Consider the following 57,671-nt stretch of genomic DNA (forward strand, 5'->3'; position numbering starts at 1 on the left):
AACCGCTGGTGACCGTGCCCAGCAGAGAAGGACCAGCCAAGCAGATTGCGGCCAGCATGAGCACGAAGCCGAAAGTGCTGCCCATGGCGATGGGCAGGATGGGTGCCGCAGTGTGCAAACGGACCAGTTGCTCATCAGGGATGGTCCGCGCTTGCATAATCGGCATCAGCATGACTGTCGATGCTGCCAACAAACACAAAATAGCGGCGATACGACGAACCAGACCCGCTGCTTTTGGAGGGCTGATTGCGGCCCGCAGTGATTCCACGGGACTGATCTTACTGATGGTTCGGATGGTCAGCAGCGTGCCGATCAAGGCCACCAATACTCCGGACGTGGCTCCTGCTGCCCAGGAAGCCAGCTGGTAGCCAGCGATGAAAGGTTGCTTGCCGATCAGGAACTGCGAAGTCTCCCAGGCATAGAGGGGGCGGACCAGCGGAAAAGAAACCACCAGCGAGACCAAGCTGGCCGCGAGCGCCAAGATGAACACGCGCAAACAGGTCAGCGAGGTCAGCTGCCAGGGTGTGGCGCCTTGCAAGGCCAGGAGGGCGAGGTTGCGCCGTCGCTGGTTGATCACTGATGAAACAACTTGCAGAACGATCAATACTGCGGCAATGAGGAGAGCTACGAAGGGGATCATCAAATTTTGGTAGGCGGTGCGGCTTTGCTCGGTCATGCCGGGGAGATCGCCCAGGTCCCTGGCTGAAGAGAGCATCATGGCAAGCAGACCGACCATGGTCTGTGTAGCAATCAGCACGAGCATGATGCCAGACCAAGCCAAGGGGGCATCTTTGAAATCTCGTAGTAGAAGTCGCATCAGATGCTCGCTTTCAGCATGGGAACCTTGTCGTCTGTTGATATGCGACCGTCACGGAGATGCACCAGTGTGTTGCAGCGGGAAGCGACTTCCGGACTGTGGGTGACCATGATTACTGCGTGGCCCGGCCGATTGGCGAAGGCAACGAGCTCATTGACGACCGCATCTCCGGTCCCCTGATCAAGGGCGCCCGTAGGCTCATCAGCGAAGATGATTTCGGGATCCGAAATCAGCGCACGGGCCAGGGCCACACGCTGCTGTTCGCCCCCTGACAGGAGGGTCACGTTGGCTTTGAACAGCCCTCTGATGCCGAGTCTGGTGAGCAGCTTGGCCGCCTGATCCTCCGGCCAGCGGGTCTTACGCAGGATGAAGGGCAGTTTGAGGTTGTCCTCCACACTCATCGAAGGCACCAAATTATAAGACTGGAAAACAAAGCCCAGGTGCGCACGCCGGAACCGTGCCGACGCTGCAGGCCCCATGGCAGAAATGCATTGACCCAGGACCTCAACCTTGCCGGAATTGACTGGTTCGAGACCCGCCAGACAGTAGAGCAAGGTTGATTTGCCGCTACCCGATGGCCCTACGATTCCGGTCATGACTCTCCAAGAGGCGGTGAACTCCACATTGTCCAGAAGAGTTATGCTCTCCCCTTTCCTGGGCGAAACCTGTTTGCACAGACCGGATGCGTGGACAGGGAAGGGCTCGTCTTGGCCGGAAGAATTGTCAATATGCTTCATCAGAGTATCCAGTATTTGCAAACGATGAATGCCAACGTGGGCCTGTAGCGCTCTGAACATACTGCGGTGCGCATTGAATCGGTAGTTTCAACGGAGCTCCCTCCCTCAGCACACTTACGAGGGCAATCGGACCGCCTCGCAGTGATGATTCTTCCAAGCCGCGTAGGGGGAATCAACGTCGGCCGCCACTTCGCCATCTACAGACGACAAGACAGAGACCGGCCACTGCGTAAAACGGGGAGGACTTCATCAGTCGAATCAGCCGGGCCGGGGCCATCAGCCCCTACCCTCCCAACACGGTCCTGGCCCGGTACGCCCGCCCTGCTTACCCATCCACGTCGCTTCATGCCAATAAAATCAATGACATACAAGAAACCCTCCCCGATGCCGAAAGGGCCATCCATCCGCACTGGCTCGGACCAGGGATGCGGAAACCATCGATCAATGAGGCAAGAATGTCCCTTTCCAAACAGTCAGAATCCCCCTTCCTGCAAGGGACCAACCTTACCGCCGTCGGCGATTACAACCGCAGTGTGGTTCTCGACACCATCCGAAAAGCCGGACAGATCAGTCGGGTAGAGGTGTCCCACCTGACCGGCCTGACCAGCCAGACGGTGACCAACATGGTCCGCAAGTTGATTGACAGTGGACTGGTCCAAGAGGAGGGAACGGTGACGGTGGGCAGGGGGAAGCCCCGCACGGCAATCAGATTGAATCCCGATGGCCGCTATGCCGTGGGAATCCATCTGGAACCGGCCAAGACCACCGTCATTCTGATCAATCTGGCCGGCCATATCATCGACAGAGACCTGCCCGACCTGCCTGACGACTCTGCCCAGGCCATAGCAGCACTGGCCTCGACGGTCTCTCTTCTGCTTGGACGCAACGGGATTCCCGGAAAGAGGATGGGGGGAATTGGCATAGCCATCCCCGGCCCAGTCGATGCAAGGCGGGGGACCGTGCTCGACCCACCCAACCTCTCCGGCTGGCGCAACGTCCGACTGGCCCACGACCTGGAATTGAGCACGGGTCTACCCGTCTTCATGGAGAAAGACGTGACTGCCGCCTGCCATGGCCAGACCTGGGCGGGCAGGGGAGAGGAAACCGGCCAGGACTTCCTATTCATGTACATGGGCCTGGGCATCGCTTTCGGGACGGTCAGGCATGGCCATGTCTACCAAGGTAGGACAGGCAACGTGGGAGAGATGGGACACATCGTCGTCGACACCTCGGGCCCTGCCTGCTGGTGTGGGCAAAGGGGGTGCGTAGCCGTCACCTGCGATCCACGCTCCCTGGTCAAACAGGCTGAGAAGGAGGGCCTCTTCCCCGCTCCTACCCACGTGCAGGACCCGCGGGCCTTCAACGATTCCGCTGACCTCCCCTTCTTGGATGAGGCCTTCAAGTCGCTCTGCCAACGGGCCCACGGTGGCGATGAGGTCTGCCGAGACCTCCTCCTGGAATCGGCAGGGCGAATCGGCAGGGCTGTGACCATCCTGACCGACCTGTGGGATATGGACACAGTGGTCTTCGGGGGTCCCTACTGGCACCTTCTGGAAGACATCTACCTGGATAGAGTGGCCCAAGTTCTCAGGCGGCGGTCCGTCCTCAGGCAGGTTCATGACTTCAAGGTCCTGTCGACCACCTTGGGGGGCGACATCGCCGCCATTGGAGCTGCCAGCGCCATATTGGACCACGATCTAACACCCGGCCCGGCCCCGGGGATGTCCGGGAGAGACCGGTCAGCGATCTGACAAGCGAATAAAAGGTGCCGTCCGGCAACCTGTCGGGCGGCACCTTTCACTCGATTCAGGACCTGTGGAACCGCAGGGTCACAATCTGGAAGGGATGGAGCTCAAGGTCGATCCCGTCCTCACCCTTGGACCGTATGGCCGGCTGGACAGCATCGCAGGGAACCTCCATGAGGCCCACTTCGTCGACGCTGGACCAATCAAAGCAGGTGGTCAGCCGAGCTCTGGAACGGGCACCGGCGGATTCATAAAGACGGACGACCAAGTCGCCCGACCTGTCCTCGGCCAGCTTGACGCTCTCGATCAGCACATCCTGCCCGTCCACTTCGACCAGGGGGTCTACCGGGTGGGCGCCTGTCAACCGCCGGACCGGGACGTTGAGCCTGTAGCCCATCCGGATGGCCCGCCTGATGTCGGTACCCACACCCAGGGCCACTGTGAAGTCGTGCTCTCCAAGGTCGGCACGGGGGTCCGGGAAGTGGGGGGCGCGCAGGAGGGAGATCTGGATGCGTGTGCCCGGCCTGCCATCCGGCAGGACAAACTGGTGGATGTCATGGCCATAGTTGGTGCAGTTGGCCAGGCTGACGCCGAAATCGCCCTCCTGGATGTGAACCCACCGCTGGGCCGCAGCCTCGAACCTGGCCTGCTCCCAGGAGGTGTTCTCGGTGACCGGCCTGGTCAGATGACCGAACTGGATCTCGTTGACAGACTCCTTGGTGTAGAGGTTGGTCGGGAAGGAAAGCTTGAGCAACCTATCGCTTTCCTTCCAATCCACGTGTGTGCGAATCACCAGGGCATCAGTGTCATCATCCAAGCTGAGCTCCTGGCTGAAGGTTGACTGGCCGATGGTCCCAGAGACGGTCACGGTCCCCTGGTCGGTCAGAGCAGTCCCCTCGACCTGGGCACCAGGCAGTTCCATGTCCTGGTAGGTCTTGTCGATATCCCAGGCATCCCAGTGGGCGGGAGCGTCGACGAAGAGGCGGAGGACGTTGGCCGGGGCAGCCGGGTCAATCACCTCACGGCCGGAGGCCCTGTCGACGGCCGAGACCACATGACCCCTGACATCGATACGGAAGGAGACACGGTCGTTTTCGAGGACCGTATCGTCGCCCTCCCTGCGTGCCTGACCACTGGCGGTACTGACGGGTGCGGCCACGGCACCGGCGCGGACACCCTCCTGGCTCAGGGGCCCTGCGTTGGCCTCCAGCTGGACCGGGCCGCTGCCGGCAAGCGCCTTGAGGGACCTGTCGATGATCTCCTCCAGCTGGGCCCAAATCTTCCTGTCGGAGCGCTGCACCTCGGCATAGACCCAGGCGATGGCCGATCCGGGAAGGATGTCGTGGAACTGGTAGAGGAGGACCTTACGCCAGATCTCCTGCAGCTCCTCGTAGGGGTAAGGAGTTCCGCAGAGGATGGCAGCCTGACTGGCCCACCATTCGGCCTGCCGCAGAAGGGACTCGCTACGCTTGTTCCCGCTCTTGGTCGCCGCCTGTGAGGTAGCCGTACCACGGTGGAGCTCCAGGTAGAGTTCACCCACCCAACGAGGCGGGTCTTTCATCTCTTCCTTGGCCTGGCGGAAGAAGGTCTCCGGTGATGTCATCAGAACCCGAGGGCCACCCTCCAGATTCTTCTGGAGCTCGGTCGCCGCCACCATCTCGCGGGTGGGCCCGCCACCGCCGTCACCCCAGCCGTAGAGGAGCAGGCTGGAAGCCCCCTTCCCCTTCTCGGTGAAGTTCTTCTCGGAGCGAGCTACATCGGCCGGGGAGGCATCGGAGTTGTACTTGTCTGCCGGCGGGAAATGGGTGAATATCTCCGTCCCGTCGATTCCCTGCCACATGAAGGAGTGGAAGGGGAAAGTGTCTGTGTCGTTCCAGGAAATCTTCTGGGTCAGGAAGTAGTCCATGCCTGCCAGGCGGGCAATCTGCGGGAAGGCGCCCGAATAGCCGAAACTGTCCGGTAGCCATGCGACGTGCGAGGTGACGCCGAACTCCTCCTGGAAGAAGCGGCCACCCTGGAGGAATTGGCGAACCAGGGACTCGCCACCTGGCAGGTTGGCATCGCTCTCAACCCACATCCCCCCGACGGGGACGAACTGGCCGGAGCGAATCTTGCGCTTGACACCCTCGTAGACATCGGGCTCGCTGTCCTTGAGCCACTGGTACTGCTGGGCCGAGGAGGCAGCAAAGATGAAGTCCGGGTACTCGTCGGCCAGCTCGACCGCATTGCTGAAGGTCCTGGCCACCTTGCGCGGGGTCTCTCTGAGGGGCCAGAGCCAGGCGGAGTCGATGTGCGCGTGGCCTACGGCATAGACGGTGTGACCCTTGGTGGCGGGTGCGCTGAGCACATCCACCAGGCACTGGCGGGCACGGCGCGCGGTGCCTGCCACATCATTGGGGTCGATGCTGTTGAGTGCGGCCTCGATGGCATCCAGGATGTTAGCGTAACGAGTGCGAGTGGGGTCCACCTCGTGCAGGAGACCCTCGAGGACCTTAAGTTCTTGGATCAGGTTCCAGACCTGGAGGTCAAGCAGGCCCAGCTCCAGCCGCTGCAGACGGTAGATGCCCTGCTCTTTGCCCACCCCCTCGTTGCCCAGCTCGGTCGGGTGGAAGGACCCACCGTTGGAGATCTGGGGGTTAGATGCAGCCTCAATGTAGAACTCGCAGGGCTGGCCTGGTTCGGGCACCGGCACCCACCCGTTGAAGGGCTCCACGGCCTTGATCACGGTCCCGTCCGGGCGACGGACCAGGCCTTCGGCCTGGAAGCCGGGACCTAGTCCGACCCTGCCCAGATCGACGACCAGCTCGGGGCGGGTATCCGCCTCGTTGGCCCACTCAGCCGGCACCTGGCCGGTCACGTGAAGCCACCAGGTGTCCCAGGCCGTTCCCCACGGGTCCCCGACCGACATGGGCCGGTATTCGGCCTGCTTGGCCGTCTGGAAGTCGACGGGTTCGCCGGCGACATCCCAGGACTCGATTGAAACAGGACAGGTGTGACGGTACAGGGCGTTCTGCAGGTGCTGGCCCAGAAGCCTGTCCAGCCTCCACAAGACCTTTTCCTCACGCGTGAATCCCAATGTTCAACCTCCTCGTTGGCGGGTCCCAGAAGACCCCGCACGTACATTGTCTTTTGCAACCTGTGCAAAAGTTAGTTTAGTTTACTTCTTTGTCGGTTGCCACCGCCTGCGCCGCATTCCGCACACCTTTTTCTGCCATCATCACAAATCTTTCCCTGGTGGTTGTGAATTTGTCTACTTCCTTGCGGTTAGACGGCTGGGAGGATGACTTCCCATCATGCCCCCCTACGAGGTTACCCGGCCGACCGATGACGACACCCTGCCCTCACAGATTCCGCTGTGAGGGGCACGCTCCCGGCGCCGGTCCTCGCCGCGCAACCGTCTTTTCATCCCTTCACACCGCCGGCCAGGGAGTATGTCCCCAGGAAGCGGTTGGCGATGACATACATGATCACCACTGGGAGGGAATAGATCAGGGAAAAGGCGGCCAACTGGCCGTAGATGATCATCCCATGCTGGCCGAAGAAGGAGTATATGGTCACTGAGGCCGGCTGCTTGCTGGGCGACAAGAGGAGCATGTAGGGGACGAAGAAGTTCCCCCAGGTCCCCATCAGTATGAAGATGCTGACAGCTGCCAGCCCCGGCTTCATCAGCGGAACCACCACCAGTCGCAGGGACTTAAGCATGCTGGCCCCATCCACCCAGGCGGCCTCCTCCAACTCGACCGGGACCGAGTCCATGAAGTTTTTGGTCATCCAGATGGCCATGGGGAGCGAGGATGCCGCCAGGAAGAGTATGGTCCCCGTCATTGAATCCAGGAGGTGAAGCATGACGAAGAGGGAGTAGACCGGGACCATCAGGCAGGTGATCGGCAGGCAGGTGCCGAAGAGGATGGTGTAGAGGAAAGGCTTGTTGAACTTGGACCGGTACCGGGAGAGGGGGTAAGCGCACAGAACGGCACAGGCCAGCACGATCACCGTGACCACGGCCGAGATCAGAAAGCTGTTCCACAGGGGAAGGAAGGTCTGGTCCTTGGTCATGATGGCTGCAAAGTTCTTCAGAGTCCAATGCCGGGGAATCTTGGTCTGGAAGGTGGCTTCCCCGTCGAAGGCAGCGAAGAAGAGCCAGAGGAGGGGAAGGATGAAGGCCACGAAGACGACCCCCATGGCTATGTAGGACAGCCAGGCGGACAGGCCATGCCTGGTGGGCGAGGTGGGGGTGTTCAGCCTCCCCCTATGCCCGACTGTGCGGGCCGGGCGCCGGCTTGCAACAGGTTGTCTGATTGCTTCACTCATTGGTTACCCCTTTCTCGTCCTTAAGAGCGTTGACATAGACGATGCCGAAAATCGCACCGATGAAGAGCATGACCACGGCGATGGCGCACCCGTAGCCGATGTCGCCGAATTTGAAGGCCACCTTGTAGGCGAAGACTGGCAGTGTGGTGCTCTTGTCTCCGGGCCCGCCGGAGGTCATGACGAAGATCAGAGTGAAGGCAGACATGGTCTGCAGGGTGATCAGCATGAGGTTGGTCACTATGGTCTGCTTGATAACGGGAACAGTGATATGGATGAAGACCTGCCAGGCGTTGGCACCGTCGACCACGGCGGCCTCGGTCAGGGACCGGTCCACCTCACCGATGGCGGCCTGGTAGTTCATCATGGAAAAGGCCGTACCCCTCCAGATGTTGGCCAATATGACCGCGAACATGGGAAAGAGGTAGAGCCATTCCGACCCATGAACCCCAAAAAGGGAGAGGATCTGATTGAGGGTACCCTCTTTGGAGAAGAAGGCGTAGCAGGCGAACCCGGCAACCATCTCCGGCATGACCCAGGCGGCCACGACGGCTGTGGAGACGAACTTGCCGGCGATTTTGTTGGCCCTCTGTAGGAGAACCGCCAAGGCTAGACCCAGAAAGTTTTGAGCGATTATGGCGCTGACCACGACGAAGATCACAGTCAGCCATACGGATCTGGGGAAACTTGGATCGGTGAAGAGGTGTGAATAATTCTTCATGCCGACGAAGGCGGGCGCTGTGGCGGTGGGCCCACTCAGGGAGACATTGGTCAGTGACCCGTAGAAGGCCCAGATGATGGGACCGAGCATGAAGACGGCCATGAGGACTATGGCGGGCAGGACCGTCCAGTACCGTTTTGCAGTATGCATTATGGCATTTCCTTTCCAGGACGGGAGGTCGGGCGCAGGGCCAGGAAGCAGGCCGCGCCCGACCGATCACCAGGTCCTATTCCCTGGTGGCAACCTTGTCCTGGCCGACGATGCCTGTTACCGCTTGGTCGTAGGCCTTGGCGGCCTCGTCTACCGACATTCCACCGGTCACCACCTGCTCCGTGGCCTTCTGGATTTCAGCCGAGACCTTGGGGTACTCGCTCACGCTGGGGCGGACATGGGTGTAATCCAGGGCCTTGGTAGTGATCTCCGTGAAGGCGTTGGTGGCCAGATACTTGGGATCCTTGGCCACGTCGGACCTGACCGCGATCTTGGACTCCTTGATGTCCTTCTCCAATGAAAACTCCCTGTTGCCTAGGAGCTTGATGAACTCGAAAGCGAGCTCCGGGTTCTTGGACTTGCCGCCAACAGCCAGGGTCCACCCGCCGGAAGAGGTGACGTATTCTGGTTTCGCACCGGTCTTGCTAGGGAAGAGGGCAGCCCCCAAAGTCTTTTCGTAATCCGGCCACTCCTTGGACCCGCCTTTAATCCATGTGGAGGGCAGCCAGCTGCCGTCCAAGGTAAAGCCGATCTTGTCATTGGGAAGCCAATCCATACTGATCGTCCCGCCGATATTCACATCCTGCGCCTGGGCCGGAGTGGGGGCATAGCCCTTGTCATATATGGTCTTGAGGAAGTTCAGCGAATCCTTGAACCCTTGGGAACCGATGGTCCACTTCCCCGTCTTGACGTCCATCAGGGCCTTGTTTCCCTGCTTGGTTCCGTAGAGCAATTGATAGAAGCTCTGCATGGATGTCCCCTCGCCGATGGCCGTCCCGGCGAACATGTTCATGGGGACCACACCCGGCACCTTGGCCTTGATCGTAGCCGCTGTGTCCAGCAGGTCCTGCCAGGTGTGCGGCTGCCAGGGGATAGGAATACCCGCCTTTTCGAAGACGTGCTTGTTGTACCAGATGACCCTGGTGTCAGTGTCGGCGGGGACCCCGTAGACACCGTCACGGCCTGTGCCGATCTTCTTGGCGCTCTCGATGTAGTACTTGTTCCAGTCCTCCCACTTGTCCACGAAGGGCTTGATGTTGTAGAGGTAGCCGGCATCGGCATCGGCCTGCAGACTGTCAGAATCCTGGTAGAGGACATCCGGTGCGGTCGCAGGCGACCGCTGTGACAGGGAGAGCTTGGTCTTGTAATCGGATTCCTGCGCCGAAATAGGCTGCAGGTCGACCTTCTTGCCCGGGTGCTCCTTTTCGAATATCTTCTTTGCCTTTTTTACCTGTGTATCAAACTGAGTGAACTGATCAGTCTTCTGATAGATGACTTTTATGGAGTCACCCCCCCCCCCGCGGAAGAGGACGACCCACCACAGGCGGACAAACAGAGCGACACAACTACCGCCAAAGCTGTCAGACCCAGCGACTTCTTCATTTTCTTGCCCATCTTGCTCCTTTGCACTTGTACGGCCCTACCTTGGAATATGGCATCTTCGACTTCTTATCCTTCGGTAGGACCGATTTAATCAATTTAAATGATTTATTTGGAGATTGCAAGTCTCCCTCACCCCGTCAGGGGTGAGTCTCAACCTGGCCCTCTCCCACCAGTACCCTTACCGCCCAATCGCATGGATTAGCAGCTTTCCTGGCGGTTGAGACCCCTGTGATCACCTTCTCCGTGGCCTTCTGGCTTTCGACGAAGGAGGCCTTTAGATAGACAGTCACGCTGGGGCCGAAACGGGCGAACCCGAGCGAGTCAGTTATCTGTCGGATGAAGGAGTAGCCGCCAGACAGGCGGGATCCTTAGCTATGCTCGACCTATTTTATCAATTCGATTGATTTATTGGTCAAGCACAAGACGTTTCACATACGCCCGTACGTTGGGACCCGGTTGCCATGACGGTCCTCAGCGGGGCAGGCAGCCGGAAGCCTATAATCCCGGCCCCTGCTCCACTTGCCTAGCGGATGATCCAGTAGCGTTCGGTTAGCTTGCCCTGGCTGTTCCCCCGAATATCCTCGGCGGTCCCGCCCCCGACAGTCGGCGATCCAGTAACGCTCCGCCTGGTCCAGGGAGGCGTAAATCCTCCAACCACCGACACCGGCCAGCTCATCGCCTGCTTCCCTCGCGGATCAGGCAGGTGTCCAGGGCCACGGGACCACGTGACCTGGTCACACTGACCTCCAGGTGGCTGGTGGTCAGCGGGCCGACCTGTGCGAAGTGCTGATACCCAACGGCCCCTACTTCTGCCACCTGGCGGAGTTCACCGTCAAGTTTGGCACTGATGACGACCTGCTCCACCCGCTGGCCGACCTCGATGTGCTCGCGAAGGACGAGTCCATCCACCTGTCGGGGGCGGTCGAAATCAATGGTAACGGTGGGATGCTCATCATCCGCATCTGCCAACCACCAGCCGGAGTCCACACCGGTGGACAGAAGGGCCTGTGGGTCACTCCCGCAGGCATTGGAGGAGACGGACACATTGGCACCCTCGGTGACGGCCCCCTGCCAGAATTCCCGGATCCTGCGGCCCAGACCGGTCAGGGAATCCACGTCGGGCTGGCTGATCTTCCCCTGGGCGTTCGGCGGCACATTGAGCAGGAGATTGGCGTTCCCGCCGACAGTGTTGGACCAGATGTCGAAAAGTTCGTCAGTTGTGCGCACCTTGTCGTCCTCACTGGCATGGTGGAACCAGCCAGGCCGGATGGAGGTGTCAACCTCGGCCGGGTACCAGACCAGAGGGCCGCCGTACTGCTCAAGGACCTTGCGGCTGCCCAGGTCCTCATCTTCAGAGCGCTTGGACCAACCGGGGTTGGCGCGTTGGTCCACTTCCCCCTTGCCCATCTTCCACTCTGCATGGCGGAGTGGGGCTGGAACCACGCTCCACTCGTTTTCGCGTGCCTTGCCGGCCTCGTTGCCACACCAGCGGACATCAGGCCCGCAGATACTGATGACCGCTTCCGGCTGAAGGGCCCTGATCACGTTGAAGTAGCGTTGCCAGTCATAGGCCTGGGTCTTGCCGTTGGGCCCCTCACCATTGGCCCCATCCATCCAGACACTGAAGATGGGTCCGTAGTGGGTAAGGAGTTCTATCAGCTGGTTGACATAGTAGTCGTCATAGGCCTTGCCCTGCCCGTAAGCGGCCTCGGTCCTGTCCCAGGGGGACAGGTAGACACCGAATTTGAGTCCGTGACGGCGGGCAGCCTGGGAGACCTCGCGGACCACATCGCCCTTCCCCTCCTTCCAGGGAGAGCTGGCCACACTGTGCTTGGTGTAGGCACTGGGCCAGAGGCAGAAGCCGTCGTGGTGCTTGCAGGTGAGGATCACCCCCGTCATGCCAGCGGCTTTAAAGGTCTCCATCCACTGGTCGCAGTCCAGGTCCGCGGGGTTGAAGAGGGCGGGATCCTCGTGGCCCAGGCCCCATTCGCGGTCGGTCATCGTGTTCATGCCAAAGTGCATGAAAGCATACATCTCCATGCGCTGCCAATCGAGCTGACGGCGGGATGGCTTGATATTGGCGAGATAATCCAGATTCATCGGAATCCTTCCTTGGAATTCGTCTTGTCGGTGGGTTGCCTGGGTCTGCGGTCTCCTGGCTGGTCTTTGCACTTCTTTGTCCGAGTCTGCTCATACTCCATCGGGCAGCCGAGACCCAATTAATTAACTTACCTCACAATTACTACGAAAGGAATTGACACGCATGAAGCATGAATCGGAGGGGACGCCATCGGCTTCCCCTCGGAAGGATGCTCACAACTGCTGACGATGCAAATCGTTGGCTGTCCGCAGGACCTTGGGAGACAAGAAGGTCTCAGGATTGTCCACAGGAGCCGAGGTGATGTGCCAGACGACCGACTCCCCGGGAAGGAGGGTAGCCATGCCGCCGTCGATTGAGGCAGCAGAGTCCACCTTGTCCACCATGCAGAAGACGTCACGGGCATATGTCCGAGCGGTCAGGGTCAGTCGGTAGCCGCGATCTTCTGCCTCAATAGAGGCTTCGAGGGGGTCGGGCCGGAGGGCCTGGTCGACAACCTCAGCCGGATTGTAAATGGCCCTAGCAAAACCTGGTTGGTCGGAATTGGCCACGAGGATCTCCTGGGCAGGGTCGCCAAAGGTAGCCACGGCGGCCTCCAGAACCACCTGGGCCTGTCCCCCTGCCGGTATAGAGACCCGGGCGATTTGATCGGCCAGAACGGTTCCGTCCAAGCGGCGGCGCTCCACCCGCCACTGGCCCTCCCAGGCCTGACGGGTGTCATTGACCATGACCAGGGCCAGCTGGTCGGGGGCGACAGGCATGCCAGCCCAACTGTGCTCAGCCCGGTATTCCTCTGAGACCTCGGGCTGTATGGAGGCCAGGCGAGGAGCGAAGAAATCGCGCGAGGCGAACCAGAGGGGCTTGCGATGCCCGTCATAGTCCACCGCCGCCCAGGAGATCACCGGCCAGTCGTCATTGAGCTGCCAGACCAGGGTGCCGGCATTCACCGGCTCCAGCGAGCGCATGTACTCCACCCCGAATCGGATGGCCTGTGCCTGCTGCAACTGACAGGCCCAGTGCCAGTCCTCAATGTCCTCCCAGCGGTCACTGGGAATCAGCCAGGAATGTGGCCCATCCGAACGATGACCGTTGACCACGCCGCCGTAGCTGATGTCATAGAAGTCACCCGGAGTCAGGTGGGAACGCATGCCCCTGGAGAGCTTGATGTTGCCATCGATGGCCTTCTGATGGACCAGCATCTGGGTGCCGAAGGGGTCCAAGGGGCTGTCATGCACCACCCGGGTCAGGGTGCTCCAGGCAGGAGGCGCCTGGTATCCGAACTCGTCGGCGAAGCGGGGCTTGTAATCCCTGTAGGCCCTGTAGTCCTTGTTGTTCCACACATCCCAGATGTGCACGGTCCCGTCGTTGTCCTTGTTGGGCGAGGTGTACTTGGTGAAACTCATCGGGGAACTCGGCAGGTAGATTCTGGTCGGATCCAGCTGTGCGAACAGACGGGGGAAAAGATCGGAATAGTATCCATCACCCCAAGGGCGTTCCCCGTAGCCGTACGCGTTGGGGGCGGCCGAGGGGTCGGCCAGAGCGTTCTTGAACCCGCCCCAGTCGGCATAGGCCGTGTAGTTCTCATTGGATCCGTTCCATACGACCAGGCTGGGGTGCGGGGATAGCCGACCGATCTGCTCCCGGGCCTCTGCCTCAACCTCTGACCAGTTATCCGGGTCCTCCGGGTAGGCGGCGCAGGCGAACATGAAGTCCTGCCAGACCATCACCCCGTTCTCGTCCGCCATGTCATAGAAATCATCGGACTCGTAGTATCCACCTCCCCAGATCCTGACCATGTTGGAATTGGACTCGACCAGGTCCTCCATCCGGCGTTGGTAGCGATCCCTGTTCATCCGGGTGATGAAGGCATCGTCGGGAATCCAGTTGTAACCGTGGGCATGCACCGGTACTCCGTTGACGGATATGCGGAAGGGACGGCCGTTCTCGTCGGCCGCTGTGTCCACACTGACCGTGCGGAAACCCACCCGGCCTGTCCACATGGCCTGGGGACGGGATTCATGGGACCCGGCGGCCGCCTCCTCCTGACCTGCCGTGACATCAACCGTGTAGAGGGGGTGGTCACCATAGCCCAGGGGCCACCAGAGCTGCACATCCGGCACCCTGAGGACCAGGCGGACTGTGTCCGCGCCGGCACGGAGGTAGGAGCACGCCTGGACGTCGGCTCCGTTGCCACCGAGATGGACCCGCACGGGTATCCCACCAGACTGGGTGCCAGGCCGGGCCGTCTCATCGATGCCGGATCTGCCTCGACCACCGGCGCGTTCCAAATCCACATCCACGGTGAGCAGGCCCTCGCCCCGGTCGTCGACATCTACCAGCGGGCGAACCTGGGCAATTCTGACACCGGACCAGGAATCAATGCCTATGGGTTGCCAGATTCCAGCATTGGCCACGTCGATTCCCCAGTCCCATCCGAAGGACGAGGCCGCTTTCCGGAGCTGGTTGAAGGGGTGGTTGTCATGAGGGTAATAACCCAGAATCGCCTGCCGCCTCTCCCCCTCGCGGACAGGAGAGGTGAAGGAGACGACCAGCGTGTTTCCCCCCTCCTTGAGTAGATCGCGCACATCCCACCGGTAGGAGCGGTAGGCGTTCTGGGTGCTGCCAACCGGTCGGCCGTTGAGTTCCAGTGCGGCTACCGTATCCAGCCCGTAGGCCACCAGGTCGTGACGCTGCGAACCGTCGTCATGCCAGTCGAACCGGCAGGTGAACCGCCAATCCACATCGCCGATCCACTGTTGGGCCTGTTCGTTGTCCCCGTCATAGGGGTCACCGATCAGGCCTGCACGGAGGAGGTCCATGGTTGCCTCCCCAGGTACTCGGGCCTCGACCCCATTGGCCAGGCGATCGCGGAGATCCTCTGGCGCCGCTTGGGGGTTGAGGGCTGTCATGGTCCAAGTCCCGTCAAGAGGGGTGAATGTGGATGGGTGATGTGTGAGCATGGTGCTTGTCTTCCTTGTCTTGCGCTCCGTCGGCAGAGGCTTCAACCTTTCCCCGAAGTCCCGTGATGGTCATTCAACGCGGTGTACTCCTGCACCACACTAGCAAAGGGACGGGCCGAACTTCAGGCAGCGACGAGTCTGGCAATCGGGAGGGTCAGCCGTCAGATACCAGGCCCGATGGGGTCATCCGGTGGACAGGCCGTCACGATGTGCCGTCGGCCAAGTATGAGGTATACTGTGCCATGTTGCCCCTCTGGCTCAATGGTTAGAGCAGCGTCCTTTTAAGTCGTGGGTTGTGGGTTCGAATCCCACGGGGGGCACTTCGGATTGCCGATTATTTAATACCAGTTACTAGGTTCCGTAAAAGATCGATCCCACAAGAACACGAGCTCTGATTCAATGCCCAGGTATCACAACCCTGACACAGCAACCATTAGGGCCATCCGCCTGCGCAATAGTAGGCAAGGCTTCGTATGCATAGCCTTGATCCATTTGCTGAAGCTCAGTATCTGCCGCGCCTGCCCAGCACCTGATCGTGGGATCCCAGTCGCAGTATATAGGCGGCATCGCCCTCCCTATGCCACACCAGCAGCAAATCTCCAGCATTGCCTATATGGCATTCATATACTGCTGCATAACCCTGCAGTATATGCATTCGATGACGCGCCTCCAAAGTACGAAGCGATGCTTCGGAATTCTCTGCTATCAGATCTAGCACCTCCTCGACCGGCTCTAATGGGACGTGCTTGCGAGCCATGCGCTTCAAATCCCTCGCGAAAGCACCGGTGGGAACCAGCGCAAGCCTCATCGGTCCACGCCAGCAGTTGCCAGCACGCCATCCACCAGGTCCTTTCCTGTGACATACCCCTTAGTCTTCCCCCTCATCGCTAGAAGGCGCGATTCCTCCAAGGCTTCTTCGGTTTCGACAGGTAGGCCCAAGCTGAAGTCCAAGGGCACCCGCTGCTCCCGAATAATCTGCTTGTAAAAGGCTCTGGTGACCGTAGTCATATCCAGACCAAGCTCCTTCACGATATGATCCACCTGTTGCTTGTCTGCATCGGATATACGCACCGTAACCTGAGACATCTTCTCCATCTGAGCCCACCTTCCTTGTTATCTACAATTTTGTATTAAAGTGCAAAATTACAGCAGATTTCCTACTTTAATGCAAAATTACAGTGCATGGTAAGGCATCAATGTGCATTGGCTCATACTTGGCGATGTTCTTGCCAAGCTCGGCCCATACAATTAGTGATTACAGCTTTGAATCAGATTCAAACATGCACAAAACCCTTTTTCCTATGCAGATATGACTAGGCCCGATTCAACTGCTGCAAACACAAGTGAAGAAAGCCGGGCGCCATTCATATCCCATATGACCATATTCTTCAGGGTTATCGGCACAGACTGACATACAGAAAAGTGAATCGGATTGGGAAAATGTAGCAGGCTATCATCACCAGAGATTACGTGCTCTGCTATGCCTATACTCATTGGTCTTTAGTCAAAGTCCTCTTTTAGCTACTTACGCTAACGAGCGTATAGCTTTTTCAGATCTTTGGAAATCAGTTTGAGCAGACGCTAGGCCAAGTGCATGAAATCCCTTACTTCCGCCATTCATTATCAATAGCACCTTACTAGGTCTCAGGTATATTAAAATCTGTGACAGTTCGCTTTTGGAAGCGTTCTCCAGAAAGCCGTTGTGCACATGTAGATAATCTTGATTAATCAAGTCACATGTTGTGCCGATTGTTTCCAAGATTATTATGCTCATGTGGATGTCTTGGCAGATATGTCGCCAAAGGAGTGAAGTCATGTCGGTTCCCGATCAATTGGTGATCCTTGGAAAAGGTTTCGATCTTCAGTGCGGGTTAGCTTCATCCTTTGGGGACTTTGAGAAACCTCGAAAAGGTCTGATCGAAGATCTCATAGAGAAACATTCCACAAATCAGAATGGGGCAGACACATCAGAGAAGCTTGTCACATACCCCGATGACCGTCAAGAACGGCAAGAAGCATCCTTAGCTGCAGATATCTGGGCTGCTGGAATAACCGTCTGGGATCTGATTCTCATTGCGGATGAACAAATACGAACCTGGTATGACGTAGAAGCCTGTATCAGAGACTGGCTTCTGAAGCATCCGGGAAAAAAGCAACCTCGCAACCAGAACAATTTGTATGCTGTCAAATATCAATATTCCCGGTACCAGAAAGCACTAACACCTGGACCGCAAGATAACCCTTACGAAATTGAACTCATACAGAACTATAGAGGCGATGGCTACTTCAGCAAAATGTCCACGAACGAGCAGGTCTCTAAATTACTGCTCAAGTGGTATGCATGCAGTTCCGATGCCAATTCGATCATGAGAGTCATGATGCAGGAACTCCATCGCTTGGAATCAGCCTTCTCAAGCTATATGAAAAATGAGGCAGACGGCAATGAAAATTACCTTAGCCGTGCATGCCTTTTGCTAGAGAAACTCATGAACGATCAGCTAAGTGATTATAATACTTTGCTGACTAATAACACATACAAAATAGGCGAGGACATCTCATTCGGAAGCTCTTTCAATAATGTGAGAATACTGGATTTCAATTACACCGATCCTATCTATGGTATCGAAATCGCACCTACCCTCATCAATATCCACGGAAATATACATGGCGGGGATATCATTTTCGGCATCGACAGCAACAGCGTCGACACCGATGACTCAAATTACCCAGGTCTTGTCAAGTTCACCAAGACCTATAGGCTCATGGCACTTGGCAAAGGCAACAAGACCAAACTAGTCCATCCCCATGTAAGCGGGCAACCAGGCAGTGAAACCAGCATCATCAAGTTCTTCGGCCATTCCCTTGGTGATCCCGATTACTCATACTTCCAAGCTATTTTCGACGAGGTGGATCTCTACGGAAGTGATACCCGGCTGGTCTTCTATTACAACCAGAAGCGCCTGAACGAAAATAAGGATGACAAGAAAAGTAAGAACGCGACAAGTGAAAACGCTCAGGAAGAGATGTTTGAGAAGGTCAACCGCCTCATCACCACATATGGTCAGACGCTAGACAACAAGGACCACGGCCGTAACCTCATGCACAAGCTTCTCCTGGAAAACAGGCTACAGGTCGTCCAGGCCCCAGTCTGACAATGGTTCCTTTTTCTGAAGCAGCCCACATGACTGTCAGGATATGGTCCCAGCCTGACTCTGCACTCTTCATTACCTAGTGCCAAGCATATATGATGACCCAGTCGGCACTGAACTCAGCTGCACTCACCTCTTAGCAACAGCAGTCTTGCGACCACACAGCTGATTGAGCATAGCCACACTGCTTCAAGGAATTTGACCGATTGCCATCCCATCAGCACTTTCCTGGATGCCTTCAAACAACAGTAAATATGCGACTACAACGTAAGGTAGAGTGCCCGATAATTAAACTCCGGCCTATTTTTAATCTGCAGCAGAAGTATTGGTCTTACAGACCAGGGATGACGTGCTGTAATCAAAGGAATTCTGGCCGCATCTTTCCTGCTCAGATTAGGCTCTTATACTCGCCTCCACCGGCAGGTCTTTTGCAATCCTGAACGTATAGATTCCATTCTTCCAATCAGCGAGATTGCCTACCACGTAGACACGGCACTTGGCTCGCGACACAGCGACGTTAAGCAGATTAGACGGACCCGTTAACCCATGAACGAGAGCCTTCTCCACGCTTGCTGGCTTTGTTTACAAGGACCATGAAGACCACGTCGGCTTTCCGCCCCTGGGGTGTGTACGGTTCCGGCCTGGCTTGATGCCAGCCGGTTTGCTTCGCCGCTGTTGCAAACAGTACATTGGTGCAAGGCATCCGTAATGGCTGTACGAAAGATGAAGTAGGACGCAACTGTGCCCTCGCTTAATGCGGCGAGAGCAAGTGCAGTCGCCGCATCAGGAAGAAGCGATGTTATGCCCGTACCCGTCTGACTGCCCAGTTGAATAGTTTGCGCAGCTCCGAGGCCACAAGGACCAGGGAGGCCAGGCCGATGCATTCCAGCCAGGCCTGGGGTTGGAGGGGAACGGTGCCGAAGGCCTCGCCCAGGAAGGGCACGTAGATCACCAGTAGCTGCAGCAGGATGGAGATGCCGATGGCGCCCCAGAGCCAGGGGTTGCTGAAGAGCCCCTGGAAGGCCGACTTGCGGGAGGAGCGGGAGGCCAGTGCGTTGAAGAGCTGGGCGAAGACCAGGATGGTGAAGCCCACGGTCCGCGCCTCCCTGATCTGCGCCTCGTGACCGATCGCCTGGACGGACCTGTCGGTGAAGAGGCCGCCGCTCAGATGCATGTCCATGCCGATCAGGGTGACCACGGCCATGATCAGGCCTATGTAGATGATGTCAACCCACATGTCCCGGTCGATCACCCGGTCGTTGATGGATCGGGGCGGGCGATCCATCAGATCATCGGTCTGCGGGTCCACACCCATGGCCAGCGCGGGGGCCGCATCGGTCAGAAGGTTGATCCAGAGCAGCTGGGTGGCCAGCAGCGGCACGGTGACACCCGCCATACCGGGCTGCGATATGCCCAGAAGACCAGCGAAGACCACACCGCCGAAGACCGTGAAGACCTCGCCCATGTTCGAGCTGAGCAGGTAGCGCAAGAACTTGCGTATGTTGTCGAATATGCCCCGGCCCTCCCGCACGGCTCGGACGATGGTGGCGAAATTGTCGTCCGCCAGGATCATCTTGGCCGATTCCTTGGTGACCTCGGTCCCGGTGATGCCCATGGCCACGCCGATGTCCGCGGTCTTGACAGCGGGGGCGTCATTGACACCGTCGCCGGTCATGGCCACAACATTGCCCTGGTCCTGAAGCGATTTAACGATCTTCAGCTTGTGCTCTGGAGCCACACGTGCGTAGACGGAGACCTTGGAGGTGGTCTCCCGAAGCTGATCCGAGTCCATGGCATCCAGCTGCTCGCCGGTGCAGGCGGGCTGGCCGGGCTTGATGATTCCCAGGTCACCCGCGATTCTGGCCGCAGTGAGCGGATGGTCGCCGGTGATCATGATCGTTCTGATGCCGGCCTTGTGAGCCTGAGCCACCGCATGGCGAACCTCGGTGCGCGGCGGATCGATGATGCCGACCATGCCCGTCCAGATCAGATTGTTCTCCAGTCGGGTACTTTCCTGGATCACCTTGTCAGCAGATAGGCGGACCGCTGGAGCATGCTGAGACATCCGAGACAACTGAGACAACTGGTCCTTCTTCTGATCTGTCTCAACCGTCCTTGACAGCTCCTCCTCCTCATCGACTTCGGTCAGGGATGACAGCTCCTGGTTGGACACAGGCCGGAAGGCCTGCCCCAGAGTTCTATAGGCATCCGCCGAAAGACTGCTGACCTGGGCAAGTATCCTCTCCCGATCGGCACTAGTCATAGGCCTGACCTGGCCGCCATCGAGAATCCGGTCACATCGGCCAAGCAGCACGTCGGGAGCGCCCTTGCAGAAGAGGCGTGATTGCCCTCCTTCGCCCCCATCATTCGGGGCGGCCAGGACCGACATGAGCTTGCGCTCCGATGTGAAGGGAATCTCGGCCAGACGGCGGTAACCATTAGCCTTGGCATCGGAACCGACTTTGCGCGCGGCGACAATCAGCGAGACCTCCGTGGGATCACCGACGATCTGCCAGTGACCCTGTCCGGATCCGGACTGGGCTTGGGAATCAGGTTCGACCTCGTCCACCTGCCAGTGAAGGTCTCCGTCGTTGGCGATGGTCCCGACCATCAGGGTCTCTTCAACCGCCTCAGCCAGAGATGAATCGATGGCGTCCGTCAGCTGTTGGTCATCTGACCCACTGGCCTCGACCGGCTGCATGGCTCCCTCCGGAGCGTACCCGGTGCCAGTGAGTCGCACCTGCCCCGAGGGGACAACCACCCGCTCAACGGTCATCTCATTGCGTGTAAGAGTTCCTGTCTTGTCGGAGCAGATGACCGATGCAGAGCCCAGCGTCTCAACCGAGCTGAGCTTCTTGACGATGGCATGATGCTTGGCCATGCGCTGCACACCCAGGGCAAGGACCACGGTCAGGATGGCAGTCAGCCCCTCAGGCACGGCGGCCACGGCCAGGGAGACGGCCATGAGCAGGGAGTCAATCAGGTCCTGGGTTGTCTGGAAGCCTTCCATCAGGGCCAGAGCAGCCAGAACCAGAACGGCTATCAGACAGACGGCCAGACCGAGAAGCTTGGAGACCCTGGCCATCTCCTTTTGCAGGGGCGTGGGCTCCTCCTGGGTATCAGCCAGCATGCCGGCGATTTTCCCGACCTGGGTGTCCATGCCGGTGGAGGTGACGATCATACGCCCGGTGCCCTGGGTCACCGCAGTGCCATTGAAGACCATGTTGGTCCTGTCGCCCAGAGCCTTGGGCTGGTCAAGCCGACCGGGCCGCTTGCCCACCGGCAGTGACTCACCGGTCAGCGATGCCTCGGCAACACGCAGGCCCGCTGCCTGGAACAGTCTTCCGTCGGCGCCGACCGAATCGCCCTCAGCCAGAACCACTACGTCACCGGGGACGATTCTGCTGGTCTCCAGGCTAACCACCCGGCCGCCTCGCAGCACCGAGGCGTGCGGGGCCGTCATGCTCGCCAGAGCATCCACAGCCCGCTCGGCCTTAGCCTCCTGAGCATACCCCAGGGCGGCATTAAGGATGAGGATGATCATGATGACGATGGCGTCGAAGGGCAGAGGTTCGCCACCTCCCGATGCCGGGTGCGAGCGCTCCACCACCCATGCCACCAACGAAATGGCTGTGGCTACCAAGAGCAGATAGACCAGGGGATCCTTGAATTGTTGAAGGAACTTCCTCCACGCGGGAACGGGAGGCGCCCCAGCAAGCTCGTTGGGGCCGAATAGTTCCAGTCGACGAGCTGCTTCGGCCTCGGCCAGACCCTGGTTGGGATCCACGTTCAGAGCAAGGGCAATCTGATCGATATCTGCTGTAGAAGGGTCCTTGAGGACGGGGTCATTTGCGGCGAGCCTCTGCTCAGAGTCCTGCCCTGTAGCCGGAATCATGCCTGTATCTGTTGATTGTTCATGCTTGGAGTCGCTGGTCAACCCAGTCATGCCACTCTCCTGCTTATGCCACGGAGTAGTCAACGCTTCGGGGGCCTGTTGAAAGAAATCAGAGGCGGCCAGGCCAAAACGCTGCGTGGATGTTTACCAAGTTGAATTCACAATATACATAAATACAACCGAAGTCGTCAAGGTCTTTGCTCAAAGACAAAGCAACAGCAATTCCTCTACCGATACACATGAACCGAACTGAACTCGGCTTTAAATACCTCAATCCCTTATTCGCGTCATCTGTTCTCGTTCACTGTCAAATCTATTGAGTTACAGTGCAGCAGATTGAAAAACCAAGGCAGCTTCGTGAAAACTAGCTAACTACGCAAAATAACTGACCTGCAATAGAACAGTGAAGTCAGTTTTTCATACAACAAATCCAGTAGGTTCTTCATCCTAAACAACAACAGCGCAGTCCGTCACTATTAGCTCAATTCTCGGCTCCGCCCTACCGGTGGTAAACGGATAGGCGATCCGGCCTCGATCGTTGCCACTCCTCTTTCAGTTTGCGTGCATTCAGTCCCTCGGCCTAATCTTTGACCAAGCCTAGAGCAAGCAGATGCTGATGGACAAGGGCGACTCTTGTTTGCTGGCAATATTGACGATGCCGTTCCCTGGTATCTATATGGCCGAATGACAAAGCCTAATCTCATCCGAATAAGAACATGTAGTCGGCAAAAGAACCCAATGCACAATAAGGCCTGATCTTTCTGTAGCCAACTCGCGTAACCATAGTTCGTTTCTTTCTAACTATCAATTAACGAGAGTAATCGTGACCCTACAGATAGAGCAACAGGAAAAGCGCTGATTATACCAATAATGAGCGGCTAACTCGATCTTCGCGTCCATGCTCTCAACTCCCGCACTAAATTCCCGGTCCAGCGCCACCATGATGTTATACCTTCTGACGCTGCTGATGAGTATAAGCCAAGACTGGCCTACAGTCTTGGCTTATATTCTTCCTATGCCCTTTCAACCTTATCGGTTGCTCTAGTTAGACCGTCCATATCTCGCTGACGCTTAGAAACACCCGACCCAGAAGACCAAGAGTCCAATAAACGCTCACACCTACAGCTCTTTTATTTATTCTTACTCCACAAACCACACGCAGGCATTTTCTCGCAATTCCTCTTTTTGAAGCTTCTCATCGGTATCGTCACTACATAGAACGATCGTCCCGTCTATATTGAGACCAACTTTGCCTGGGCCGAAGTTCAGAAGACAATGCAACCCTGTCGAAAGTCTAATATGCAGGATTCTTGGATCACCGTCTTTCAGGATTTCCATAGTGGTAGCACCTTCTGCAACCACCCATTGACGTCGGAGAGCTAAAGCCTTTCGATACAATTCCAACGCCGAATCCTGCCTACCATCCTCTCTCTGAACCGCATAGGTCGAGAACCAACTTGGCTGGGGAAGCCAGGGTCGGGCATGCTTGGCTGAGCTGAATCCATAAGCGTTTGTCTCCGAAACTGTCCAGGGGAGTGGAACCCTGCACCCATCGCGGCCCCTGACCTTATGATTTGAACGTTCCCAGCTCGGATCCTGAATGTCCTCTTCCTTGATGTCCAAATCCTCTGGCAGGCCTAATTCGTCACCTTGATAGATGTAAGCAGTTCCCGGCAATGCAAGAATGAGCATTCCAGCTGCACGGGCTCGAGCCTGACCCACTGATTGATTGATGACCGGTCGAGTACCGGCAGAAGTTACCCATTCGACCACATCAGCGCCCTTGGGCAAAGCGAGACGCGATGCCACGCGAGGCACATCGTGATTGCCCATTACCCAGCTTGGAGAGCCGCCAACCCTACGGAAACCATTCCATGTTCGTTCAATAGCATCCTGGTACTCCTGTCTATCCCAGTCACACTTAGAAAGAGAGAAATCGAACACTGATCCGAGCTCGTCAGATCTTGCATAGTCATATACCCGATCCGTGATCGGAGTCCAAGATTCCCCCACAGCCATACGGGGTGGGTTATATTCGTTGAAGACCTTACGCCATTCTCGGTAGATATCATGCACCTCGTCACGATCAAACAAAGGATCATCTCCCTTGTCCGACAAGGGCTCCTGATTAGCAGGATCAGGCCTATCACGCAAGGGTTCGGCTAAATCCTTGGCCAAGCCATGCGACACATCAATACGGAATCCGTCAACCCCATGATCGCTCCAGAAAGCCAGCGTCTTCAGAAAGTCCTTCCTGACTTCTTCGTTGTCCCAGTTGAAATCAGGCTGTTCTTTGGTGAAAAGATGCAGATAGTACCATCCATCGCCGCACGGCTCCCAGGCACTGCCGCCGACTCCTGAAAGCCAGTTAGAGGGGGGCTGACTTCCATTGGGGCCTTTCCCCCTCCTAAAGACGAACCTCTGACGCATAGGTGAATCAGGGCCATCCTTCAAAGCTTGCTGAAACCAGGGATGCTGATTGGAACAATGGTTGGGAACGATATCCACAATCACCTTTATTCCCGAATCATGGGCATCGTGCACCAAAGCATCAAAATCCTCCATGGTCCCTAGACGCGGATCAACGTTACGATAATCTGCCACATCATAGCCTCCGTCTACTAGAGGTGAAGGATAGAAAGGAGTCAGCCATATAGCATCGACACCTAACTTGGTTAGATAGGGCAGTCCGGACCTCACTCCTTGCAAATCCCCTATTCCATCTCCGCTAGCATCGCGGAAAGACCGAGGGTAAATCTGGTAGACAGTGGCATTCTTCCACCAGTCTGGGTCCAGCATATCGTTGATCATTCATCACTCCTTTACTGAGCCTTCGAGCATCGCCCGTATAAAATATTTTTGTAGAAATATGAAGAGGATCATGGTTGGCGCCATGATGAGCAGAGAGCCTGCGTTGAGCAGAACAACATCTGTCGAATACTGTCCAACGAAACTTTGTAGAGCCCCAGCCATTGTCCGCTTGGTCGGATCATCGATAAGTACTACAGCCAGCAGGAACTGATTCCATGTTGATAGAAAAGTCAGTATTCCCAGCGAAGATATAGCAGGAATCACCAACGGCAGTTGGATGCTACGGAATATACGTAACTGTCCGGCCCCGTCAAGGCTGGCAGCTTCGATTAGATCACGGGGCATCTGGGCGAAGTAGGTTCGCATCCAGATGACTCCAAACGGCATATTCAATCCAATCATCGGCAGGATCATAGCCAGTCGCGTATTGAGCAATCCCATTGACTGGATTTCATAATACAGAGGAGTTACCAGCACCTCGAACGGCAGCGTCAGCCCTACAAAGAGAAGGGCGTATGCAATCCAACCACCTGCAACGTGCAAAGAACCTAGTGCATACCCGCCCATGGCACTGCAGATGAGAGTTACCGGAACCACAGCCACGACCAGGATCACACTGGAAATCAGCAGAGGAGTGATGTTGGCAACCTTCCAAGCAGCAGCAAAATTCTCCCAATGCGGATGGGCGGTGAACTGAATTCCATACGGCATGGAACCTTGAGGCTGCAGGGCAGCTGAAAGCATGCTGATAAAAGGCAAGACACAAAAAATAACAGTGAGCGCCAGCGTCAGATTTCCTAGAACACGGACAGATAAGGACTGTTTCATGCTGCCTCCTCCGACTTGCCCTGAACCAGCCGCTGCAAGGGTCCAACTACAAGCAGGACCAAAATCATGAGCACCACAGCCAGAGCGGAAGCCAAACCGACTTTGTTCTGCGTAAAGGCCAGCCGGTAGACCATAACGCCGGGAACCATCGTCGAATAGCCCGGACCGCCTTGAGTAGCCATAAAGACAACATCGAAACTTGCCAGCGCCGCGACCATGGTCATGGTCAAGCAGACAGCTATCTGACCACGCAGGCCAGGCAGAGTAATATGCCATAACTGACTCCACCAGCCGGCACCGTCAATGCTTGCGGCCTCATAAAGAGATTTGCTAATACTGCCGATACCCGCTGACAGCAGGACGATACAGAATCCCAGCTGCAGCCAAAACCCAATAACTCCAACGGAGTTCAGTGCTGTACGCTGATTTCCTAGCCATGCCGTGGCGTGAGAACCAAGACCCATCGCTTTAAGCATCTGATTAACGATGCCATCCTGAGCCAGCATCCAAGTCCAAGCCACACCTGCCGCGGCTCCAGGGATTACCCTGGGAAGGAACATGCAGACCTGTGCCACGGAGCTGAAGGTTCTGCTGCGAACATCTCGAATGAGCGATGCCAAAATGATACCTAAGGCAACCGGAATCAGCGCAAAGGGGATGATCAAGTAAAACGAATGAGCAATGCTGCCTCTCAGGACCGGATCGGTAAAAACACGGATGAAATTATCGAATCCAACCCATGTGCTGGCATCAACCCCATTCCAACTGTAAAAGGAGTACCAAGCAGTCTGAATGATGGGCCAAAAGACGAAAACTACATAGAAAGCGAGCCCAGGCAACAGGAAAAGCCAGCCGATGAGTGTAAGACCAGCTTTATGGCGCCTATGCTCATCTCGCTTGGCGGTGCGAACGGCATTCGAGCTATGTCGTTCCGCACCCACCTTAGCTTTGGCAGAGGTACTCACTGCATAACCTCTTGCTTATACTCATTTTGAACGTTTTGCGTAAACTGGCTGGGTGAAATACTGCCGTCCACCAGAAGCTGGAAATTAGGCACCAGCGCACTGGCCTGAAGGCCGGCAGTGGCATTATTAATGAAATCAGTAGAGTTCCCAGATTCAAACACATTCAAGTAAGAATCGAACATGCTCTTCTGCAGATTATTTTTGGCCTTGGGCACGCTCTGTCCCTTGACCGTCTTGGGGAAGTAACCGCTGACGTCAGCAATTATCTGACGGGCCTCATCGCTCTGTGTGTAATTAAGGAAGCAAGCCGCTGCATCTTTCTGGGCCGAGTTTGTCGGGATACCGAAGAAACTTCCTCCATTGGCTGCAATATTAGGCTTTTGATCCGCCGAATTGGAAGGGAATGGAACGAATTGGACATCAGCTCCCAAGGAGTCATTCATCTGATCCAGGTTCCAATTCCCGCTGGGGAAGAACACACCCTGGCCATTGGCAAATCTATTCAGCGCTGAAGAACCGTCAACAGCATTGACGTCAGTAGGCAGATACCCGCTCTTGCTCCAGCTCTGAATCCGCTCGGCAGCCTTTTTTGCTCCCTTGGTATCGAAAGTGGATCCGTCCCGCTGCAAAATCCAGTCGGTTACTGTTTTCAACGAGTCATTGTTGACCATCATAGCCTGGAAGATGAAAGAAAGACCTCCGTCTTTTCCATTAATCATCACGGGAATCTCACCGGCATCTTTAACTTTGGCCATGTCTGATTCCAAATCATCCATAGTTGTCGGCACCTTCTCGATACCAGCTTTTTTCAACAACTTGGCATTTACATACATGCCAGCCACCGAATAGGAGTTGGGAAGCGCATAGAGATTGCCCTTACCTACCTTGCCTGCTCCATCAGCACGGTACAGCTGGGTCTGCGACTGCGGAACCTTCCAACCGTATGCCTGAACGTAAGGTTCAAGAGAGATGACGTGCTTCCCCTTGACAGCAGAGTTAACATCCGTTACACGAGCAATATCTGGAGCATCCTTAGACGCAATAAGACGAGGACCGTTTTGGGATGTTACATTGTCCGGATCGTAATGCGCTTTGATTTTGATCTTCGGATATTTCTTTGTAAACCCTTTAATCAGCGCATCGTCTACAGTCTTTAGACCTGCACCATCCCAGAGTGTCAGACTGTAGCTCTTATCACCCAGATCGGTGCTGACAGAATCCGGTTCGTTGCTTCCCGCCTGCTTGTCTGAGCTCCCAGGTCCACAGGCTACGAGCGAAACCGCTAATCCGACAGACAGCAGCATCGCTGCCCCATGTTTAAAGAACGACTGCATCTTTCCTCCTGCCGTACAGATGTTCACTTCATCGATGAACTTGCACAACCGATATTATATTTGATATTGCTATATTTATAACATAATTTTTTCTAAATTACTCTCCATTTGTAATATCGGTTGCACACAGTATATAAACGCAATCCAGCTCCTGTCAAATTGTTCCCACTTTTTCCTATGCCGCACTAGCTTCTCCACCTTCTTTGTCGAATCAAAGTTCGGCAATGACAACGCCTTAATTCATGCTGTAAAATCGGTTGTGTTCTAAAGTAACCACAACAGAGGCATATACATGCGAGAACCGACCATTTACGACGTCGCAAAAAAAGCGGGCGTCTCCCCGTCAACAGTCTCTCGCGCACTACACGGTAAAGATCGAGTTTCAGCCGACACAAGGAGTAAGGTTTTCCAAGCCAGTGAGCAGCTTGGCTTCACGGCATCCAAGGAAGCCTCAAGACTGAGAAGCGGGAAAACTGGGCGAATTGCCCTGATTGTCGGCAACCGCATGTCGGGGTGGTATAGCTCAGAATTAGCAGAAGGGGTTTATTCAGCCCTGAGCAACGAAGGCTATGATTTGCTCTTCTACCGAGTTGCAGATCGAAAGCAACGTGCTGATTTCTTTTCTTCGATGCCAATCAAACGCAATACGGATGCCGTCATCATTTCTTCCTTCGCTCTAACTGAGAATGAAGGACAGTCTCTACGCGATGTGGGAGTACCCATCGTAGGCGTCAACACCATGCACCTCAACGACCGTTATAGTATGGCATCCATAGGCGTAGATGAAATCTCCGCATTGAAGAACCTGATTCATCGCCTCTGCGTCATGGGGCACACGCGTATCGCTTTCATCCAGACGACACCAATAAACAAAGATTTCGTTTGGGATGCCGACCAGCGGATTGAAGGATACCGTCAAGGAATACGAGCTGCTGGCATTACCCATCGAAAAGATTATGAGATTCCCGTTCCCCATAGTTCTGAAGCAGGCAGCATTGCAGTCAGCGCCATACTTGCCTTAGATCCTCAGCCAACAGCCATATGCTGCATCAGCGACGAAATAGCAATTAGCCTGGTACATGAATTACGGCGTTACGGAGTACGTGTTCCGGATGATATTTCTGTCGTAGGCTTTGACGACCGTGAAATGGCGGCTCCGCTCGGCATTTCGACGATCAGGCACCGTCCCGACGAATATGGCAAAACGGCCGGACTGATGGCAGTACGACTGGCCCGCGGGGAGACATTAGACCGGTCAAGAATAGTTGCGCCTGCTTCTCTCATTCTACGAGACACCATCGGCCCAGCACGTCACATTAATTAACAGGTAGGACCTCCAGGCTCGTCATATGATCGTAGGCGGATCCTCTAGGAGGTCAGAGCTGTGATGATGCCCTGTTCCGCTCTCCCAATCCAGCTCGGCGACACCACTGGCATCTTCGGGTATGGCTGCTTTTATAGGATTAAAAATGAGTTGAATTCTGCTCGTTTCACCTTTCCACCTCAGAAAAAGAGGGCCTTTATCAATCAATTCGTAGGAAAATTCTCCATCAAAGGCATCTAATCGATTACGCAACTTACACAGGGCATTGAGAGCCCTGACCACGGGGCGCCGAAGAGCCTGATCGATTTCAACTACTGAATATGCATGCCGATTAATATCTCTCCCATTGCCAGTCCGCTTGAGAAGCTCCATATCATTCTCCCCTGCCAAAGCACCGACGTAGTAAACCTGAGGAACCCCTGGCAGGAAGAATTGGACAGCCCGAGCCGCTAGATAAAGATGATCATCACAACCTAAAGCTGAGTAGTAAGTTGAATTGATCTGATAAAGATCCAGATTGCTGGCAGCCGCGCCAGTAGCCGCCTGAGACTGACCCGCAGTTTTCTGATGAATAGTGCGCACTAAGGCATCCACTGCCGCATCGTTAACTAGACCCTTTAAACTTCTGTCCGTCTGATCGGAACCGATATCTATAACCCCAATGCCGTCGTGCGTATCTAGAACATTGATGGAGTTGCTGGGCCGCACACTTATCCAATGCGCCAGTGCCTGCAAATCTCCGCTATAGAGCGAATGGAGAAGAAGGGCAGGCAATGCAAAATCGTAGACTCGGTCGACTTTGGAAGCTATCTCTATCTGTTTTTTGTAATAGGAATGGACCTCTATCAGAGTTTCAAGACCGCGCTTTTCTGCCTCTTGCTTGATAGATTCAATCAGACGAAATGTTTTGGGGATCATGAAACAGCTAGTTCCGGCTTGTTTGGCGCCATAACCAACAGCATCCAGTCGGATATATCGCACTCGACCTTCTGCAAGTCTGTCAAGAATCGACAGGATGTAGCTCCATCCCTGCTTGCTGTCAGTGTCAATGTCTACCTGCTGAGGTGTAAAGGTCGTCCAAACCAGTCTCGTCTTCTCTGCCCAAGAGTATTGGGAAAAGGGCAGGCCAGGACGAGGACGATATATCCCTGATAGATCTTCTTCAGATGCACCATCAGGGAAGACTGATGACATAGTCAGGAACATATCATGGAAAGGGCTGTCTTCACCGCGGCGCATAACATCCTGGAATTGCTCTGATTTCCATGACATGTGGTTGACAATGGTATCCACCATGATTCCATGAGTACGGCTAAGCTCCCTGACATCATCCCAAGAGCCAAGACGTGGGTCTACCTTTGTATGGTCAATCGGATCAAAGCCAGCATCTGCCCCGTCATAAGGAGTAAAAAATGGCAGAATATGAACGCCACAATAAACTCCAGCAAACCTAGTCCGCAACATTTCGGTCAGTGATGCCAAAGTTCCATCGCCAAAGCGATCCGCATAGGCAATAAGTTGAACCGTGTTTTCCATTATTCCTCCGAGTACAGTCAGCAACCACGCTTGATCATCATTGTAAAATCGATTTTACAAGTATCTAACAAGGCGACGACAGAGCATCGAGCTAACGACTCTGGCTAGACAGACAAGAAGCAGGATTAATTGATTAGGTTCTAACCAGAGCCTGAAGTCATCAATCAAGTTCGAACAGCCGAAAAGTTCAGCAGATCATTAACACAGTTTTAGAATCATGAATATATTGAAATTGGAAAGATCTAATATATGATCCTTCTAAGCTAGGCCATCGCCTGCCACAAACCGATTCCACTAGCCTGCACAGAATCATGCGGGACACCTCCAGCCGCACTTCTTCTGTCCATCTTCTCACCAGATCCCAGGATTCATCCCGAATATGCCGATCCTTGCCCAGCGAGTCGAGCCACAACTCTTACCAAACAATCAGCCATCCCCATCATCATGACCAATATTGAGCATTCCTTGTGCACATCCGTATTCGAGGGGGCTCAGGAAATCCACAAAGACAAAAATATGCAGCTGATCGGCACCAATGCCTATTCTGATTCAGAGCGACAGACCAGTCTGCTCAAGTTCCTTCGCTCTCTTGGTGTCTATATCGTAATAGACTGCTCCTCCGACCTGGAGTGTGCGGCCTCGGTCAAGTTACCCATAGTGCTGGTGGATCATGTCGAGCTCAGCAGCACAACCGAAACTGCCGCGTCCTGGAGAACACCTCGTTGTAGGGCAAATGTCGACCAGATATTTGCGGGGAGCCGGCTGCCAACACACTGCCTTCGCTTCTCTCCCACTCCTTCGGAAACCAGTCCATATGTGACCGCTGCATAGTATTCTGCAGACAGCGTGAGATCAGCCAACTTCCACCAGCAACGACGCTCTCCGTGCGGGAATTGTCAATCCCATTCAGGAGTCGCGTACCCGACGACATCAAAGCCGAAAGCACCGAAGACGCCCGCACGGGTGGCTATCCCCAGATCCCCTTATCAGTCATCACTGCGCCCAATGTCGATATGGAGCGCGATGCTGCCACTCTTTTGATGGACGAGTTCAGCAACTCCCGGCATATGCACGGCTCCGTGTTGATTGAGTCGACACTGGTAGAGCGGGATTCAAGCAGGTCAGCGTACTCGCACTGAGAAAACAATCAGCATGCTATAACCATGCTTCATCATGACCACCCGGCAATACCTGCTCTTACGGTAAAGCCATTCACGGCTTCGTTTACAAAGACATCTCGGCTGAGGCATCGCTGGCCACATATCGCTGGTACTTGCTCCGGGGCTTATCGGGAAGCGTCATGGAGAGCGCGTCTTCTTCGAGCAGTGGCTCGATATACCGCCTGCGGACATAGTACTTGCCCAGCCCAAGCGCATGCGCGATATCCTCAAGTGAACGGGGTTCCTTACAAAAACCGAGAATCCTGTCGCATATTCCATTGCCCGTCTTTGCTGCTCCCGAGGCATCGGAACCACTAAGTGCATGGACTTGGACGCGTTTCGCCGGATCAGATTCTGCGGCCCCAGTCCAATGAACGTTTGCTTCCGCCGCACCAGCACGCTCCGGCACAGAGTAGAAGCGCACAGTGAAGGAAGCCTGCCGATCCTGAAACTCTACAGGCTTATATCCATACTGTTTGGCCTCCTCACGGATAGCCGGAATCCCTGAGTGCCGATTCTCCGCAATCCCCTCAATCTCCAGCAGACTGACCAGAGTAGGGTTCCTGGTCTGACTGTTGGCAAAGCCCAAGTCGTTGATGCTCTGACCGCCATATACACCACCAGGATTCCAGCATTCAAGACGATCGGCAAAGAGCGTCAATCTGACCGGCGTTCCGTTGCAGTATGGGCCATAGTCACGATGCATCAATGCGTTGGTCAGGATTTCCCTGACTGCGGTTTCGGGATACTCGGGAATATCAGTGCGCACCCCATCCCTGATCACCGTTCTGGTTCTGCTGTTACGCCGCACGAAGGCCATGGCATCCTCAAGCATGCGATCGATGGACCCTTCAAAGCGCTGATTGTCAAGGAACCGCTCTCCCCCAAGACCAGTTCCGGCCTTGGCTCCCGGCACAACCACAGCGGTAATGCAGAGGTTCGGATACACCTGCTGCGGATATTCGCCAAGGGTCATCAGACCTGCAAGAGTGGGAGATCCACGACGGCAGACACCTGATAGCTCCAGGATCTCGTCCTCATTCCTTCTGGCCAGGAGCGGGCGTTCCCGCTGTGCGCGACTAATGAAATCATGACGTTTTCCTGGGTTCAACATATCGGAATCGGCCTGAGGGTCTACCGATACATCGTCGCGCCGACCGTCCTTGAAAGTCTCGATCTCATACAGCTGCGTAGGCGTCATGCGGGCATCGGCATCCCCGATCCGGGTGTAGCTGCCTGCGCTGATGCCTGCTGTTTTGCGGTAGACAGGCCTCTCGCCCATGGGTCTGCCGTTGATGTAAGCCGACACCACGGTCTTGCCGTCAATCAGGCTTTCGCTATAGACCGGTCTGACCTCGGGATACATCTCTTTGCCCTGTGCTGTTACCGCCTTTTCCAGCTCCTGCGCGTCGTGGACGCCGACAACCTCGAATCCAAGGCTTTCATCCAGCCCGAATACGATGATGCCGCCCTCGTTTTGGTTGGAAAACGACGACAGCGAGTCATACACCTTCGGAGTCCCCTGGCTGGCGGCTTTGACTTCTATCGATTGGCCTTCACAACCCTTGCGCTGAATCGAACGCACAACCTCCTCCAGCGACAGATCGCTTTGTTCAGCGTCATCTGATTGTTGCATACAGGCCCCTACAAATTGATAATCTCTGTTATCTTTATCATACAGATTTACTAAAGAATGGCAAACTTTAGTAATTGATTACTAAAATAATCACTAAAAATTGATGTTTTTATAATTATCGGCCCATAGTCAACACTATTTCCGGATCTTTATCAATGTGCAATTCTTAACCGGACACGGAGTTTGTAGTAACCGATATTCACCCTGCCCCAGTCACTGCACTGGCAAAGATACAGTGACTACTGCGCCCTGGCCACTTGCTGCATTGGCCAGGGTCAGACGGCCTCCAGCACTCTCTACAGTCGACCGCGCTGCAGCCAGGCCGATGCCATGGTGGCCGCCGGAGCCGTGCCTACTGCTATCGGCCTGATAGAGCCATTCCGTGGCATGGGCTAGAGCCCGGCTACTGAATCCTGGACCCTGGTCACGCACGGCCACCACCAAATCGCGCCCGCCCTCCTGGCCATCCTCCAGCCTCCAGGTCAGCGTCACCAGGCCTTGGTCCGGAGAATAGTCAGCCGCGTTGGCGACGATATTCATGATCGCCCTGGCAAGGTCAGCATCATTACCGGAAACCCGTCCGGCATCGGAACCCAGGCGGTCATCCCTCTCGAGTCGCAGACCTCGAGCATTGAGGTACCCCTGGGCCTGGTTGTCGACCATATCTCTCAAGGCAACTGTCGAAACCCCGGATCGCTCTGAAGCGGTGCCCACGGAACCCTGGCTGATGGCTTGGGCATAGTCGGCCATCTCGCGGATGGCATCCTCAATGGAGTCCAGGTAGGACTGCTGCTCCTGGCTGAGTCCAGTCTCCCCCAGCAGGTCCGCGTTGCCTCGCATGATGGTCAGCGGTGTCTTCAAGTCATGAGCCAGGGCCGCCACCTGCCGACGCTGGGACTCCTGGGCCGCCCAAGTCTTCTCCAGGGATTCCTTCAGCGTAACGCGCATCCTGTCGAAAGACCCCAGCACCCGGTTGATCTCCAGCACGTTGCTGCGGGGCAGTGAAGCTTCCAGATCCTGCCGCCCTATATCGTCAGCCACCTGGTTGAAGACCTTGAGCTTGGACGATATGACGCGGGCCGCCCGCAACCCGATCAACACGAGGGTGAGCAGCAGGGCGACCCCGGAAGACGCCAGCAGAAGGTTCTGGGGATTGGGATAGCGGTCCCTGGCCTGCCTCGATGCCCACTGCGGCTGAACCCGATAGGCCAGGACACATGGCCACCCATCGGCTGTGGCATAGATGGCATAGGTCGCATCCGCCTTTGCGCGAGTGACGAGGGGCCGTCCAGTCTTCTTTGTCTCCTCTTTAGATGGCGTGGATACCCTATGCTCCCGATGGTCGGCGGCCAGTTTGTCGGCCTCGCTGGCCATACCGCCCTTCATATCGCCCCCCGTAGGATGCCCTTGACCGTCATAGGTTCGGTACCAATAGGCGGCGGGAATCACGGATTCGTCTACAGTAGTCGAACGGCCGATGGAGCGCCCAACCTCCTCCAGATGCTGCTCGCCATAGTTGGCCCAGAAGAAGTCACCCCCGGTCCCCAGGTTTATCCAGACCATATATATGCCGGCGAACAGCAGAGCCAGAATCAGCAGCACGTAAAGAAAGTACCTGATGATCAGCAGAACGATGGGCATCCCCTTGCGGCTTGGCCGGCCATTGCCGTCGGGGCTCTGCTCCTTGGGGGACTCGGGCACGCCGGCGGTCAGGCCACCCATTGGTAACCCACTGACCAAATGGTCCTGATGGGGTCCACCCCCAGGGCCTTGAGCTTGCGCCGGGCATTGCTCAGATGCACTCTGACCGCAGCCGTGGCATCGCTGTCCATATCATCGGCGGCCGGGTCATCCTCTGCGGCCAGGCAGGCCTCCCATATCTGCATGGGCGCGTAGGCCCGCCCCGGATGCTCTGCCAGCAGGGCGCATATGCGGTATTCCGCATCCGTCAGATTGGCGTTGCGCCCGTCCACCCTGATCTGCCGCGCCTGAAGGTCCATGTCCAAGGGGCCGAAATGCAGGAGCGGGCGCCCGCGCCGACTGCCCTGGGACAGCCGCGCTCTGACCTTGGCTCGGAGTTCGGCGATACCGAAAGGCTTGCGTATGTAGTCGTCGGCGCCCAGGCCGTAGGCCAGGACCGCGCTGTCCTCGTCTGTCTTGGCTGTCAGGAAGATGATCGGGCAGGACACCCGTTCCCTGATGGCAGCCAGGAGCGCAAAGCCGTCCATGTGAGGCATCATGACATCGCAGAGGATCAGGTCGACCGAGGACAGATCCATGCTTACGACCTTCCGCGACTCATTGACCACGGTCACGGCATAACCGTCCTTGGACAGGGCGGCCATCAGCAGGGTGGTGATCCTTGAATCGTCGTCCACCACCAGGATGGAAGCCCGATGCCGATCGTCCCCACGGGAACCTTCGGCATGCACGTCAGCCACGATTGGCTCCTTTTCTGCGCTTGCCGACTCGGCCCAGCCACTTTTGAGAATGAACGCCTTGTGGGCCAGGATTCTTGCAAGCCTGATTTCTTGCAGGACGGTTTTCTCGCTAACCGGGCGTCCTGCGGCCCAGTCTAATCGCTGACCTTGCGCCGATCCTCGAACCTGCCGATCCAAAGCAGGAGGGCCAGGCCCAGGGTCAGGGTAAAGACCAGGCAGGGGACCAGATTATCCAGAGCCGTCACGCCAATTGAAGCACGCAGACCCTCCCCTCCCGGCATAGTCAAGGCCAGAGCCTGCTCAATCCCCAGGGAGCCGAACCTGGTAGGCCAGGTGAAGGGTATCCACTGGCTGATCCCAGGAGTGCTCCCGACACCGGACAGGGTGCGGCCGTACAGGCCATTGAAGAGGCCGCCGAGGGAACTGATGGATATCCCAGTGCCGAGGACCCCAATGGCGATGGTCGCGTTTCTGCCGAAGCGAAGGGCCAGAGCGATGGAGAAGAGGTAGAGGCAGAGGGAGCCACCTGCCATACCCAAGGTGGCGAGCGCGACGGCCGAGATCGGCGCACCCAATCCGCCGGTCAGAGCCATGGGCAGGCAGTATGCCAGCGCCGCCAAGGCAAGAGCCAGCAGACCCAGCAGCCAGAGCACAAGGATCTTGGCTGCCAGACCCAGACGGCGGCTGGGAATCCCCAGAAGGTTAGCCATGTCGCCGGCATCCCGCTCAGTCTCGATGTTTATGGCGACGACGATGGCGGCCATCAGGGGCATGAAAGCGCCCAGGACCTGAAAGAAGGCATCGGTCTCCAGTCCGGGGTCATAGGGGGCTGCAGCGAAGTAGGCGCCGCAGACGAGTCCGGCCGCCAGTCCGCAGACGACATGGATGGCGATAAGCACAGATCCGTGCAATCGCACGATTTCCGAGGCTACGACACGGCCAACTGTCATCCCAGTCATGTCAGTTGGTCTCCTTCCGTGAGAACCAGATTCCCGTCAGGACGGACAGGAGCAGGAACCAGACCAGGCAGACCACCAAGGCCGTCAGACTCTGCCCGCCGAAGACAGACAGTGCAGCCTTGATCGGACTGTTGTCTTCGGTCTCCAGCGGCACTCCATCAGGCATGACCTTCATGAAAGGCACCGGCAGGTTGATCATGGCAGCGGGCGGCAGGAAGGGCCAGAGCCGTTGGTTCCCCCAGAAGGTGATCGAGGCCAGCAGGTCCGCCATGTAAGGCAGGCCGAATCCGACCAGAACGCCGAATCGGGCGGTCAGCGCCAGTCCCGTCGGTATCATCCAGGAGCATGCCAGGACCAGCATCAGGGCGCTGACTACGAAATCAACTATGGAGGGGCCCTGGACCCTGGAGACGGCGACCATGACTGCCGAAAGACCCAGAGCCAGCAAGGTAGCAAGGCCGACTAGAAGCAGACAGTAGACGATCTTGGCCCACCAGACCAGAACGGGCGCTGCAGGCAGGGACAGGGTGGTCCTCCACCGCTGCTTTCCGTCGATGTTGGCCACGGCAACGCTTATCAGGGCGGTCATGGCCGGGAGGAGCAGGACATACCAGTAGTTGACCCAGGAGGGGATCCAGATATGCAATCCGAACGCGAAGCAAGCCACGATGACAATGAGCACCAGAGGGAAGGCCAAAGCCATCCGCCTAGGCGCAGCCGACCTGCCCTTCATGATCTCCGCCGCCAGAATTCTGCCAAAGGAGATGCCTCCTCCCCGCGTTCTAGCCTTTGTCACGGCTCGGGCGTCTGAAGTAGCCGTATCCTGCTGGATGAGTTCGCTAGCATTCCGCTCGTTCATCGTGACCTCCTGAGCACGTCCATGAAGAGCCCCTCCAGGTCCTCCCCGGCGTGCAGTTCATTCTCGTAGGCCAGGCGGCCATCGGCGATGATGCCGATATGATCCGCCAGGATTGACACCTCAGAGAGGATATGGCTGGAGACAATCACGCTCATCCCCTGCTGCGGGAAGCTGCGGATCATCCCTCTCAACTCCTCGATCCCCAGCGGATCCAGCCCGTTGGTAGGCTCGTCCAGTATCAGCAGACGGGGTCTGGTCAGGATGGCGTTGGCTATCCCCAGGCGCTGCTTCATGCCCAGGGAAAACTGTCCAGCCTTCTTGGAGCCTGTATCGCTCAGTCCGGCAATGGAGAGCGCCTGGTCGATCCGCTCATCGGGCAGGCCAAAGAGGGTTGTGCGCACCTTGAGGTTCTGGCGGGCCGTCAGGTTGGGGTAGACGGGCGGCTGCTCGATCAGAGCGCCGATGTCATAGAGGTCCCGGCGCGACCAGGGGTGCCCGTCCAGAATCATCGATCCGCCAGTAGGGTGCAGCATGCCTGTAACCATCTTCAGTGTGGTGGACTTGCCGGCCCCGTTCGGGCCCAGGAGCCCGTAGACTCCGCCCTCAGGAACATGCAGGGACACTTGGTCGACGGCCCGCTGTCCGTGGCCGAAGACCTTGGTCAGCCCCTCGGTCCTCAATATGTAACGCATGGTCAGCTCCTATTCATTTCCTTGTGGCAGGAGCCAGACTAAAGACCGAAAATAAAGAAAGATAAAGGAGTCGAAACGGATTCTCACGCCGACATAATGTCTTGCTAGACGAACACCTGAGACAGGAGGAGGGGTGCATGCACGCGCACAGCCCCTCCTGTCTTCCGCATCCTTGAATCACAACCTCAGGTAGGCCCCTGACCGTATTCTGCGCAGGGCCGCTACAGAGGCCGCTAGACCGATGACCACCTCCACCAGCCCCCTGATGACCTCGGCAAGGAGGACCGCCGTCCAGGATAGGCCATAATCTTCCACGGCCTGGACCGTGACCCCCAAGGGGAGGTTGGTTGCGAACCGACGAAGCGGGACCGGATAGGCTTCAGCGGGCACGACCACACCCACAGCCACCGGGAGTAGGACAGTAACCGCATTCAGCGGGGCGAAGGAATCCGCAGTCAACAGGCCAAGGCCACCCACAAGGAGTCCCAAGGCCAAACCTGCAAATAGGGCGGTGGGCAGGAGGCTCAGGGCCCGGAGAAAATCAGACGGGCCGTGTCCGACATTCAGGACCAGGGTTCCGGCCAGGGCGACCAGCCCTGTGACTGAGGCAGCCACCACACCTGGAAGACCCAGACCAATCCAGTAGGCCAGGTCCATCGGACGGCGTATCAGGACCTGTGGGATGATTCCCTCCTCCCTGTCCATGGTCATACCGCTGGCCATGACAGTCGCCACCTGGCAGGCCGCAGTCACCAGACCACCGGCGTATCCGATGCGAGCCAGGGCGGGGGAGTTCAGGCTCCCTCCGAGCATGAGCTGGCAGGCCACGTCCAGAATGGGGACAACGACCAGGGATACCAGGAGGGCCAGGGGCCGGCCAGCAGACATGGAAGAGCGCCAGCTGACATTGGCGACGGTGAGCATCCTATGAACCCAACTCATGGTCAGATCACCTCGATTGTGCCGTCACGCCGGGCTCTGGCCTCGGAAATGCTGGCAAGGCGGGCGGCCAGGCTGATCCATAGGAGTAGGGCCACCAGCCAGCAGGCCAGGTCCCACCAAAGGATGGAAACCCCTGAATCGGATGCGATGCCACCTGCCTTCATGATGGACAGGGCAGGCCGGGTGGGGATCAGATTCTTCAACCCCTCCCCCAGGTCAATCGTTCTCGTCGGACCCTCGAAAACTCCTGACAGGGCCATACAGGGGACAAGGACCAGGCCTTCATAGGCCGTGGCATAAGGGGTCATGACGAAGAGACAGGCCACAGCCAGGGCCATGACCAGGGCCCCCAGCCAAATCAGAGGCACCCCCAGGACCAGGACCGGCCAATGCTCCCCCAGCTCAGTCGGCAGGAGGGCACCCGGCCCTGGAATCAGCCAGGCCACACCGGCTAGAGGAAAAGCCAGCAGGCCAAAGGTGGCGGTTGAAGAAATCAGGGCAAGGATGGCAGGCCGGGGGCCAGACCTGCTGACCATGAGATGAGCCAAGGTCCCTTTGCGCCGTTCGAAACCAATCAGACCTGCGGCGGAGGTGCAGGAGGTCCACAGGCCCATGACGGCCGAACGGAGAAACCCCTCGTAGGGATCGGATCCCCAGGCCCTGACTCCCAACCGTTGGACCAGGCAGGCTGAGAGGGTGGCTACCAGGAGGATCTCAATGAAGTAGGTGGTTCTGGTGTATTCGCGCAGTTGGAAGGCGGCCTCCCTGAGCATCCTCATCAAAGATCCGCCTCCGCGCCTGGGCGGGCGGCCAGGGCCAGGAAAGCGTCCTCCAGACCTGCGGGCCTGACCAGGAGGTCCGCCGGGCAGTCGAGAGATCGGTCCGCGAAGAACCGGGCCATTTCTCGTCCGAGACGGGTCGGCTCTGCACCGGCAGGCCCCGATCCCTCCTCCGAGGCTCGCTTCCAGAGGATGGATACCATCCAGTTGGGGCCTGATGGCCGTGTGAGGACCACGCCGCGCCGGCCGACCCAGCCAATCAGGATACCGGGGTCGGCCAACTGGTCCGGCCTTAAGGTGAAGGAAGCCACCCAGCCCACGTCGGCGAACCGCCGGACGACCTCCAGGGATCCATTGACCAGGATTCTGCCCGAGTCGATGACCGCTATGCGGTCGGCCAGTTCCTCCACCTCCTCCATGCCGTGGCTGGTCAGGAGGATGCCCACCCCTGAATCCGCCACCGAACGGATCAGGCTGCGGATGTGCAGGGCCACGCCCGGGTCCAGGCCATCAGTTGGTTCGTCCAGGAGGAGGAGTCTTGGGGAGCCTAAGAGACTCCTTGCTATGTGGAGGCGCTGGGTCTGACCCCGCGAGAGCTCATATACTGCATGGCGCTCCTTACCGTTCAGACCCACCTCCTCCAGGACACGGCCGATTTCGCTGTCCCTCAGCCGGTAGGGCACATCGGCCAAGTCGGCGAAGAAGCGCATATTGGCCATTACCGTGGCCCTGGGGTAGAAACCCCTGTCCCCACCGAGCACCAGCCCCAATCTCTTCCGGGCCTGGCTCGGATCGGCAAGGGCATCCACCCCGTCCACGCTCACCTCGCCACGGGTAGGGATTAGAAGTGTGGAAGCGATTTTGACCAGGGTGGTCTTGCCGGCCCCGTTCAGACCGACCAAGGCCTGTATCTTTCCCCGGTCCACCTTCAGGCTGATGTCCGATAGGACTGTGTGAGGCCCCTCCCTCCGCCTACTTCGCCTTCCAGCGAAGGACCGCCAGACGTGGGAGAGGGCCAGGGCCGAACTCTCATCATCTCCGGCCTGCGGATACCTGCAGCCTTCACGTATACCTATGTTGGAATGCTTGATGAAATCAATCAAAATAAATGCCGTTTCCGTGCTCAGTGCTTGCAAATCCATGTGCACCCAGACCGGAATCGAAATCAGGATCGAACCAATGCGGTCCGGAGTACCACGAGAGACGCCTCATAGGGGCGCCAGACCGGACATAACAGAATCGCCGCCCCTACGGGCGGCTTGAACCAGCGGGCCTACAGAGCCTAAAGGGCTTCAGAAGACCCTGCCCGGGATCAGCTTCTCGCAAAGGAAGCCGGCAGTCATATGACTTCACCATCCACTGATAACAAAAATCGCAGGGGCCAGGACTACAAAGGCCCATCCCCATGCATGTATGCGGGCCCCGCAGGGACCTGTTTGTCACTATACACCGGGCCGGGGTACCAGTTCCCCGGCCGATGATGACGATTGCGGATGACCGCCTTTATGCATCACGTCCAGTCGGGACCCGTTTGACCCCCTGTATCCGGATGGCCATCAGCAGGGCGAAGACGGTCACGGCCAGAGAGAAGCATCCGTAGGCAATCAGGACATTCTGATCGGAACCGACAAGGGCCGAGACCCACTGAAGGACGTAGGGGGCCATGAAGCCGCCCAGATTGCAGCCCACCAGGACGAAGGATGTGGCCAACGTGACGGAGTTTGCATCGGCCAGTTCGCTGGCCCTGTTGTTGCAGTAGGTACCGATGTAGACCATGGAGACGGCCACCACCAGGACGGTTGCCAGACCGGTCATGATGATGTTATGGGAAAAGGCCGCCAGAATCTGACCCAAACCCATCAGCAGTGTGCCCAGGGCCAGAATGTAATGTCCTAGGTACTTGTAGACAGCCCCGAAGAGGAATCCTGCAATCATCCCGACTATGGTGGCGATACTCTGGCAGTTGCTCACCTCGGTGGCGGAGGCATACCCGGCATCGGTCACGATGGTGGGGATGCGGACAGTGAAACCGGCCTGGATGCAGACGTAAACCATGGACAACAGGGCCAGACCTATGACACCGGGACTCACCTTCTGCCCGGCCATGACCCCCTTGACTGGCTGGTCCTGCTTGACCTCAGGCACAAAGATCCAGAATACGATCAGGATGGGGAAGGCGGCCAGGTAGACCAGGAATGACCAATGCCAATTGATGTTCAACAGGAGGCCCGCCAGGAAGGTCATGACTGCACTGCCTATGGATTGAAAGGCGTTCTGGAAGCCCAAGGCGGTGGCCTTCTCGTTGCCCGAGAAGAAATGGGACAGGAGGCTGACGGCCAGGGAGTTGAACAGCCCGAAACCTGCACCCAGGACCAGACGGGAGGCCAGAATGACCGGGTAGCTGGTCACAAAAGCCGGCAGGGCGCCCCCGACACCGACCAGGAGCAGACCGATGCCAACGGTCCGCTTGGCCCCTATATGCTGGGCTATCCACCCGCTGAGGAGGACCATGACGACCACCGAGATGGTGGGAACGGTGGCCAAGGTCTCAATCTGGGCCAGGGAACGGTCCGGCATGGACTTCTGCATGGCGGGCAGGGCGGCCGAGATGGCATATGCCGAGGTCAGCACAAGGGATATGGACAGGAGGGAGTATTTGAGCGCCGGCCCCGCTTTTACGGCACCGCCCTTGTCAGTCTTATCCTCGCTTGTTTTTTCATCACTCATTGCGGATCATCCCCTCAGTCGATTCTCCGGTAGGCAGGCAGGGTGGCCAGCGTCACTGGAACATCGCGGGTGACCGGTCCATCCACCACAGTCGATTCATCCTGGAGGGACTGCCAACGCCCTTCGGGGAAATAGACCCTCTTACTGGTTGCACCCTTCTCGATCACTGGGGCCGACAGAATCCTGTCGCCGAGCATGAACTGGGTCTTCAGGCAGTCCACAGGGGCCTGCGGAAAGTCATAAGCCATGCTCCTGGTGATGGGCTCACCGGTCTGGCTGGCCTTCCTGGCCAGGTCGACGATCGTCTGCGAAAGTTCCACATGGAGGTGGGCCGCCTCCTGGCAGAGAGCCAGGTGTTCCTTGTCCAGCACCCTCCAAGGTGCCACGGAGAACTGCATCATGGCCATGAGGGCGGCGCACTGGGCCGAGCGGACAATCAGCTCCTGGTCCAGCGTCTTGGTTCCCAGGAAGCTGCGATACTCACCGCCGCCGATCATGTCAGGGCAGTTGTAGTAGTACCCCAAGAGACCCTGGGTTATGGTATCGGGAATCAGCTCAGACAAGCCATCCTTGCCCCACTCGAAAATCTTGTCCTGGAGACGATTCACCAAGGGCAGGCCACCGTTCTTGTAATTGACCCGGTACTCGTTGTAATCGAACTCAGTGCCGAAGCATCCCCAGAGCTGGGCCTCCTCCTGCCTGGTTAGCCGCATGAGCGAAGCATCGTCGTCATGGTAATACTTGAAGTCCCCGGCATCGAACTTGAATCCATCCACGCCGGTCTGGCTACGCAGGTCCTGCAATCCTTCCTTCAGCCAGGCATATGTTTCGGGGTTGGACATGTCCAGAATCGCCCCGTAGCCGTTCCACCACTGACGTATGACAGGCTCGCCATCCCGATCAAAGATGAGCATGTGCCGGTCACGCAGCTCGTGGTACTCCACGGTGTCAGGGGTCACGAATGGGCAGACCCATACCATGACCTTGAAGCCCATATCATGGAGCTTCTCGACCATACCCTTTGGGTCAGGGAACTTTCTGGGCGAAAACTGCCAACGGCCGTAGTAGTCGCCCCAGAAATCATCGATCATGATGATTCCCGGAGGGAAGCCGTTATCTACTATCCCATTGGCGTACTTCATCACGTCGCGCTGATTCTGCGTGTATATCAGCTCGATCCAAGTATTCCACTGGGGCATACGGAAGAACTCCTCAGGGGGCATCTGCCCAAGGGTGAAGGTCTGCCTGGCCAGATTCTGCTGAGCGTCACGCAGGTTGGCACCCGAAGCGTCCACATGTACCGTCCCCCGTGTGATCATCACCATGGCGTCCCCCTGGACATTGAGGTCGAAGGGCTCCTCGCTCCACAAGGTCCGTCCGTGGGTGGAGATGAAGGCCGGAGAAACCTGGTTTGGACTGTCCAGATCGATCAGGTCCAGCCTGTAATCGTCACCTGCGGTGAAGGGGTAACGCGACCCGTCCATGACGCAGCCTCCGTACCAATACTCACCCTCTTCAATCTTGAGGGAGCATGGGGCCGTGAGCCCGCTCCTCAGGTCTTGAACCACCGAACCGTCATGGTCGGCACTGCCTTCCCCATTTTCTGCTTTCATTTGTTCTGTCAGCTCCATCGCCGACGCCACCTTTCTAGAACAGTCCCCCATAAGCCCGGTCGACCGAACATTGTCGGCGAAAACGCCGCTGAGGAACCCACCTACAATGTATGGCATGATGCCGGTGCCGACGACCTGCAGGCTGGCGACGGATGTTTGGCTGTCTTGACCTTTTGTGCACAGTTGCAAGGTCGATAACTGAACCGGTTCGGAAGGGGTTCGCCGTGGAAAAAGAGACACTGGTCCGCCTGCCCGATCTTGGCTGGCGGGACCTCAGACCCCTCTTCACGGGACGGTCAGCCTGCTACGGGGGTCATTCCTACGGACCGGGGGCCAGACCCTACCACCTGGTCCACTTCATCGTATCGGGGTCCGGCATCCTGCGGATGAAGGAAACCACTTTCCACCTGCACGCCCACCAGGCATTCATCATCGCACCGAACGAGCTTGTTTACTACCAGGCCGATTTCGACGACCCCTGGACCTATGAGTGGATCGCCTTCGATGGCACCAGGGCCGCCGATCTGATGTCCCAGCTGGGGTTCACCTTCCCCATGATCGTCTCCACCCTGACCCAGTCAGACTTCACAGATGTCGACGGACAGCTAACTCTGATGAGACAACGAAATCACAAAAGCGCCTTCGACAACCTCCAGGACCAGTCCGCCCTTTTCGCTATCCTTTCCACCCTGGCGCAGTCGGTACGGCAGACCAGAGAACCCCTGGCTTCCAAGGACGGGGGAAGGGCGGGGTCTTATGTGGACCAGGCAATCTCCTTGATAGGACAAAAGTACAATTCCGACCTGTCAGTAGAGGGGCTGGCGGCGGATATCGGCATTGACCGCTCCTACCTGTCGACTATTTTCAAACGACAGACGGGTCTTACCGTTAAGGACTACCTGACCAGCTTTCGCATATCCCGTAGCCAGGAAATCCTCTTCACCACGGACTGTCCGGTGACCCAGGTGGCCAGGATGAGTGGGTACAACAGCGTCTCTTATTTTTCCAAGGCCTTCAAGCGGCAGATGGGCATGTCCCCCAACCAATACCGTAGGTGGAGGCGGTCACGCTTGGCCAGAGGCGGAACCTGAACGTCAGGAATCCGCCCGAGGCTCTATAGACGGTTGTGGTCATGCCGAAGCAGCAGAAAACAGAACAATTGAACCGCTTTTCACGGGCTGACTCGCACGGCGTCAAACACCGGCAGACACCCCATCGTCATGATCGGCCCGCCACACCACCTGTATCCATCGTCTCGATTTTGGGCCGTAAGAGACTGGCCCGAAACCAAGTGCAGGAAACAGGCGGTGCGTCCGACAGGGGCGGGAGGATCCGCGATGGGGAATTCTTGCTCAGCCTTTGACAGCCCCTGAGGTCACGCCCTCAACCACATACCGCTGGAGGAAGACGTACAGGACCAGAATGGGGAGCATGGCCAGGAGGAGGGCCGCCATGACCAGACCGATATCTGTGGAATAAGTTCCGTAGAAGACCTGTGTGGCGATAGGGATGGTGTAAAGCTCCTTGCGGCCCAGCACCAGGGAGGGCAGGAGGTAATCGTTCCAGAAAGCCATAGCCTCGATGATCGTCACCGTGGCCACCGTGGGCTTCAGGAGGGGAAAGACGATCCGCCAGAAGGTCCTCCACTTGCCACAGCCGTCGATCTCTGCTGCTTCCTCCAGCTCCATAGGGATGTTGGTCTTGATGGCCCCGTGGAACATGAAGGTGGCCAGGGAGACCGAGAAGCCGACATGCATGAGGATCAGAGTAATCCGACTGTTGAGCACATGGAGCATCCCGCCGTAGACCGAAACCAGGGGGACCATGATCACCTGGAAGGGGATGACCATGGAAGCCACCATCAGGGTGAAGAGGATGGCCCCCGCCTTCCAGGTGGGGTTGCGGACGATTACATAGGCCGCCATGGCCGACAGGAGGACAGTCAGGATCGTGGCGCAGATGGTCACGAAGAGGGAGTTGCCCAGGACCGTCCAGAAGTCCATCTTTTCCATGGCCTCAGGGAAGTTCTGAAAGGTGAACCCATGACGGCCGATCAGGGTCAGAGGCTTGGAGGTGATGTCCGCCTTGGTCTTAAAGACGTTGATGACCACCAGGAGGAAGGGGGCCAGGAAAGCGAAGAGGAGAACGATCAGAACCAGCCAGACCAGGCCGTGCCCGATCCTGGTGCCCACGCCCATCTTGGGCTTGCGAGGTTCCTCCCCTTGGATGGCCCCTGCCTGCATCTGTTTTGTTGCTGCACTCATCAAGCTTCCACCTCGCCCTTCTTACCGAAATAGACCTGGAGGAGGCCGATGACCGCGCACACTACAAAGAGGAGGAGGGCTTCGGACTGACCCACCCCGTAGTTCTTGTACACGAAAGCCTTGTTGTATACGTGCATGGCCGCCATGACTGAGGAGTTGAACGGTTCACCCTTAGTCAGCGAGAGGTTGAGGTCGTAGACCATGAAACACCGCGTCGTGCTCAGGAAGATGCACTGGACAAATGATGACCTCATTAGGGGTATGGTCACCTTCACCATGGCCTGAGCCTTGGAGCAGCCATCAATCTCCGCTGCCTCCTTTAGGCTCTGGTCCACACTCATGAACCCGGCCACATAAATCAGCATCATGTAGCCCGCATATTGCCAGACCGAGACCAGGATCAGGCAGAACATGGCCCCGTTGGGCGTGGACAGGAGGGAGGATGTCGTATGGGATGTGACGGCTTCCCCGATGGCCACGAAGGCCCGGTTGAAGACAAACTTCCAGACATATCCCAGCACGATTCCACCGATCAGGTTGGGTATGAAGAAGGCGGCCCTGAAAAAGTTCTGCCCCTTGATCCCACTGGTCACCAGGTAAGCCAGGAGGAAGGCTACAACATTGACCAGGATGACTGAGATTACCGAGTAGATGACGGTTCTGCCCATGGCCTGCCAGTAGGCAGTGTCAGCAAAGGCCTGACGGTAGTTGGACAAGCCCACGAAGGGCTTGTGGTTGGATATCCCATCCCAGTTGGTCAGGGTCAGGTAGAGGCCGTAAATGAAAGGGACGATCACCACGGCACAGAAGAAGATGGCGGCAGGGCCCGCAAACATGAGGAACTGCCCCACCTTGTAAGAGAGTTTGCTTCTTTTCATGATTATCAGGCTTGCCCTGGCCCGGCGGGGGTGACAGAGGGCCGGTCCCCGCCCGGCTGTGTAGTGGGCAGTTACTTTCCAGCCTCGTAGATCTTGGCCGACTTCCAGTAGTTCTGAATGTCCTTGGCCAGGGAAGCCCTGTCCTCCTGACCTGCTAGGTATTTCTGGAAGTTGGCCCCTAGGACGGAGTAGTGGTCATCGGGCAGATGGTTATAGTTGGGAATCAGCTTGTCGGCATCAGTGTACTTCTCGACTGACTTGCTCAAGGGGTCTTTGACATCTAGCTTGTTGTTGGTGAAGGGAGAGATCAGGGAGCAGTCATTGACGATGAAGGACTGACCTTCCTTGTCATATACCAACCAGTTGAGGAAGTCCTCAGCCTCCTTGCGCTGTTTGTCGGAGGTTTTATCGGAGGAGTCGATGAAGAAGAACTTGGAGCCGCCGCCAACCAGCTTCTCGTTACTGCCATCCTCGGTGTCCTGGGGGACGGGCATCTCCCCCATGTTCTCGGTATAGTCATAGTCCTTGATAACAGACCAGTCCCAGTTGCCGCCGAACATGAAAGCGATCTTCCCCTCGGCCAGATTCTGCTCTGTCACCTCGCGCTCAGCCGAGACGGCGTTGGCCTTAGCATAGTTGTTGTCTTTGAGCACATCGAAGGTGTCCATGAGGGCGGTGAATTTGGCGTCCTTATCGAGGTCGACCCCACCCTCGTGCAGGCTCTTGATGAAGGCATCAGGATCCTTGCGCTCCTCATAAACTTGGGTAAGATAATGGCCAACTAGGAACCCTTCCTCCTTGAGGACACCTGTGGGATGCTCCATCCCTCCGGCCTGGAGTTCCTTGATCAGACCCTTGAAGGCTGAGAGGGTCTTGTAGTCCTCGGGCTTGAACTCCTTGCCCGTGACCTTCTTGATGGCATCGGCGTTGTAGAGCAGACCCCTGGCCTCGATGCTGACCGGGAAACCGTAGACCTTGTCGTCTATTTTCAGTGCGTACTTGGTGTCCTTGACCCACTTCTGGTCGCTCAGGTCGATGGCGTGGTCCTTGGCCAGCGAGTATATATCCTTGGGATCCACCATGGAGATGGTGTAAGGGTCGTTAGATGCGTACTTGGTGGATAGATGGGCCACCACAGGGTCGTTGGAGGAGTAGACCTGGACATCTACGCCCTTCTTCTGCGAGTACTCCTTGGCCATCTTCTCCATCTGGGACTGAATCTCCGACTTGGAGTTGAATATGGTGATTTTGGTGCCCGATGACCCCGAACTGGAGTTGGAACCCGATCCGCAGGCCCCCAACATGCCAACTGACAGGAGTGTTGTCAATACAATCGCACCCGCCCGCTTCACTGCGGGGCTCTTCTTCAATATTCTCATCGTTGCCGCCTTTCTACCTTCTACAGCTGAGCCGCGTTGCCCGTGACCGGTGCTGGCTTTGGGCTGACACCGGCATGGATTCAGGTACATCTAACCGGTTCGATACGAACCTGTCTTATGTATCTAACCGGTTCGATACTACATGCAGCCTACACTCGTTGTCAAAGGGGCTGATTCACGAGTCCACCGAAACGGGAGCAACACAAACCCCTGGAAATGTTCGCGAATGCCAGGGGCAAACCTTGCGACACGCCTACCGCTAACAGGCCTGCCCCGCGCCTGAGTCAGGTCCGCCTTTCCTGCCCTCTTCCATTCTTTTAAAAATCGGGTTGTAAAGCCAGGCGCAACAGTATTGAGGGAGAGTGAACCCTAGCAGGAGCACGAGAGGGAGCAGGTAGACCAGGTATGCAACGTAGAGAACAGCGGCCCCTATGGTGATAACGGTCATGGCCAAGGTCCGTGGGAGGAATCCCAGGGCCAGCCTGCCGGCATTGGTCAGGGCTTGGATGGCGGTGTTCTCGTACCGGGAAAGCAGAAAGAAGGCATATTCGGCCACGGATACGATGAGCAGGGCAACTACGATCAAGATGACCTCCAGAAGGCCCCGCCCCGACCGCGACAGTTCTCCCATGGCATGCACGTCAACCCACATAATCAGGCCGACGATCATGACCAGGAACCAGATGACTGTGGCATTCTTCCAATTATCTTTGAAGGAGTGCCAGAACTGCGTGGCTATGTAGGAATCCTCTCCACGGACCATGTGCCAGAGAACGTAGTGCATAGCGACGAAGGCGGCTCCAGCCGTGAAAACGGGTATGCAGAAGATCAGAGTAATCAGATTGAGCTCGATCAGGTCGAAAAGAATGCCCATGAACCTGAAGAAGACGTTGTTCTGGTTGAAGAACCGTTTCACATCAGCCTCCGTCTCCCCGCACCGCCCCGGGCAGTTCGCAGGATCGCCTGCACGGGGCCATGTGTGCGATCACATGCCTGCCACTGAGTCTAGCTCAGACCCGTTGAACCAGCCCTTCCAGTTCAAGAAGGTTCCTGCAACGGTGACTCCCCTGACCGTCCTCCCATTCGAGGCTGGCGACAGGCACCATGGCATCCCCGCCCAGACCCCGGGCAGGTGTGAAAGCCAGCCGGGCCCAGCTGGCCTGCCCGGCCCAGTCCAGGAGGAGGCCTGTATCCGTCATCCGGCTGGAGAAGGACCCGTCGAAGGCATCCAGCCCATTGCGGAGGCGGCAGAGTGCATTGAGCGCCCTGACCACCGGCCGGCGAAGATTCTCATCCACCTCCATGGTGGAATAACGATGGCGGTTGATGTCACGCCCATTACCCGTCTGGTGCAGGAGGTTCATATCATTGGGCCCAGCCATAGCCCCCACGTAATAAACCTGGGGCACTCCGGGCAGGAAGAACTGGACTGCCCTGGCGGCCAGGTATGCCTGGTCGTTGCAGCCCAGGGCCGAGTAGTAGGTGCTGTTCACTTGATAGAGGTCAAGATTACTGGCGGCCCCACCGGTGGCCTCGGCCGACTGGCCCCCGGTGCGCTCGTGGATGGTCCTGACCAGGTTGTCCACCGCCTGGTCACTGACCAGCCCCTTCAGGTTCCTGTCGAGTTGATCGGAGCCGATGTCGATCACCCCGATTCCATCGTGGGTGTCAAGCACGGTCACCGCGTTCTGGGGACGTACCTGAATCCAGTGTTCGAGCGCTGCCACATCTCCTGTGTAAAGGGCGTGAAGCAGGAGAGGGGGCAGGGCGAAATCATAGACCCTGTCAACCTTGGAAGCGATTTCAATCTGTTTTCTGTAGTAGGAGTGGACCTCAATCAGGGTCTCCAGGCCACGTCTGGCCCCCTCCTCCTTAATCCGCCCGATCAGCTCGAAGGTCTTGGGAATCATGAAACAGCTGGTGCCCGCCTCTTTGGCTCCGTAGCCCACGGCATCCAACCGTATGTAGCGCACATGGCTGGCCGCCAGCCGGTCCAGGATGGAGAGGATGTACTCCCATCCACCCTGGGAGTCGGTGTCGATGTCAACCTGCTGGGGGGTGAAGGTGGTCCAGACCAGGCGCGTCTCGCCCGCCCAGGTGTATTGGGTAAAGGGCAGGCCCGGACGCGGGCGGTAAATGCCGGCCAGGTCGGACTCGGTGGCCCCGTCAGGGAAGACCGTCGACATGGTCAGGAACATGCCGTAGTAAGGGCTACCCTGCCCGCGGGCCATCACATCCTGGAACTGGCTGGATTTCCATGACATGTGGTTGACGATGGTGTCCACCATCACGTCGTGGGTACGGCTGAGTTCGGTCACATCATCCCACGTCCCCAAACGGGGGTCCACCTGGGTGTGGTCGATGGGGTCGAAACCGGCATCAGCCCCGTCGTAGGGGGCAAAAAAGGGGAGGATATGCACACCTTCGTAGACCCCTTGGAAGCGGGTGCGCAGGAGATGGGTGAGAGAGGCCAGCGTACCGTCCCCGAACCGGTCCGCGTATGCAATCAGTTGGACCTTGTTATCCATGAAGCCTCCTTAGGTCATCTGCCCTGCTAGCCCTGCACGTCACAGCTCTCCCCAAAGAGACGCCAAACGCAATATCGAACCCGTCGTCGCCACGTCTGACGAACAGGTTCGATAGTATCATAAAACCGGTTCGATACATTTGAAGAGCGCACATGGCGCACTGGAGTCCTGACTCCACACCGGAACATAACCGCCAGCCTTTGGATCCGGTCAGGCTCATCTCTGGGAAGGGCCCGGCCAAATGCCGATTCAGTTGGCTTTGGTGGTCTCGCCGATTCTTACGTGCAGAGGAATCACATCTGCCACAGTATGCACGAATCTGTTCCCATCCATGGCAGATTCCGCTACCGAATCCGGACCTGCATGTGGATCCTCCCCGTCGAACACGCCGCCCTGGCCACCACGACGGGCCGCGGAATACGCACCCCTGTCCCGGCACTCGCGACCGCTGCCACCGGTTTGGGTCCTGCCGCCTCCGGAGGGCCTGCCCGACCTCCGAGCATTGTCCCTCTTCTCGTCGGCCTCGATGGACTCAATGATCCGCCGGCCCAGAAGTTCGGCTATCCTGTCGAAGTTCTGTTGGAGTGCGGTCAGCCTCATGCCGGCCGCATCAGCCAGGTAGGTGCCGTCGTAGGCGATCACCTGAAGGTCGTCCGGAATCCTGATACCCCGCCGTATGGCCTCCTGGACGCAATACGCCGCCCCAATATCCGAACTAACCACGGCGTCGACGTCGTCATAGGAGTCGAGCACATGGTTGACCGCCCTGGCATAGCCCTCCAGACTCTCGACAGCCCCAGCCTCTACGTACTCGTATCGGACCTCGGCCTGGTCCAGCGCGTGTTCCAGCGTCAGGTAGTAACGAACCGTGGGGAAGGTAGTGTCCAGGCCTCCGCCCCCCCGTTGAATAGGGTCTGTAAGGCTTTTCGCCGACCTTCCCCGGTTGGAACCAGCCCGAGGCATGTCATGGAACTGCTCGCGTGGGCCGCCGATCATAACTACGTGACGGGCTTTGGATCCGAGCAGGATATCAGCCACGGAGCGCCCCCCACCCTCGTGGTCGGAGGCGACGACAGGGATGCCGGGGCCCAGGTAGCGGTCAAAGGCCACCAATGGGCGCCCGATGGAGGTCCAGTAGGAGGCAGGATAAGTGGTGTGGGCCCCCATGATGATTCCGTCCATCATATGTCTACGGAGCATGTCGACGTACTGATCCACATCCTGGTTCACATCGACTGTGGAACAGAGGATGGTGCGAAAACCGTGCTGGTAAAGGACCCGTTGCAGGCTGGCCGTGAGTGTAGCGAAGAAGGGGTGGCGGATCGTGGGCACAATGACCCCGATGATGTCTGTCCGGTTGCGGTAGAGGTTCCTGGCCAGCTCGTTGGGTATGTAGTCAAGGTTCTCCATGGCCGAATGGACCCTGGCCTTCATCTCGTCCGAGACGTAGCCGGTACCGTTGACCACCAGGGAGACTGTGCTGATCGAAACCCCCGCGGCCCGGGCGACATCGCGCATACCAACCATAGTGGCCTACCATCCTTCCAGGTCTCTCCCCCGGGCTTCCTCACCCCGAGGCTAGCGGATACTCCATTATTACCAGCATGGTCATGACGAAGAGGCGACGACGGGGGTAAGTCCCGTGATCCACGTCCAACATGGTAGGCCTAACCTCATTCAAGGCCTTAGTGGTTGAGGATGGTTTACGCAGTGGCAAGAAGGCCCGAGTTCATCAAGTTATTCATGCCCTTGATCGCAAGGACACTGTGGTCGGCATATGCTCCGTTTAACACATGCAATCAAGGAAATCAACTCTTTTCTTCCCATCGTGCCGATGCTACATCTGGTGTCTGGCTCTGGTGCACCATGCCAATTCGACAGCACGATCAAAGGAACCACATGCACATTCGACCACTCCTTTCCCTCACTCGATTCAAGCGCACTATCGCAGTCATCCTGGTGCTGGCAAGCGCCCTGTTCTTTCTGGGAGCCTGCGGGTCGGGCTCGCAGGCAGGCCAATCCAGCCAGCCAAAAGCCTCGGAGGAGCAAGGCTCCTTCCCCATCAAGATCGACCACGTCTACGGCACCACCTCCATACCCTCCAAGCCCAAGCGCATCGCCACCGTCGGATGGGCCACTCCCGACAACCTCATCGCCTTGGGGGTCGTGCCGGTCAGCATCCAGAAGAATGCCTTCGGCAAGACCGTCGATGGCGGATACCTGACCTGGACCAAGGATGCCCTGGATGACATGCATGTGGACAAGGCGGACATGCCCAAGCTGCATGACGAATCAGACGGCATCGATGTCGAGGCCATCGCCGCATCCAAACCCGATCTGATCATCGGCCTGCTCTCCGGCATGACCAAGAAGCAGTACGACACCTTGAGCAAGATCGCGCCCACCATCGCCTATCAGAAGGTTGCCTGGGGCGACCCCTGGCGCAAGGTCATCGCCGCCACGGCCCAGGCCATCGGAGAACCCGAAAAGGGAAGGAAGCTGATAGCCGACCTGGAGGAGCGCATCGCAAAGGCCGGAGAAACCCACTCAGCAATCAGGGAGAAGACCGGGGCGGTCATGTACTTCGATGCCTCCAAACTCTCCAAGTTCAGCGTCTACACCACCTCAGACGCCCGGCCGCAATTCCTGAACGACCTGGGACTGGAGACTCCGGAGTCCATCAAGGAGGACTCCAAGAGCACCAAGGACTTCTACATGGAGATCTCCTCCGAGCATGCCGACAGGTACAAGGACGTCGACATCATCGTCACCTACGGCACTCCGGACCTGCTTGAAGCGATGCGCAAGGACCCCCTCCTTTCCAAGATTCCCGCAGTTGAGCGCGGATCCGTTGTGGTCATCGACAACGACAGCGAGATGGCCAACGCCCTTGACCCCTCGGCCCTGTCCATCCGGAAGACGACCGACACCTACGCAGGGCTTCTGGACGAGGCTGCCGCCAAGATCTGATTCGGCCCCGCAGGGAAGGGATGGGAAAGGAAGAGGGAGCGCCGATATGCGGTCAGAAATGACACCGCGCCCTGATACTCGACAGGCCGTCATGCATCGCAAGAGAACCGGACCCATGGTTTTGTCCGGGCTGATTCTGGCGGCTTGTCTGGTCATAGTCTGCGCCCTATCCCTGGTATTCGGCTCCCGTTCCGTCAGCCTTTCCGACATCCTCAATGCCCTGTCCGCCTCCTCGGATGACATCGCGGTCTCGGCCATCCGCCTGAGAATTCCCCGCACCGTCCTCGGCCTCCTGGTCGGTGCCGGGCTCGGGGTGGCCGGGACCCTGATGCAGGGCATATCCCGCAACCCGCTGGCGGACCCGTCGATTCTGGGCTTCAACACGGGGGCAGCTCTTGCAATCGTCTGCTCCGTGGCCTTCTTCTCCCTTTCAACGCCAGCCCAGTATGTCTGGGTGGGATTGCTGGGCAGCGCGATGACCGCACTGGTCGTCTGGGCTATAGGATCCCTGGGTCCATCCGGCCCATCGCCCCTGCGGCTGACCCTGGCCGGTGTCGTGATCAGTTCTGTACTGGGGTCCCTTACCTCCGCCATCCTTCTGCCGCGCGTCAACGTCATCAGCTCATATCGCTTCTGGCAGGTGGGCGGGATCTCGGGCGCCCGGTTCGACCTCATGATGCCGGTCCTGCCTCTTCTTGCTCTTGGGCTGCTGCTCGCCTTCTGCCTGACGCCCGGAATCAACGCTTTGACCCTGGGGGACCAGATGGCCGAAGGGCTGGGGATGCACGTCGGACGTGTCCGCAGCCTGGCCTGGCTTGCGGCTATACTCCTCTGCGCCTCCTGTACGGCACTGGCGGGTCCGATTGGCTTCGTCGGATTGGTGGTCCCCCATGTGGCACGACTGCTTATAGGACCCGACTACAGACGAATCATGGCTCTGAGCATCCTCATCGGCCCCCTTCTGGTGGTTGGCGCCGACGTGGTGGGCAGGATAATCACCCGTCCATCCGATGTAGAGGTCGGCATCGTCACGGCACTGATTGGGGCTCCTGTATTCGTGATTCTGGCCGGGCGCAGAAGAACCGCGGAGGTATAGGCATGGATGCTTGTCTCCTTCATGATTCGGGTAAACCCGATGCGATGACCGACCTGCAGCGGATACGACGGGCCCATGCCATTCGTTCGCTGACAGTTACCGTCCTACTTGTGATACTCCTGGTCGCTCTCGCACTGGCCGATCTGGCCCTAGGACATCGCGTCTACTCCATGAGCGACCTGCTTGGAGTGGTTTGGGGGCAGTCAGACGAAGGCACCAGGTTCGTGATTCTCCAACTGCGCATGCCCCGGACACTAATTGGCTGTGTCGCCGGCATCGCATTCGGCATGGCCGGAATTGGTTTCCAGCATCTCCTGCGCAACATGATGGCCAGCCCGGACATCATCGGCATTACTGCCGGAGCCAACACTGCTGCCATCTTCGGCATTGTCGTATTGGGTCTGTCGGGCATGCCTCTGGCCTGCCTGGCGGTCATGGGTGGTCTCCTGACAGCCCTCCTGGTCATGGCCCTGGCCTGGCGCGGTTCGTTTGACCCGACCCGGCTGATACTGATCGGAATAGGAGTAGCCGCAGGGTTCAACGCACTGGGCTCCTGGCTGATGATTCGTAGCGACCAATGGAACATCCAGGCTGCGACCAGATGGCTGACGGGCAGCCTGGCCGATGCCCAGTGGACCGATCTGCCGATACTGGCAACAACAACACTGCTCGGCGCCACGCTCTTGTTGGCACTCGACAGGAATATCAGCACCCTACAGCTGGGACCGGAGATGGCCGCAGGACTGGGCGTCAGGGTAAGCCGTGTTCAGTTTCAGGTGATTATCGTAGGCGTGCTCCTCCTGTCTGTCGCGACAGCGACCACCGGTCCCATCTCCTTCGTTTCGTTCCTCTCCGGCCCCATCGCCACGGTCCTGGTCGGCCGGGGAGCATCAGCCCTTATCCAGTCAGGCCTGGTAGGAGGTTGCCTGGTTCTGGGTTCGGACATCGTCGCCCAACATCTGCCCTCGGCCCAGGTGCCGGTCGGCATCATCACCAGCATTGTGGGCGGACCCGTCCTCATCGCGATCATGGTCCTCATGACCCGCAGACAGGAGCTCTGAACATCATGACGTCACCCCCGGCACACGACTCCTGGAGCAGCGAGCATCGGCTGGCCGCCTCGCACCTTCGCCTCACCTATGGCGGACGTACGGTCATCGAGGATCTGAGTCTTGATATACCTCCACACACGATGGGATCCATCATCGGACCCAACGGGTGCGGGAAGTCGACCTTTCTCAAGGCCATGGCTAGGATTCTGAAACCGGCGTCGGGGGCCGTCACGCTGGACGGAGAACCCATCACCAGCATGCCCACCCGCAAGGTGGCGACGATTCTGGGGCTGCTGCCGCAGAACCCGTCAGCCCCCGCCGGCATCACCATCGCCGACCTAGTTGCTCGCGGCCGATATCCCCACCACCACTTCGTCGAACGGTGGACCACCAAGGATGAAAAGGCAGTGGAACGAGCCCTCGCCCTGACCGGACTGGCCGATATGGCGGGGTGCCCAATCGACCGCCTGTCCGGAGGCCAACGCCAGCGGGCCTGGATTGCTCTGACCCTGGCCCAGCAGACCGACATACTCCTTCTTGACGAGCCGACCACCTACCTGGACATCGCCTACCAGCTTGAGGTGCTTGACCTGCTGAGCACCCTGAACAGGCAGGAGGGTGTCACGGTGGTCATGGTCCTCCACGACCTGAACATGGCTGCCAGATACTCGGATTGGATCCTGGCCATCAAGGATGGCAGGAGGGTCGCCTTGGGCGCTCCCGATGAGGTCATGACCGAGAACCTGGTCAGCGAGGTATTCGACATCGCTTCCACTGTGGTGACCGATGGGTCCACCGGTGCCCCCTTGATGACCCCGACACCCCTCCATAGTCTCAAAGCCCACTCTGGCGGGGCTTGCAATGTACACGTACAC

The 57,671-nt window shown here is 57.5% G+C and carries 40 protein-coding genes, 1 tRNA gene and 1 pseudogene (2 of these 42 cut by a window edge); 9 read left to right on the forward strand and 33 right to left on the reverse strand.

The window, feature by feature from the left end:
- Together ACVWNW_RS04140 and ACVWNW_RS04145 are read right to left on the reverse strand one after the other, a co-directional pair.
- A protein-coding gene (locus tag ACVWNW_RS04140; protein ID WP_461196322.1) for an FtsX-like permease family protein crosses the window boundary here: on the reverse strand, window positions 1–763 show its 5' portion. The gene continues 605 nt to the left of window position 1, outside the view; the window shows 763 of its 1,368 coding nt (coding positions 1–763); its start codon is at window positions 761–763; the stop codon falls past the left edge of the window.
- A gap of 53 nt (window positions 764–816) precedes the next feature.
- On the reverse strand, window positions 817–1,554 hold the full coding sequence (locus tag ACVWNW_RS04145) for an ABC transporter ATP-binding protein (protein ID WP_454483181.1): 738 nt from the start codon (window positions 1,552–1,554) through the stop codon (window positions 817–819).
- Window positions 1,555–2,009: 455 nt separating this feature from the next.
- Here ACVWNW_RS04145 and ACVWNW_RS04150 point away from each other — a divergent pair, with 455 nt between their 5' ends.
- Window positions 2,010–3,305 carry an ROK family transcriptional regulator gene (locus ACVWNW_RS04150; protein ID WP_454483183.1) on the forward strand — a complete coding sequence of 432 codons (1,296 nt, stop codon included), beginning with the start codon at window positions 2,010–2,012 and terminating at the stop codon, window positions 3,303–3,305.
- Window positions 3,306–3,360: 55 nt separating this feature from the next.
- On the opposite strand, the gene ACVWNW_RS04155 is transcribed toward ACVWNW_RS04150, so the two are convergent.
- The 6 genes from ACVWNW_RS04155 to ACVWNW_RS04180 form a co-directional block, all read right to left on the reverse strand.
- Window positions 3,361–6,375: an alpha-mannosidase gene (locus ACVWNW_RS04155; protein ID WP_454483185.1), complete on the reverse strand. Its 3,015-nt coding sequence runs from the start codon at window positions 6,373–6,375 to the stop codon at window positions 3,361–3,363.
- Window positions 6,376–6,701: 326 nt separating this feature from the next.
- Window positions 6,702–7,610, reverse strand: a complete 909-nt coding sequence (locus ACVWNW_RS04160) for a carbohydrate ABC transporter permease (protein ID WP_454483187.1) — start codon at window positions 7,608–7,610, stop codon at window positions 6,702–6,704.
- Window positions 7,603–8,478, reverse strand: coding sequence for a carbohydrate ABC transporter permease (locus ACVWNW_RS04165; protein WP_110425917.1), 876 nt, complete (start codon window positions 8,476–8,478; stop codon window positions 7,603–7,605). Before ACVWNW_RS04165 ends, ACVWNW_RS04160 begins: the two co-directional genes overlap by 8 nt.
- A 76-nt stretch (window positions 8,479–8,554) precedes the next feature.
- Window positions 8,555–9,874, reverse strand: coding sequence for an extracellular solute-binding protein (locus ACVWNW_RS04170; RefSeq protein WP_110425918.1), 1,320 nt, complete (start codon window positions 9,872–9,874; stop codon window positions 8,555–8,557).
- A 719-nt stretch (window positions 9,875–10,593) separates the two neighbouring features.
- Entirely contained in the window at window positions 10,594–12,021 is a 1,428-nt protein-coding gene (locus tag ACVWNW_RS04175) for an alpha-L-fucosidase (protein WP_454483189.1), read from the reverse strand.
- A gap of 213 nt (window positions 12,022–12,234) precedes the next feature.
- Entirely contained in the window at window positions 12,235–14,979 is a 2,745-nt protein-coding gene (locus ACVWNW_RS04180; protein WP_454483191.1) for a glycoside hydrolase family 2 protein, read from the reverse strand.
- Between the two features lie 247 nt (window positions 14,980–15,226).
- Between ACVWNW_RS04180 and ACVWNW_RS04185 the strand changes: the two genes are divergently transcribed.
- A tRNA-Lys gene (locus tag ACVWNW_RS04185) sits at window positions 15,227–15,299 on the forward strand.
- Window positions 15,300–15,481: 182 nt separating this feature from the next.
- On the opposite strand, the gene ACVWNW_RS04190 is transcribed toward ACVWNW_RS04185, so the two are convergent.
- Both ACVWNW_RS04190 and ACVWNW_RS04195 read right to left on the reverse strand, forming a co-directional pair.
- Window positions 15,482–15,787, reverse strand: coding sequence for a type II toxin-antitoxin system RelE/ParE family toxin (locus ACVWNW_RS04190; RefSeq protein WP_052733387.1), 306 nt, complete (start codon window positions 15,785–15,787; stop codon window positions 15,482–15,484).
- Complete coding sequence (locus ACVWNW_RS04195) at window positions 15,784–16,074, reverse strand: type II toxin-antitoxin system RelB/DinJ family antitoxin (protein ID WP_454483194.1); 291 nt, start codon at window positions 16,072–16,074, stop codon at window positions 15,784–15,786. Before ACVWNW_RS04195 ends, ACVWNW_RS04190 begins: the two co-directional genes overlap by 4 nt.
- A 719-nt stretch (window positions 16,075–16,793) precedes the next feature.
- On the opposite strand from ACVWNW_RS04195, the gene ACVWNW_RS04200 reads away from it, so the two are divergent.
- On the forward strand, window positions 16,794–18,131 hold the full coding sequence (locus ACVWNW_RS04200; protein WP_454483196.1) for an AbiH family protein: 1,338 nt from the start codon (window positions 16,794–16,796) through the stop codon (window positions 18,129–18,131).
- Window positions 18,132–18,927: 796 nt separating this feature from the next.
- On the opposite strand, the gene ACVWNW_RS04205 is transcribed toward ACVWNW_RS04200, so the two are convergent.
- The 5 genes from ACVWNW_RS04205 to ACVWNW_RS04225 form a co-directional block, all read right to left on the reverse strand.
- The gene (locus ACVWNW_RS04205) at window positions 18,928–22,023 is read right to left on the reverse strand and encodes a cation-translocating P-type ATPase (protein WP_454483375.1); all 3,096 of its coding nucleotides are present in this window, start codon (window positions 22,021–22,023) and stop codon (window positions 18,928–18,930) included.
- Window positions 22,024–23,163: 1,140 nt separating this feature from the next.
- Window positions 23,164–24,834, reverse strand: coding sequence for a glycoside hydrolase family 13 protein (locus ACVWNW_RS04210; protein WP_198207933.1), 1,671 nt, complete (start codon window positions 24,832–24,834; stop codon window positions 23,164–23,166).
- A gap of 3 nt (window positions 24,835–24,837) precedes the next feature.
- Window positions 24,838–25,662, reverse strand: a complete 825-nt coding sequence (locus ACVWNW_RS04215) for a carbohydrate ABC transporter permease (RefSeq protein WP_029678292.1) — start codon at window positions 25,660–25,662, stop codon at window positions 24,838–24,840.
- Window positions 25,659–26,519: a carbohydrate ABC transporter permease gene (locus ACVWNW_RS04220; RefSeq protein WP_332461930.1), complete on the reverse strand. Its 861-nt coding sequence runs from the start codon at window positions 26,517–26,519 to the stop codon at window positions 25,659–25,661. The genes ACVWNW_RS04215 and ACVWNW_RS04220 overlap by 4 nt, the downstream gene beginning before the upstream one ends.
- A 104-nt stretch (window positions 26,520–26,623) precedes the next feature.
- A complete protein-coding gene (locus ACVWNW_RS04225; protein WP_198207932.1) occupies window positions 26,624–27,961 on the reverse strand; it encodes an ABC transporter substrate-binding protein in 1,338 nt (445 codons plus the stop codon).
- Between the two features lie 292 nt (window positions 27,962–28,253).
- On the opposite strand from ACVWNW_RS04225, the gene ACVWNW_RS04230 reads away from it, so the two are divergent.
- Window positions 28,254–29,285, forward strand: coding sequence for a LacI family DNA-binding transcriptional regulator (locus ACVWNW_RS04230; protein ID WP_198207930.1), 1,032 nt, complete (start codon window positions 28,254–28,256; stop codon window positions 29,283–29,285).
- 21 nt (window positions 29,286–29,306) lie between these two features.
- Here the strand turns inward: ACVWNW_RS04230 and gtfA (ACVWNW_RS04235) are convergent, their stop codons facing one another.
- The 12 genes from gtfA (ACVWNW_RS04235) to ACVWNW_RS04290 form a co-directional block, all read right to left on the reverse strand.
- Entirely contained in the window at window positions 29,307–30,821 is a 1,515-nt protein-coding gene (gene gtfA, locus ACVWNW_RS04235; protein ID WP_198207928.1) for a sucrose phosphorylase, read from the reverse strand.
- 1,224 nt (window positions 30,822–32,045) lie between these two features.
- Entirely contained in the window at window positions 32,046–33,617 is a 1,572-nt protein-coding gene (locus ACVWNW_RS04240) for an ATP-binding protein (RefSeq protein WP_198207926.1), read from the reverse strand.
- 213 nt (window positions 33,618–33,830) lie between these two features.
- Entirely contained in the window at window positions 33,831–35,339 is a 1,509-nt protein-coding gene (locus ACVWNW_RS04245) for a sensor histidine kinase (protein ID WP_198207924.1), read from the reverse strand.
- Window positions 35,327–36,058 carry a response regulator transcription factor gene (locus ACVWNW_RS04250; protein WP_198207922.1) on the reverse strand — a complete coding sequence of 244 codons (732 nt, stop codon included), beginning with the start codon at window positions 36,056–36,058 and terminating at the stop codon, window positions 35,327–35,329. The genes ACVWNW_RS04245 and ACVWNW_RS04250 overlap by 13 nt, the downstream gene beginning before the upstream one ends.
- Before the next feature lie 134 nt (window positions 36,059–36,192).
- Complete coding sequence (locus ACVWNW_RS04255) at window positions 36,193–37,017, reverse strand: ABC transporter permease (protein WP_198207920.1); 825 nt, start codon at window positions 37,015–37,017, stop codon at window positions 36,193–36,195.
- Window position 37,018: 1 nt separating this feature from the next.
- Entirely contained in the window at window positions 37,019–37,876 is an 858-nt protein-coding gene (locus ACVWNW_RS04260) for a lantibiotic immunity ABC transporter MutE/EpiE family permease subunit (RefSeq protein WP_198207918.1), read from the reverse strand.
- Window positions 37,873–38,568 (reverse strand): lantibiotic protection ABC transporter ATP-binding protein, encoded by a 696-nt coding sequence (locus tag ACVWNW_RS04265; protein ID WP_198207916.1) that lies wholly within the window; start codon window positions 38,566–38,568, stop codon window positions 37,873–37,875. Before ACVWNW_RS04265 ends, ACVWNW_RS04260 begins: the two co-directional genes overlap by 4 nt.
- Before the next feature lie 177 nt (window positions 38,569–38,745).
- Window positions 38,746–39,510, reverse strand: coding sequence for a hypothetical protein (locus ACVWNW_RS04270; RefSeq protein ID WP_198207914.1), 765 nt, complete (start codon window positions 39,508–39,510; stop codon window positions 38,746–38,748).
- A 2-nt stretch (window positions 39,511–39,512) separates the two neighbouring features.
- A complete protein-coding gene (locus ACVWNW_RS04275; RefSeq protein ID WP_198207912.1) occupies window positions 39,513–40,289 on the reverse strand; it encodes a multidrug ABC transporter permease in 777 nt (258 codons plus the stop codon).
- On the reverse strand, window positions 40,289–41,431 hold the full coding sequence (locus ACVWNW_RS04280) for an ABC transporter ATP-binding protein (protein ID WP_198207911.1): 1,143 nt from the start codon (window positions 41,429–41,431) through the stop codon (window positions 40,289–40,291). Before ACVWNW_RS04280 ends, ACVWNW_RS04275 begins: the two co-directional genes overlap by 1 nt.
- Before the next feature lie 361 nt (window positions 41,432–41,792).
- The gene (locus ACVWNW_RS04285) at window positions 41,793–43,016 is read right to left on the reverse strand and encodes an MFS transporter (protein WP_046323503.1); all 1,224 of its coding nucleotides are present in this window, start codon (window positions 43,014–43,016) and stop codon (window positions 41,793–41,795) included.
- Window positions 43,017–43,030: 14 nt separating this feature from the next.
- A complete protein-coding gene (locus tag ACVWNW_RS04290) occupies window positions 43,031–44,629 on the reverse strand; it encodes a glycoside hydrolase family 31 protein (protein ID WP_454483203.1) in 1,599 nt (532 codons plus the stop codon).
- Window positions 44,630–44,853: 224 nt separating this feature from the next.
- Here ACVWNW_RS04290 and ACVWNW_RS04295 point away from each other — a divergent pair, with 224 nt between their 5' ends.
- The gene (locus tag ACVWNW_RS04295; RefSeq protein ID WP_454483205.1) at window positions 44,854–45,720 is read left to right on the forward strand and encodes an AraC family transcriptional regulator; all 867 of its coding nucleotides are present in this window, start codon (window positions 44,854–44,856) and stop codon (window positions 45,718–45,720) included.
- A 261-nt stretch (window positions 45,721–45,981) separates the two neighbouring features.
- On the opposite strand, the gene ACVWNW_RS04300 is transcribed toward ACVWNW_RS04295, so the two are convergent.
- The 6 genes and pseudogenes from ACVWNW_RS04300 to ACVWNW_RS04325 all read right to left on the reverse strand — a co-directional run.
- Entirely contained in the window at window positions 45,982–46,893 is a 912-nt protein-coding gene (locus ACVWNW_RS04300; RefSeq protein ID WP_454483207.1) for a carbohydrate ABC transporter permease, read from the reverse strand.
- Complete coding sequence (locus ACVWNW_RS04305) at window positions 46,893–47,771, reverse strand: carbohydrate ABC transporter permease (RefSeq protein ID WP_454483209.1); 879 nt, start codon at window positions 47,769–47,771, stop codon at window positions 46,893–46,895. Before ACVWNW_RS04305 ends, ACVWNW_RS04300 begins: the two co-directional genes overlap by 1 nt.
- A 71-nt stretch (window positions 47,772–47,842) precedes the next feature.
- The gene (locus ACVWNW_RS04310; RefSeq protein WP_454483211.1) at window positions 47,843–49,150 is read right to left on the reverse strand and encodes an ABC transporter substrate-binding protein; all 1,308 of its coding nucleotides are present in this window, start codon (window positions 49,148–49,150) and stop codon (window positions 47,843–47,845) included.
- Window positions 49,151–49,409: 259 nt separating this feature from the next.
- The gene (locus ACVWNW_RS04315; RefSeq protein ID WP_454483213.1) at window positions 49,410–50,066 is read right to left on the reverse strand and encodes a YesL family protein; all 657 of its coding nucleotides are present in this window, start codon (window positions 50,064–50,066) and stop codon (window positions 49,410–49,412) included.
- 94 nt (window positions 50,067–50,160) lie between these two features.
- Window positions 50,161–51,678, reverse strand: a complete 1,518-nt coding sequence (gtfA, locus tag ACVWNW_RS04320; protein ID WP_454483215.1) for a sucrose phosphorylase — start codon at window positions 51,676–51,678, stop codon at window positions 50,161–50,163.
- A gap of 480 nt (window positions 51,679–52,158) precedes the next feature.
- Window positions 52,159–53,205 (reverse strand): annotated as a pseudogene (locus tag ACVWNW_RS04325) (LacI family DNA-binding transcriptional regulator); the annotation flags it as partial.
- 372 nt (window positions 53,206–53,577) lie between these two features.
- Between ACVWNW_RS04325 and ACVWNW_RS04330 the strand changes: the two are divergent.
- The 4 genes from ACVWNW_RS04330 to ACVWNW_RS04345 form a co-directional block, all read left to right on the forward strand.
- The gene (locus tag ACVWNW_RS04330; RefSeq protein WP_454483217.1) at window positions 53,578–54,648 is read left to right on the forward strand and encodes an iron-siderophore ABC transporter substrate-binding protein; all 1,071 of its coding nucleotides are present in this window, start codon (window positions 53,578–53,580) and stop codon (window positions 54,646–54,648) included.
- A 91-nt stretch (window positions 54,649–54,739) separates the two neighbouring features.
- Complete coding sequence (locus ACVWNW_RS04335) at window positions 54,740–55,744, forward strand: FecCD family ABC transporter permease (RefSeq protein WP_461196323.1); 1,005 nt, start codon at window positions 54,740–54,742, stop codon at window positions 55,742–55,744.
- 2 nt (window positions 55,745–55,746) lie between these two features.
- On the forward strand, window positions 55,747–56,805 hold the full coding sequence (locus ACVWNW_RS04340; protein ID WP_144177849.1) for a FecCD family ABC transporter permease: 1,059 nt from the start codon (window positions 55,747–55,749) through the stop codon (window positions 56,803–56,805).
- 5 nt (window positions 56,806–56,810) lie between these two features.
- A protein-coding gene (locus ACVWNW_RS04345) for an ABC transporter ATP-binding protein (RefSeq protein WP_046323511.1) crosses the window boundary here: on the forward strand, window positions 56,811–57,671 show its 5' portion. It continues 39 nt past the right edge of the window; 861 of the gene's 900 nt are visible here — the first part of the coding sequence; it begins with the start codon at window positions 56,811–56,813; its stop codon lies beyond the right edge, outside the window.

The organism is Bifidobacterium sp. JNUCC 75, assembly GCF_054819865.1.

What these genes read in the sequence shown, in the direction of transcription:
- ACVWNW_RS04305 (WP_454483209.1), bottom strand. Translation starts at nt 47,771, where the DNA reads ATGAAAAGAAGCAAACTCTCTTACAAGGTGGGGCAGTTCCTCATGTTT.
- ACVWNW_RS04255 (WP_198207920.1), bottom strand. Translation starts at nt 37,017, where the DNA reads ATGACTGGGATGACAGTTGGCCGTGTCGTAGCCTCGGAAATCGTGCGA.
- ACVWNW_RS04245 (WP_198207924.1), bottom strand. Translation starts at nt 35,339, where the DNA reads ATGGGTGGCCTGACCGCCGGCGTGCCCGAGTCCCCCAAGGAGCAGAGC.
- ACVWNW_RS04275 (WP_198207912.1), bottom strand. Translation starts at nt 40,289, where the DNA reads ATGAGGATGCTCAGGGAGGCCGCCTTCCAACTGCGCGAATACACCAGA.
- ACVWNW_RS04145 (WP_454483181.1), bottom strand. Translation starts at nt 1,554, where the DNA reads ATGAAGCATATTGACAATTCTTCCGGCCAAGACGAGCCCTTCCCTGTC.
- gtfA (WP_454483215.1), bottom strand. Translation starts at nt 51,678, where the DNA reads ATGGATAACAAGGTCCAACTGATTGCATACGCGGACCGGTTCGGGGAC.
- ACVWNW_RS04260 (WP_198207918.1), bottom strand. Translation starts at nt 37,876, where the DNA reads ATGAACGAGCGGAATGCTAGCGAACTCATCCAGCAGGATACGGCTACT.
- ACVWNW_RS04160 (WP_454483187.1), bottom strand. Translation starts at nt 7,610, where the DNA reads ATGAGTGAAGCAATCAGACAACCTGTTGCAAGCCGGCGCCCGGCCCGC.
- ACVWNW_RS04280 (WP_198207911.1), bottom strand. Translation starts at nt 41,431, where the DNA reads ATGGATTTGCAAGCACTGAGCACGGAAACGGCATTTATTTTGATTGAT.
- ACVWNW_RS04195 (WP_454483194.1), bottom strand. Translation starts at nt 16,074, where the DNA reads ATGGAGAAGATGTCTCAGGTTACGGTGCGTATATCCGATGCAGACAAG.
- ACVWNW_RS04240 (WP_198207926.1), bottom strand. Translation starts at nt 33,617, where the DNA reads ATGCAACAATCAGATGACGCTGAACAAAGCGATCTGTCGCTGGAGGAG.
- ACVWNW_RS04340 (WP_144177849.1), top strand. Translation starts at nt 55,747, where the DNA reads ATGGATGCTTGTCTCCTTCATGATTCGGGTAAACCCGATGCGATGACC.
- ACVWNW_RS04150 (WP_454483183.1), top strand. Translation starts at nt 2,010, where the DNA reads ATGTCCCTTTCCAAACAGTCAGAATCCCCCTTCCTGCAAGGGACCAAC.
- ACVWNW_RS04300 (WP_454483207.1), bottom strand. Translation starts at nt 46,893, where the DNA reads ATGAGTGCAGCAACAAAACAGATGCAGGCAGGGGCCATCCAAGGGGAG.
- ACVWNW_RS04190 (WP_052733387.1), bottom strand. Translation starts at nt 15,787, where the DNA reads ATGAGGCTTGCGCTGGTTCCCACCGGTGCTTTCGCGAGGGATTTGAAG.
- ACVWNW_RS04165 (WP_110425917.1), bottom strand. Translation starts at nt 8,478, where the DNA reads ATGCATACTGCAAAACGGTACTGGACGGTCCTGCCCGCCATAGTCCTC.
- ACVWNW_RS04335 (WP_461196323.1), top strand. Translation starts at nt 54,740, where the DNA reads ATGCATCGCAAGAGAACCGGACCCATGGTTTTGTCCGGGCTGATTCTG.
- ACVWNW_RS04265 (WP_198207916.1), bottom strand. Translation starts at nt 38,568, where the DNA reads ATGCGTTACATATTGAGGACCGAGGGGCTGACCAAGGTCTTCGGCCAC.
- ACVWNW_RS04175 (WP_454483189.1), bottom strand. Translation starts at nt 12,021, where the DNA reads ATGAATCTGGATTATCTCGCCAATATCAAGCCATCCCGCCGTCAGCTC.
- ACVWNW_RS04215 (WP_029678292.1), bottom strand. Translation starts at nt 25,662, where the DNA reads ATGAAACAGTCCTTATCTGTCCGTGTTCTAGGAAATCTGACGCTGGCG.
- ACVWNW_RS04270 (WP_198207914.1), bottom strand. Translation starts at nt 39,510, where the DNA reads ATGAGTTGGGTTCATAGGATGCTCACCGTCGCCAATGTCAGCTGGCGC.
- ACVWNW_RS04210 (WP_198207933.1), bottom strand. Translation starts at nt 24,834, where the DNA reads ATGATCAACGATATGCTGGACCCAGACTGGTGGAAGAATGCCACTGTC.
- ACVWNW_RS04310 (WP_454483211.1), bottom strand. Translation starts at nt 49,150, where the DNA reads ATGAGAATATTGAAGAAGAGCCCCGCAGTGAAGCGGGCGGGTGCGATT.
- ACVWNW_RS04205 (WP_454483375.1), bottom strand. Translation starts at nt 22,023, where the DNA reads ATGATTCCGGCTACAGGGCAGGACTCTGAGCAGAGGCTCGCCGCAAAT.
- ACVWNW_RS04285 (WP_046323503.1), bottom strand. Translation starts at nt 43,016, where the DNA reads ATGAGTGATGAAAAAACAAGCGAGGATAAGACTGACAAGGGCGGTGCC.
- ACVWNW_RS04290 (WP_454483203.1), bottom strand. Translation starts at nt 44,629, where the DNA reads ATGAAAGCAGAAAATGGGGAAGGCAGTGCCGACCATGACGGTTCGGTG.
- gtfA (WP_198207928.1), bottom strand. Translation starts at nt 30,821, where the DNA reads ATGGAAAACACGGTTCAACTTATTGCCTATGCGGATCGCTTTGGCGAT.
- ACVWNW_RS04180 (WP_454483191.1), bottom strand. Translation starts at nt 14,979, where the DNA reads ATGCTCACACATCACCCATCCACATTCACCCCTCTTGACGGGACTTGG.
- ACVWNW_RS04200 (WP_454483196.1), top strand. Translation starts at nt 16,794, where the DNA reads ATGTCGGTTCCCGATCAATTGGTGATCCTTGGAAAAGGTTTCGATCTT.
- ACVWNW_RS04330 (WP_454483217.1), top strand. Translation starts at nt 53,578, where the DNA reads ATGCACATTCGACCACTCCTTTCCCTCACTCGATTCAAGCGCACTATC.
- ACVWNW_RS04230 (WP_198207930.1), top strand. Translation starts at nt 28,254, where the DNA reads ATGCGAGAACCGACCATTTACGACGTCGCAAAAAAAGCGGGCGTCTCC.
- ACVWNW_RS04225 (WP_198207932.1), bottom strand. Translation starts at nt 27,961, where the DNA reads ATGCAGTCGTTCTTTAAACATGGGGCAGCGATGCTGCTGTCTGTCGGA.